Origin of the sequence: Streptomyces sp. CT34 (assembly GCF_000805335.1) — a bacterium.
Taxonomy (GTDB): domain Bacteria; phylum Actinomycetota; class Actinomycetes; order Streptomycetales; family Streptomycetaceae; genus Streptomyces.
Window position 1 is genome coordinate 7,428,384 of record NZ_KN708638.1, and the last position, 52,885, is coordinate 7,481,268.

A 52,885-nucleotide genomic window follows, 5' to 3' on the forward strand; every position below is an offset into this window, starting at 1 on the left:
GGCGGGCGCCGCCGAGGCCGTCCAGCGGGTCGCCGACGGCGACTCCGTCGGGCGCCTGGTCGTGGTCCCCGGAACGGAGGAGACGCGATGACCGACGCCGCCGAACTGCGCCGGCGCAGTGCCGAGTTGCTCGCTACCCACCCTCCGGCCACCACCGACCGGCTGGACTTCCTGCGGGCCCGCTTCGACGCCGGGCTGGCCTGGGTCCACTTCCCCGAAGGGCTCGGCGGACTGAACGCGCCGCGCGCTCTCCAGGCCGTGGTGGACGCGGAGTTGGACGCCGCCGGCGCCCCCGGCAACGACCCCGGCCGGATCGGCATCGGCCTCGGCATGGCCGCGCCCACCATCCTGCGCTACGGCACCGACGAGCAGCGGCGGCGCTTTCTGCGCCCGCTGTGGACCGGCGAGGAGGTGTGGTGCCAGCTCTTCAGCGAGCCCGGCGCCGGCTCCGACCTGGCGGCGCTGGCGACCCGGGCGGTACGCGACGAGGCCGGGGACTGGATCGTCGACGGGCAGAAGGTGTGGACCTCCAGCGCGCATCTCGCGCGCTGGGCGATCCTGATCGCGCGTACCGACCCCGACGTGCCCAAGCACCGCGGCATCAGCTACTTCGTCTGTGACATGACCGACCCGGGTGTCGAGGTGCGCCCGCTGCGGCAGATCACCGGCGAGGCCGAGTTCAACGAGGTGTTCCTGACCGGCGTGCGCATCCCGGACGCGCACCGGCTCGGCGAGGTCGGCGAGGGCTGGCGGGTCGCCCAGACCACGCTGATGAACGAGCGGATCGCCATCGGCGGCGTCCGCACCCCTCGCGAGGGCGGAATGATCGGCGTCGCCGCCGCCGACTGGCGGACCCGCCCCGAACTGCGCACCCACGACCTGCACCGGCGGCTGCTGACGCTCTGGGTGGAGGCCGAGGCAGCCCGGCTGACCGGCGAGCGGCTGCGCCAGCAGCTGTCCAAGGGCCAGCCCGGACCCGAGGGCAGCGGGATGAAGCTGGCCTTCGCCCGGCTCGCCCAGCAGATCAGCGGTTGGGAGGTGGAGTTCCTGGGCGAGGAGGGGCTGACCTACGACGACTGGACGCTGCGCCGCCCCGAAGGCGTCGACTTCACCGGCCGCGAGGCCGGCTACCGCTATCTGCGCGCCAAGGGGAACTCCATCGAAGGAGGCACCTCCGAAGTGCTGCTCAACATCGTCGCCGAGCGCGTGCTGGGCCTGCCGCCCGAGCCGCGGACCGACAAGGACGTCGCGTGGAAGGACCTCCCCCGATGACCACCGCCACCGAGACGCCGGACCCCGACCTCCTCTACAGCGACGAGGAGGAGGCGCTGCGCGCCGCGGTCCGCGCGCTGCTCGCCGACCGCTGCGATCCGGCCACCGTGCTCGCCGGCGTGGAGTCCGACCGCCCGTACGACCCGGAGCTGTGGCGGGCGCTCGCCGCGGACATCGGCACCGCCGGGCTGCTGGTCCCGGAGAAGCTCGGCGGGCAGGGCGCGAGCGCCCGCGAGGCCGCCGTCGTCCTGGAGGAGCTGGGCCGCGCGGTCGCACCGGTGCCGTATCTGACCAGTGCGGTGGTCGCGGTCAGCGCGCTGCTGGGCTGCGACCCGTCCCAGGAGGCGGTCGCCGGGCCGCTGGCCCGGCTCGCGGAGGGCGGCGGCACCGGCGTGCTGGCCGTCCCGCTGCCGACCGCACCCGGCGGGGCCGGCGCACCGACCGTACGGGCCGACGCCGCCGGTGCGCTGACCGGCCGGGTCGGCTCGGTCGCGGACGCGGCGGGCGCGGGGCTCCTGCTGGTACCGGCCGAAGGCCCCGGCGGCCGGGCGCTCTACGCCGTCGACACCGGCGCCCCGGGCGTACGGACCGAGGCCGTCACCCCGCTCGACCTCACCCGCCCCCTCGCGCACCTCACCTTCGACCGGGCGCCCGGACGCCTGCTGGCGACCGGCGACCGGGCCCGGGCCGCGGTGGACCGCGCGCTGCTCACCGGGGCGGGCCTGCTCGCCTCGGAACAGCTGGGGATCGCCGAGTGGTGTCTGACCGAGGCCGTGCGGTACACCGCCGAGCGCACCCAGTTCGGCCGCCCGGTCGGCTCGTTCCAGGCGCTCAAGCACCGGATGGCCTCGCTCTGGCTGGAGATCGGCTCGGCACGTGCCGCCGCCCGCAACGCCGCCGACGCGCTGGCGAGCGGCAGTTCCGACGCCCCGGTGGCGGTCGCGGTGGCCCAGGCGTACTGCGCGCCGGTGGCGGTGCACGCCGCCGAGGAGTGCATCCAGCTGCACGGCGGCATCGGCATGACCTGGGAGCACCCGGCGCATCTCTTCCTCAAGCGCGCCAAGAGCGATGAGCTCGCCCTCGGCACGCCGGGGCGGCACCGGGACGCGCTGGCCGCACTGGTCGACCTGGCCGCCCCGTAGGTCCTGTCGTCGAACTCCCGCCTGCCGGGCGACGCCCTGCACGTCCCCCCGCCCTCGTACCGGTTTCGCACGGCTCGGGCGGGGGAGACCCCCTTCGCCGCAACGGGCAACGACCCCGGTACTCCGAGTACAGGGGGCGTCGCCCGGCACGCCGAGAGCACGCACCGGACGCCGCCCGGCGTCGGCGGATCCAACGGGCCGGTGGCGCACGCCGGTTGGCGGCCCGGCCCGATCGGCGGCGCACTCAGTCGATGACGGCGAACGGCTTGCTGAAGGCATGGACCGCTCCGTTGCCGGCGACCACCTCCACCGAGTACGCGGGGCCGGGCCGCACCTGCGGCAGGGTCACGATCGCCTCGCCGTCCGCCGCGGACCCGGCCCGCGGGGAGACCCGCGCCAGCCGCTGCGCGCGACCGCGGCCCGCCATCGCGTTCAGCCAGACGTCCACGTCGGCACCGGTGGTGTTCGTCCAGGCCACCGGGAAGCTGCTGTGCTTGCGGAGGCTGATCGGGCCGGCGGGGGCGGTGACCTGGATCCGCCCGGCCGACGGCGGTCCGATCCGGGACCGACCGGGGGCGCGGACGGCGGTCGCCCCCAGCGCGGTGGTCGAGGCACGGGCGGCCGGGCCGCCCTGGACTGCGGCGGTGTCGCCCGCGAGGGCGGCGTCGGCGGGGGTGAGGGTCGGGAGCGGGGTCTTCTGGAAGCCGGGGTGGTGCGAGGGGGCCAGTTCGAGAACCAGCATGCAGCCGACGGCGGTCGCGGCGACGGTGATGGCGAGGGAGTTGGCCATCTCGGCGGCCCTGCCCATCAAGTCCTCCTTATTCTCGGGGGAGGGACGAGCCGGAACATCCCCGGTGACCTTGATCATCAAAAACGGCACGCGGAGCGACCACCCGGCTGGGCAGCTCCGGTGCGACAGGGCCGGTGCGGGCGTGCATACTGCGCCGCCGGCGGGCCGTTTCCGGTGTGCCGCCGGTGTCCGTCGGAGGGTGTCTTGAAAGTGCGGTTCGGGTAGCGTCGAAGCCATGAAGACCGCAACCCGGCGCGTGCTGATCGGACCGGTTCTCCTGCTGCTGGCCGCTCTGCTGGCGGTGGCCACAGTGGCCGCACCGGGTGCGTATGCCGCAGGTGGGCTGGACGAGGCGGCGGCTGCGCTGCGGAAGGGGCCCGTCTACGTGGACCCCCGCGCATCGGGTCAGTTTTCGGCCAGCCAGGCGGATGCCCTCGCCAAGAAGATCAAGGACTCCGGCAAGCCGGTCTTCGTCGCCGTCCTGCCCCGCACCTCCGACTACCAGCCCCGGACGCTGCTCCGCGACCTGCGCACCAAGGTCGGCATCAGCGGCGTCTACGCGGTCGAGCTCGGCACCGCCTTCAACGCCGGCGCCGACCCCCGGGTCATGCCGCGCAGCGCCGTCCAGAACCTGGTCGGCGCCGTCAATCGCTCCCGGTACCCCACCGTCGCCGAGCGCCTCAACAGCTTCGTCGACACGGCGGTCGGAGAGGCGCGCGGCCACGCCCCGTCCTCCTGGGGCGGCGGCGCCGGCTTCGACACCGGTACCGCGATCGGCATCGGCGCGCTGATCGTCATCGGCGGGGGCGGTGCCTACGCCATCGCCCGCCGCAACCGCCGCCGGCGCGCCGAGGAGGAGCGCGCCGCTCTCGAAGAGCTGCGGGTGGTGGTCGACGAGGACATCACCGCCTTCGGCGAGGAGCTGGACCGGCTCGACTTCGACCCCGGCGAGCCCGGCGCCGACGACGCGATGCGCGCCGACTACGCGCACGCCCTGGACGCCTACGAGGACGCCAAGTCGGCGATGGCCGCGGCCGAGCACCCCGGCGACGTCCGGGCCGTCACCAAGGCGCTGGAGGACGGCCGCTTCTCGCTCGCCGTGCTGGCCGCCCGCCGTGAGGGAAAGCCGGTGCCCGAGCGCCGGCCGCCGTGCTTCTTCGACCCGCGGCACGGCCCGTCCGTCGCCGATGCGGCCTGGGCCCCGCCCGGCGGCGCCGAGCGCACCGTTCCGGTCTGCGCCGCGGACCGGACCCGCCTGGACGAGGGTCGCGAGCCGCTGGCCCGCACGGTCCGCACCCCGCAGGGCGATCGCCCCTACTGGGAGGCGGGCCCCGCCTACGCCCCCTGGGCCGGCGGCTACTTCGGCAGCGGGCTGCTGCCCGGCCTGCTGGCCGGCACCGTGCTCGGCCACTTGATGATGTCCACGCCCGCCTACGGCGCCGACCTCGGCTACCAGGGCGCCGACGGCGGCGATGTCACCGGCGCCGACTTCAACCCCGACGACTTCAGTGGCGGGTTCGGAGGCGGTGGCGACGGCGGGTTCGGAGGCGGCGACGGGGGCTTCGGCGGCGACTTCTGACCCGGCACCGCACCAGGGCCCGGCTCCGTTCCAGGAGCCGGGCCCCTCGTGTGCCCGGCAGGGCACCCGTCAACAGCCGCCCGCCGCACCGGAGTTGACCACCACGACCCGCTTGGCGCCCAGGAAGCGCGCATAGCGCGGCCGGGCCGCGAAGTCGGCATAGCACCACACGGCCGGCCGGCCCACCTCCCGGCACAGGTGCAGCACTTGGCCGGGCCCCAGGTGGACGCCCACGTGGGCGCCGTACCCCGGTGGCCGGTCCGGGACCGGGCCGGCGTCGAAGAGGACCAGGTCCAGCGGGCGTGGCGGGTCGGCCGGCCGGGTCGCGCGCCGGTCCGCCCAGAGCTCGGCGGAGCGCAACGGGGGGACCAGCAGGCCGAAGTGACGCAGGACGGCATAGGCGTAGCACTGGCAGTTGGCGCCGGCGGTGAGGCCGGGATCACCGTCCACCGCGTATGACGGGCATTCAGGTGGCGCCGCTCCCGGATGGCGGGCGGCCGAGTAGGCGACGTTGCGCAGCGCCCCGGGCAGCGCATCGAACGCGACCGGGCCGTGCACGGCGGGGACTTGGGAACGGGCGTCGGAGGTCACCGGCCCATCATGCAGGCGTTCTCTCCCGTGCCGCCTGTCGCGGGGTCGAGGAGTCTGGGGGCCTGAGCCCGGCCGGATCAAGACGTGTACTCGACACCGCGAGGAGATCCCCGATGGAACGCCGCTTTCGCAAGGCCGCTCTGTGGAGTGCGGCCGTGGTCGCCATGGTGGCGGCCGTCGCACCGCGCAGTCCGGTGCACGCCCTGCCGCAGCCCGACCCCAGTCCACAGCCCGCGCAGCGCGGCATGCTCGACGCGATGCGCCGCGACCTGGGGCTGACGCCGGCTCAGGCACGGACTCGGCTCGCGCAGGAGGCCGAGGCGCAGCACACGGCCCTCGCGGTGCGCCGGGCGCTGGCCGTGCCGCCCGCCGGGATGTGGTTCGACAAGGAGACCGGCAAGCTCGTCGTCGCGGTCACCAACGCCGCCGACGTGCGCCGGGTCCGGGCCGCGGGTGCGGTGCCCAAGGTCGTCCGGCACAGCCGGGCCACGCTCGACGGGGTGGTGCGGCAGATCGCGGAGCGGGCCGGCCGCGGCGTACCGGGCGTCACCGGCTGGGGGGTGGACGAACGCGCCAACGGGGTCGTGGTCCGGGTCGACCGCGCGGCGCGGACCAAGCGGACCGCCGGCTTCGAAAGCGCGGTACGGCAGGTCGCGGTCCGCTCGCGGGTGCCGGTCACCGTCGAGCGCAGCGACCAGGCGCCGCGCCAGCAGAGCGGCACGGTCGTCGGCGGCCAGCGCTGGATGCCGGGCTCCGAGGGCATCTGCTCCATCGGCTTCTCGGTGACCGGTCCGGGCAGGTTCCGCGGCTTTCTGACGGCGGGGCACTGCACCCTCAAGCCCGATCTGCCGGCGTACGGCCAGGACGGCAGCCTGCTGGGGATCTCGAACGAGGGAGGGAGGCACAGCGTCAACGGGCGCAACGGCGACTTCGGGCTGGTCACGGTCAACCAGCCGGACTGGCGGCTGAGTTCGGCGGTGGCGGGCCAGAGCGGCAGCCCGGTCGCCATCACCGGCACCCAGGAGGGCATCGTCGGCACGTCGATCTGCCACTCGGGGCAGACCAGCGGCTGGCGCTGCGGCGAGATCACCCGCACCCGGCAGACCGTGGACTACGGCACCGCCGTCGTCAACGGGTTGTCCTTCACCAACGCCTGCTCGGCGGCCGGGGATTCGGGCGGATCGTACGTCTCCCAGCCCGGCGCCCCGAAGGCCGTCGGGGTGCACTCCGGCGGCGGCGCCGCGACCTGCAAGACCGGCGGGGACACCGTCACCATCTTCCAGCCGATCGAGGAAGCGCTGCAGAAATGGGATCTGCGGCTGGTGACCGGCACCCCGTGAGCCCGGCCCGGGGTGCGGCGTAACGGACGCCGGGGCGATATCCCGTGCCGGGCGGGGGAGTTGGCGGTCCGGGTCGGTCTCGGCGCCGACCTGCTGGCCCGCCGCCCGCACGAGGTCGGCGAACGGCCGGCACGCACGCTGCTGGAGCGCTGGTGCGATCGGACGGTCCGCCGGGCCGAGTTGGGCGGCTCCCCGGAAAGGCCCCCGCCCGCTGATCGCCGCCGCCTACGATGGCCACCCAGGAAGCCGGGAACGGGTACCCGGAGCGGGGACCCGGGGAACAACGGGAGAGCGCGTGGCGGACGGGGCCGAGGCAGCGGCGGACGCGAACGGGATTCCGGCGGGACCGGCGGCCGAGCCGTTCACCGTACCCGTCACCGTCCGGGGCTACGAGACCGACACCCAGGGCCATCTCAACCAGAGCGTCTACCTCCAGTACGCCGAGCACGCCCGCTGGTCGCTGCTCCAGGCGTGCGGCATCGGGCAGAGCGCCCTGGTCGGCACGGGCGTCGGCCCGGTGACCGTCGAGACCACCATCCGCTACCGGCGCGAGCTGCGGGCCGGCGACGCGGTCGAGGTGAGCGTCGCGATCGTCTGGGGCGAGGGCCGGACCTTCGTCTTCGAGCAGACCGTGCGCAAGGCGGACGGCACGGTCGCCGCCGAGATCAGCGCCGTCTGCGGGCTGCTGGACCTCACCGAGCACAGGCTCGTCAAGGACCCGGGGGCGGTGCTGCGCGCGCTGGTCGCCGACCCGTGACCGCTCGGCCTGGCCGCGGAGTGAGGCGGCCGGGGGAGACGCACCCCGCGGCTCCCCGGGGCACGACGCGTCATGACGCCCCGCGCGTCGGCACCACCAGCACCTCCGTGCCGCCCGCCCGCACCGCCCGTACCTGCTCCGCCGGCAGCCCGTCGTCCACGATCAGCAGGTCGAAGTCGGTCAGCGGCGCCAGCGCGTAGAGCCCGTCCTTGGTGAACTTGGTGTGGTCGGCGACCAGCACCCGCCGCGCCGCGCTCTCCATCATGGCCCGTTTGACCTGCACCGTCTCCGGTGAGGTGTGGTAGCAACGGCCGTTGGTGACGGCCGTGGTGGACAGGAACAGCACATCGGCGCGGTAGGCCCGTACGGCGTCCGCGGTGTGCAGCCCCATGAAGGCGTCGTACGCCGGGAAGTACGCCCCGCCGAGCGTGATCAGCGAGATGCCGGGCGCCTTGGCGAGTGTGGTGACGGCCGGCAGCGAGTTGGTGATCACGGTCAGCGGGGTGTGCTCGGCGGCCTGGTGCGCCAGCAGCAGACAGGTGGTGCTGTCGTCCAGCAGCACCGTCTGCCCGGGGACCAGCAGCCGTGCGGCGGCCCGCGCCAGCAGCTGCTTGGTCGCCGCCATGGTCGCCATCCGCTCCGCCACGCTGCCGTGGAACTGCGCCGACGGCAGCCCGGTCGCCCCGCCCCGGACCTTGCGCAGCCAGCCCTGCGCCTGGAGCGCGTCCAGATCCCGGTGGGCGGTCATCAGGCTGATCCCGAACTCGGCGGCGAGGTCCGAGGTCCGGACGAACCCGCGGGCGATCACGCTCTCGCGTATCCGGCGCCGCCGTTCCTCCTGCGCCTCGACCCGGTCCATCGCCCCGTCCCCTCCCGCCCCCGCACGGTGCACCGCGCTCCCGGCACGGCCCGCCCGCGTGAACTCGTCGCGTTATGTTCGCACGGATTTAACACGGCGCGGGCGGTCGAGCGCACTGCGGATGCCCGTTCCGTTCCCACGCACCATGGCTGGTCGCCGCCCCGATGCGAAGATTCCGGCCACCCTTGACGCCCCTTTTACGCCGGCGATTGCATCGCTGCGTCCGCCACCGGCCGCCGCCGAAACCCGCTGCCGAACCCGCCGCAGAATCCCGCCGCAGAAAGGGGAGCTTCGATGACGAACCCTCCTCCTTGCCCGCCGATCACCCGCCGGGCCCTGATCACCCGTCTCGGCATCCCGCCCACCCTCGCCTGGGGCTACCTCGGGCTGCTCCTCTTCATGGTCGGAGACGGAGTCGAGTCCGGCTACCTCTCGCCGTACCTCATCGACCGCGGCATCCCGGAGTCCCGGGTCGCGCTCCTCTTCACCGTCTACGGCATCGCCGCCGCCGTCGCCGCCTGGCTCTCCAGCGTGCTCGCGGACCTGTGGGGCCCGCGCCGGGTGATGTGGACCGGCCTCGCCGTCTGGGCCGCCTTCCAGCTGCTCTTCCTCGCCGCCGCCATCCCGGCGTCCAGCTATCCGCTGATGCTGCTCGGCTACGGCCTCCGCGGCCTGGGCTACCCGCTGTTCGCCTACGGGTTCCTGGTCTGGATCGCCGGCGTCGCGCCCCGGGCACGGCTGGGCGCGGCGATGGGCTGGTTCTGGTTCGCGTTCACCGGCGGGCTGCCGACGCTCGGTTCCCTCGTCGCCGGCGGGCTGATCCCGCACATCGGCGCATACGCCACGCTGTGGGCGGCGCTGGCACTGGTGGCCGCGGGCGGGCTGATCGCGCTGCTGCTCGTCCGCGACGACCAGGGCGGCAAGCGGCAGCGGCCGGCCGGCGAGGGGCCACTGGCCACGCTGCTCGGCAGCGTCACGATCCTCTGGCGCAACCCCCGGGTCGGCGCCGGATCCGTGGTACGGGTCATCAACACCGCATCGCAGTTCGGGTTCTTCGTCATCCTGCCGGTCCACTTCACCAGGACCGTCGGCTTCGGCCTCACCCAGTGGCTGCACCTGCTCAGCGCGATGTTCGCCACCAACATCTTCGCCAACCTGCTCTTCGGCGTCGTCGGCGACCGGCTCGGCTGGCGGCGCACCGTCGCCTGGTTCGGCGGCGCCGGCTGCACCCTGAGCACCCTGCTCCTCTTCTACGTCCCGACGACCGCCGGCCCGAGCTTCCCGCTCGCCTTGGCCGTGGCCGCGTTCTACGGGGCTACGCTGGCGGGATACGTACCGATATCAGCGTTGATGCCCTCTATGGAGCCGCGACACAAGGGACAGGCGCTGGCCGCGCTCAACCTGGGCGCCGGCGCCAGCACCTTCGTCGGACCCGCCGTCGTCGCGGCCTTCGTCGGGCCGCTCGGCGTCGAAGGGGTGGTCTGGATCTTCGCGGGGATGTACGCGGTGAGCACCGTACTCACCCTCTTCCTGAAGCTGCCGGACGAGTCGACCGCGGGGGCGGGCGCCGGCCGGGACGCCGCCGCGGCGCACACCGCCCCGGCCCGGGCGTGAAGGGACCCCACTGATGTCCGTACTGACCGTCGACGTCGGCACCACCGTCATCAAGTCCGTCGTCTTCGACGACCGGGGCACCGAGATCGCGGTCTCCCGGGTCGCCACCGAAGTGCTCCGCCCGCACCCCGGATGGGCCGAACAGGACATGGACGCCGTCTGGCACGCCGTGGTCCGCACCGTCCGCGAGGTCCTCACCGAGCTGACCGACCCGGTCCGGCTGGTCTCCTTCACCGCGCAGGGCGACGGCGCCTGGCTCGTCGACGACCGCGGGCGTCCCACCGGCCCGGCGATCCTCTGGTCCGACGGCCGGGCCGGCGACCAGCTCACCGCCTGGCAGCGGGACGGGGTCCTGGAAGCGGCCTTCCGCCGCAACGGCTCGCTGACCTGCACCGGCATGCCCAACGCCCTCTTCAGCTGGCTCGCCGCCCACGACCCGGACCGGCTCGCCCGCTCCGCCACCTCGCTCACCGCCGCCGGCTGGCTCTTCCTCCGCCTCACCGGCGTCCGCGCCAGCGACGAATCGGACGCCTCGGCGCCGTTCCTCGACCACACCACCGGCGACTACGACCCGGAGATCCTCGACCTGTTCGGCCTGTCCGCGTACGCCCGGCTGCTGCCCACCGTCCTCGGCGAGTCCCAGCGGATCGCCGAGCTCACCCGCGAGGCCGCGGACCGGCTGGGGCTGCCGGCCGGGCTGCCCGTCGTGATGGCCCCGTACGACATCGCCGCCACCGCCCGCGGCGTCGGCGTGGTCAACCCCGGCCAGGCGTGCAGCATCCTCGGCACCACACTGTGCACCGAGATCGTCCGCACCGGGATCGACACCACCGGCGAACCGTCCGGCATCAACATCGCCTACCGCGGGCGCGAACGGGTGCTGCGCGCCTTCCCCACCCTCAACGGCGCCGAGGTCCTCGGCTGGGCGGCCCGGATGCTGCACCTCCCCGGTCCGCCGGAACTCGCCCGCCTGGCCTTCGCGTCGCGGCCCGGCGCCCGCGGGCTGATGTTCCTGCCGTACCTCTCCCCGGCCGGCGAGCGCGCGCCGTTCCTCGACCCGGCCGCCCGCGGCTCCTTCTGGGGCCTGTCCCTGGAGCACACCCCGGCCGACCTCGCCCGCGCCGTCTTCGACGGGCTCTCGCTGGTCCTGCGCGACTCGCTGGCGGCGGCCCGTACGGACGTCACCGAGCTGCGGCTGTGCGGCGGCGGCGCCAACAGCGACGCCTGGTGCGCGCTGATCGCCGACGCCACAGGGGTGCCCACCGCCCGCTCCCAGGACACCGAACTCGGCGCCAAGGGGGCCTTCCTCACCGGCCTGGTCCGCACCGGCGCGGAGAGCAGCATGCACCGCGCCGCGGACAAGTACGTACGGATGCAGCGGAGTTGGCAGCCCGATCCGGCGCGCACGGAGTTCTACACCGCGCTCTACGAAGACTTCCTCCACTGGCGCGCCGTCGCCCGGGAGGCGGGCTGGCGGGGCGCCGCGACCCCGCCCGCGGACGCCGGGCGGAGGGCTCCCGGTACGTCCGGTACGTCCGGCGCGGCCGACTCGTTCACAGCACGCCGCATCGACACCACCCACCACCCCGCCGCGACCCCTGCCCCTGGAGGCACCCGTGTCTGACCAGCACCCTCCCGGAAGTACCGCTCCCCTCGACGGCATCTGGCTCGGCCTCGACCTCGGCACCCAGAGCGCCCGCTGCCTCGCCGTCGACGGCACCGGGCAGGTCCTCGCCACCGCCGCCCGCCCGCTCACCAGCCGGCGGGTGGGCAAACGCCATGAGCAGGACGCCGAGGAGTGGTGGAGCGCGCTGTCCGCGGCCTGCCGGGAGGCGCTGGAGGGCATCGACGCCGGCCGGGTCCGCGGGCTGGCCATCGACGGCACCTCCGGCACCGTCCTGCTCGCCGACGCGCACGGCACCCCGCTCACCCCGGGGCTGATGTACGACGACGGGCGCGCCGCCGACCAGGCCGCGGCGGTCAACGAGGCCGGGGGAGCGGTCTGGCGCGAGCTGGGCTACCGCGGCATGCCGCCGTCCTGGGCGCTGCCCAAGCTCCGCTGGCTGCTGGACCACGAGCCGGGACTCGCCAACGGCACCCGGCTGCTGCACCAAGTCGACACCATCACCTGGAAGTTGGCGGGACGTCAGGTACCGAGCGACGCCAGCCACGCGCTCAAGACCGGCTACCACCTCGTCGAGGAGCGCTGGCCGCACGAGGTGCTGGACCGGCTCGGCGTACCGGGGGCCCTGCTGCCCGACGTCGTACGGCCCGGCACCGTACTCGGCACCGTCTGCGCCGAGGCCGCCGACGCCACCGGCATCCCCGCCGGAACGGCCGTCGTCGCCGGCATGACCGACGGCTGCGCAGCGCAGATCGGTGCCGGCGCGCTCACCCCGGGCGCCTGGAACGCGGTGCTCGGCACCACCCTCGTCCTCAAGGGCAGCAGCGACCACCTGATCCGCGATCCGGCGGGCGTGGTCTACTGCCACCGCGGCCCCGGCGAGACCTGGCTGCCGGGCGGCGCCTCCAGCAGCGGCGCGGGCGTCATCTCCCAGTACTTCCACAGCGAGAACCTCGACGTGCTCACCGAGCAGGCCGCCGCCCTGGACCCGGACGCGGTCGCCTACCCCCTGGTCTCCACCGGCGGCGAGCGCTTCCCGTTCCGCGCCCCCGAGGCCGAACCCTTCATCCTCGGTGAAGTCCCCACCCGCGCCGCCGAGTTCCACGCCTATCTGCTCGGCGTCGCCTGCGTCGAACGGCTCTGCTTCGACTACCTCGACCACCTCGGCGCGCCCATCGACGGCCCGCTCACCCTCACCGGCGGCGGTGCCCGCAACGCCTACTGGTGCCGGCTGCGCGCCGAGGTCCTGGGCCGGCCCGTGCACGTCCCGGAGCACGCCGAAGGCGCCCTCGGCATGGCCGTCCTCGCCGCCACCGCCTCCGGCGCGAGCCTCCGGGACGCGGTCGCCGCGATGGTCCGCCCCGGCACCGAAGTCCGCCCCGACCCCGCCCGCACCGCCCGCTACCTCCCCGTCTACCTCCGCTTCGTCGACGAACTCACCCGCCGCGGCTGGCTCGAACCCGCCGTGGCCGACCACGCCCGCAGGAGGGCCGCGCAGTGACCGACTTCATCCTCGTACGCCACGGCGAGACCGTGTGGCATGCGGAGAACCGCTACGCCGGCCGCTCCGACGTCCCACTCACCGACCACGGGCGCGAACAGGCCCGCGCCCTCGCCCACTGGGCCGCCACCGCCGGCCTCACCGCCGTCTGGAGCTCCCCGCTCTCCCGCGCCCGGCTCACCGCCGCCCCCGCCGCCGACGCCTGCGGCCTGACCCCGCACACCGACGAACGGCTCTACGAGGTCGACTTCGGCCAGGGCGAGGGCCTGACCCGGGACGAGATGCGGCAGCGCTTCCCCGAGCGGCTGGCCGCCTTCCTCGCCGACCCGGTCGAGAACCACCTCCCCGGCGGCGAGCACCCGCGCCGGGCCGCCGAACGCGCCGCCGCCTGCCTCGCCGACATCGCCCGCGAACAGCCCGACGGCCGGGTGCTGCTGGTCGCCCACTCCACCCTCGTCCGGGTCCTGCTCTGCCACCTGCTGGGCATCCCGCTCCGCGACTACCGCCGGGTCTTCCCCCAGCTGCACAACGGCGCCCTCACCGAAATCCGGGTGGAGCACGGACGGACCGCGCTGCTGTGCCTCAACGCCCCCGCCCTCAACCGGACCCCCGCCCTGCACTGACCGGCCGCACGGCCACCACGCCCCCACCGCCTCCAGGAGACACCCCGCATGACCACCACCGTCCTCGCCGCCGGCAACCACTTCATCCACCCGAGCCTGTTCAGCGCGGCCGTACGCACCGCGGCCGGGGACACGCCCCTGGAGATACGCGAGCTCCAGTTCGGCTGGCCGCACACCCCCTTCGGCCCGGTCGCCGAGGTCATCGAGGCGTCCGGCACCGAGGACGAGATGATCGAGGCCCTCCAGGGCGTCGAGATCTGCGTCACCGAACACGGCCCGCTCACCGAGCGGATCCTCGCCCACTGCCCCGGCCTCAAGCTCTTCTGCACCAGCCGCGGCGGCCCGGTCAACGCCAACCTCGAAGCCGCCACCCGGCACGGCGTCGCCGTCTGCCACGCCCCCGGCCGCAACGCCACCGCCACCGCCGAACACACCCTCACCCTGCTGCTGGCCGCCGCCCGCGGCGTCGGCGACACCCACACCGACCTGCGCCGCGGCGTCTGGCGCGGCGACTACTACGACTACGACAACTGCGGTATCGAGATCGACGGCGCCACCGTCGGCCTGATCGGCTTCGGCGCCATCGGCAGCCGCGTCGCCAAGGTCCTGCACGCCATGGGCGCCCGGGTCCTCGTCCACGACCCCTACGTGCGCCCCGAGGCGCTGGCCGGCATCGCCGAGCAGGTCTCCCTCGACGAGCTGCTCACCCGCTCCCGCATCGTCTCGCTGCACGCCCGGGTCACCCCGGAGACCACCGGCATGATCGGCCGCGACCGGCTCGCCGCGATGCCGCGCGGTGCGGTGCTCGTCAACTGCGCCCGGGGCGCGCTGCTGGACTACGACGCGGTCTGCGACGCCCTGGAATCCGGGCAGCTGGCCGGCGCCGGCTTCGACGTCTTCCCCGAGGAGCCGATCCCGGCCGGCTCCCGGCTGCTGACCGCCCCCCGCGTGGTCCTCACCCCGCACATCGCCGGCGGCAGCCAGCAGGTCGCCCACAAGGCCGCGGCGATCGTCGCCGGCGACGTCGGCCGCTACCTGCGCGGCGAACCCCTCCGCCACCAGGCCAACGCCTGACACGCACCGCACACCGAAAGCGCCGGGCGGACTGGAAACCTCCAGCCCGCCCGGCGCTTTCCTGCCTGCTGCGGTCAGCGCCGCCGAACCAGCGGGAACGGCAGCGTCTCGCGGATCGACAGACCGGTCAGGAACATCACCAGCCGGTCCACGCCGATGCCCAGACCACCGGTCGGCGGCATCGCGAACTCCAGCGCCTGGAGGAAGTCCTCGTCCAGCTCCATCGCCTCCGGGTCACCGCCGGCCGCCAGCAGCGACTGCGCGGTGAGCCGCCGCCGCTGCTCGACCGGGTCGGTCAACTCCGAGTAGGCGGTGCCCAGTTCGGTGCCGAACGCGACCAGGTCCCAGCGCTCGGCGAGCCGCGGGTCGACCCGGTGCTGACGCGTCAGCGGCGAGACATCGGTGGGGAAGTCCTTGTAGAAGGTCGGCAGCGTGGTCTTCTCCTCGACCAGCCGCTCGTACATCTCCAGCACGATGTCGCCGCGGCCCATCTCCGGCTTCACCGGCACCGACGAGGCGTTGCACAGCCGCCGCAGCACATCGGGGTCGGTGTCCGCGTGGACCTCCTCGCCCAGTGCCTCGGAGATCGCGCCGTAGACGGTCTTGACCGGCCAGATGCCCGAGATGTCGTGCTCGACCAACCGTCCGTTCTTGTCCGCCTTGCGGGCGGTGGCGCTGCCGAACGCCGCGACCGCCGCGCCCTGGATCAGCTCCCGGGTCAGGTTGAGCATCACGTCGTAGTCGGCGAACGCCTGGTACGCCTCCAGCATCGTGAACTCGGGGTTGTGCTTGTACGAGATGCCCTCGTTGCGGAACGTCCGCCCCATCTCGAAGACCTTCTCCATACCGCCCACGCAGAGCCGCTTGAGGTACAGCTCCGGCGCGATCCGCAGATACAGGTCCAGGTCGTAGGCGTTGATGTGGGTGTGGAACGGACGGGCGTTGGCGCCACCGTGGATCTGCTGGAGCATCGGCGTCTCGACTTCGAGATAGCCGCGTTCGATCAGCCCCTGGCGCAGCGCCTGCACGGCCGTGCTGCGCGCCCGTACGGTGTCCCGCGCGTCCGGCGAGACGACCAGGTCCACATACCGCTGGCGGACCTTGGCCTCCGGGTCGGACAGACCGCGCCGCTTGTCCGGCAGCGGACGCAGGCACTTGGCGGTCAGCCGCCACCGGGTCACGAACACGGTCAGCTCGCCGCGCTCGCTGGTGCCGACCTCGCCCTCGGCCTCGACATGGTCACCGAGGTCCACGTCCGTGCCGAAGCGCTCCAGCAGCTCGGCGCCGCTGCCGTCCCGGGTCAGCGCGATCTGCAGATCGCCGGACCAGTCCCGCAGCACCGCGAAGAGCACGCCGCCGTGGTCGCGGGTGAGCAGCACCCGCCCGGCGACGGTGACGGTCTTGCCGGTACGCTCCCCGGCCGCCAGCTCCCGGTGCTCCTCGCAGACCTGGCCGAGGGTGTGCGTCCGCTGCACGCCGACCGGGTACGGATCCGTACCGGCCTCCCGCAGCCGCTCCAGCTTGCGGTGCCGCACCCGCACCTGCTCGGGCAGCGCGGCCAGCTCCTGCTCCCGCAGCTCCTTCTCGCCGGCCGGCGGCGCCTGCACCAGGCCGAGCTCGTCCAGCGACGGCAGACCCGCGGTGCTCGCCGGGGCCAGCACCCGCTTCTTGTGGCCCTTGCCCCACAGCTTGCCCAGGCTCGGCACGGCCACGAAGCCCTCGGCGATACCGGAGGCCATACCGATCCGGGCCAGCGCACCGGCGTCCGCGTAGCACAGGAACCGCGGGTACCACTCCGGGAGGTACTTCGAGTTCGAGCGGTAGAGCGCCTCCAGCTGCCACCAGCGGGAGAAGAACAGCAGCAGCCGGCGCCAGAACTTCAGCACCGGACCGGCGCCGATCCGGGCGCCCTCCTCGAAGGCGGACCGGAAGACCGCGAAGTTCAGCGAGATCCGCCGCACCCCGAGCGTGCCGGCCTGGGCGCACAGCTGGGCGACCATGAACTCCATCACGCCGTTGGGCGCGCTGCGGTCGCGGCGCATCAGGTCCAGCGAGATGCCGTCCTTGCCCCAGGGGACGAAGGACAGCAGCGCGATCATGTTGCCGTCGCCGTCGAAGGCCTCGGCCAGCAGGCAGTCGCCGTCCTGCTGGTCGCCCAGCCGGTCCAGCGCCATCGAGAAGCCGCGCTCGGTCTCGGTGTCGCGCCAGGCGTCCGCGCGGTGGATGACCTCCTGCATCTCCGCGTCGGTCAGCTCGGAGTGGCGCCGTACGCGGAACGTCGCGCCGGCCCGCTCGACGCGGTTGACGGCCTGGCGGGTGACCCGCATCTCACGGCCGTTCAGATCGAACCCGGCGACGTGCAGGATCGCCTCGTCGCCGAGTTGCAGCGCGCCCAGCCCGGCGCGGGCGAACGCCTTCGCGCCGTCCTCGCTGGCGCCCATGACGGCGGGCTGCCAGCCGTAGCGACCGGCGACCTCCAGCCACGCCTCGATGGCCGGCGCCCACGCCTCGCGGTCACCGACCGGGTCACCACTGGCCAGGCAGACCCCGGCCTCCACGCGGTAGGTCACGGCGGCCTTGCCGCTGGGGGAGAAGACCACGGCCTTGTCCCGGCGGGTGGCGAAGTAGCCCAGCGAGTCCTGGCTGCCGTACTTGTTCAGCAGCGCCCGGATGCGGTCCTCTTCGTCGCCGTGCAGCGCGGCTTCCATCCGCTGCGAGCGGAAGAGGGTGGCGGCGGCGTTCAGCAGCGCCAGCGCGCCCAGCAGACCGAGGACGGTGCCGGTCCAGTGCGGCGGATGCCCCTCGACGATCTTGCCGCCGACCAGCCCGCCGCAGACGCGGTTGGCGGCCCACAGCAGACGGTTGCCGCCGCCGTGCTCCAGCGACCCGGGCGTCAGCGAGACCAGCCCCCAGCCGAGCAGCACCGCCACCACGAGCCCGGCGCCCAGCACCAGGGCGGCCCGCAGGAACGCACCGCGCCGGGTGATCGCGTAGAACTCCCGGTGCGCGACCAGCAGCAGCACCAGTGCGCCCGCGCACAGCACCAGGGAGACGCTGTACTCCCAGTACCCGTCGGCCATGAACAGCGCGTCCGCGAGGACGTTCAGCAGCATGTACGCGACAACGAACCACAGGGCGACCCGTTTGCGCGCGGTCATCGCCGCGGCCAGCAGGAAGAGGAAGACCGCGTACGCGAAGTTCGGCTGCACCGGGATGGTGAGCGCGTCCAGCCAGTAGATCACCGAGTGGAGCGCACGCCGAAGCGGCCCGATCAGCGCCGTCAGGGCACAGAAAAGCCCCAGCACGCTGAAGATGATGGCGAAGCCATTGGGGACGCGGCGCCGGAAGCGCCGCCACCCCGTGAGTTGATCCTGGTCCTGCACGGTGCTCATTCCGTCACATTAGGCTCTGAAAGGGGTCAGCGGCTCGACACAAGAGGCCCTGCATCTCTGCCACTGGTTTTCTGCTGTTCTGCTGCCGACGGGACCGGCCGACCATCCAGTCTCCGATCCCGTCCCTCCTGTTGTCTCTCCCTCGTACGGGGGGTTCGGCGGCCGTCATGGGGGTCACCCACCTGGACCTTGCCATAATGCAGGCGTAAGTCCGAGTCCGGGAGTGGTGTAGGCGCCGGCATCGAGGTCCGCGCGCACGGCCCCGCTCCGGCCGACGGTGAAGCTCAGACCGTAGTCCTTGGTGAAGAAGCGGTCGCCGCCGGAGTCCAGACCGTTCAGTTCGGCGCGCAGTGTGACTTTGGTCCCCGGCTTCCACTCGTCCTTCGGCCGCCAGGCGATCCGGTCCTTGTCGTCCTTGGTGCGCGCCCAGGTCCACGACCCTTCGGTGGGCTCGTCGGCGGTCACCTTCAGCCGCCGCTCCACCGCCTCCCGCTGGGTCACCGGGAAGGCGAAGGTGAGGGTGATCGGCTCGGTGACGCCGATCACCTCGCCGGGCCGGGCCGGGCCGAGCTTCGCCCAGTTCCGCTTGGCCACCTTGCCGGTGGTCAGCGACTCCTTCGCCTCACCGGCATCGCCCTGCGGGTTCTTCGTGCGTGCGAGCACGGAGTACTTGGTGTCCGGCGCCGCCTTGGCCCGCGACGTCCACACCGTCCCGTCCCCGGAGAGCCCGCCGACCAGCTGCCGGCCCCGGGGGTCGGTCACCGTCACCTCGGTCAGCACGCCGCCGTCCGCGCTCACCCGCAGCCGGTCCCCGGCCTGCACCGTCGCCGTCCCGCTGGCCGACCCGAGCCCCACCTTCACCGGCTGCCCCTGGGATGCCGACGCCTTGGTCGCGTCGCACGCCGCGAGCGTGCCGAGGCCGATCAGCGGTACCAGCGCGAGAGCGGCATACAACGACCGTGTCGGCCGGCGGTGCCGGTCGGGGCTCTGGCTCATGGGCAGGGACTTTCCGTCTGCGGTGGGGGAACGGCGGCAATGTCGGCCGCTAAGACGGGCTTTCGCAACACTCCGTTGCGGGGAGTGATGTGATCCATGCCACAACTTTCCCGAGTTGTCGATCAATCCGTGAACAGTGGGGATGCGCCGGGAAGTTGAGACCCGGCCGACGCGTGACGGCCGCGCGCCGCCGCGCCGGAAGGAATCCCCGCCGGCGTCCCGTGACCCGCAGTGATCACCTGTTTGGAGCACCCGGAGTCGAACCGGACAAACCCCGAAATGCGCCAAACTGGCCGTCTCTTGCCGCCCGTTCGGGCGGCGGTCGAGGAGGTGTGGTGTCCATGGCCGTGTCCGTCTCGGTGGTCCTGCTGCTGGTGGTTCTGACGGTGATCTTCCTGCGCAGCGGCAAGCTCAAGTTCTCGCACGCCCTGGTCTGCGGGCTGCTCGGCTTCTATCTGGCGGGCAGCAGCCTCGCCCCGGACATCCACCACGGGCTCGCCGGCGCGGCCGATGTCGTCAGCAGCGTGCGCCCCTGACGGCGGCCGGCGCCCCGCCACCGTAACCGCTCGGTCGCCGAGCGTGTCAACCGCCGTGATCGGCTGCGACGGCCTCCTGCCACGACGGCTTCCTGCCGTCGCCGGCCGCGGGCGCGGTCACCCGGTGGAGAAGACCCCGATGGCGTTCGCCACCGGCCGTTCCCTGCCGGTCGACGTCGTCGGATGGTTGCGCACCCGCAGCTCCCGGTCGTCCGGGTCGCGGCTGACGAACGTCGATGAGCCGCCGCCGTCCAGATCCATCGCCTCCCGGGCCCCCAGCCGCACCATCAGCTCCGCCAGCTCGCGCACCGTCAGCCCCGTCTGGTGCCGCCCCTTCTCCCCATCCGTCGCCATCAGGTAGAGCTTCCGGCCCCGGTCCGCGATGCCCACGGAGGTCCGCATCGTCACCGCGACGGTGTTCAGCCCGCCCGCCGGCCGGGCGTTCCGCACGATCGGGAAGCCGCCGACCGCGAACCGCGGCCGGCCCGGCCGCTGCCCGACCAGCCGGTGGCCGATCCGCACCCGCTCGCCGACACGCAGCGTGCGCAGCAGCCGCGCCCCCGCCTCCCGCCCCAGCAGCACCACGCTCCCGGACGCGATCTCCCCCTTCCCCGGCCTCCGGCCCACCGTGGCCACCCGCCCCCGCCGGACCGTGACCTCGGCGGTGTCCTTGGTGCACCCCGCGCTGCGGTTGGTGTCGGTGCCGCAGACCGCGCGCTCGCGGGACACCGGGCCCCATGCCGGGGTGTACGCGCCGATCCCGCCCACCGGCAGCGCGTACTGGTTCAGCCCGCGCAGCCGCCAGGAGCCGCCGGCGCTGCGGACCGTACCGCGCAGCGCCAGCCGGTCCAGCCGGGCACGGTGGTCGCGGCCGACGGTGAGGACGTCCTCGGTGGTCGCGCCGGGCGGCAGCACCGGACCGAACCGCTGGCCGTTCGGCACCGCGCCCTTCAGCTCCCGGCCCGAGGCCACCGCGGGCCCGACCGCGGCACCGGTCACCGCGACACCCGGGTGCCGGGTCTCGCTGATGTCGAAGAAGTCGCCGTTGACGGCCCCCACCACGTCCTCGTCGTCGGCCAGCTCGGACACCGGGGCGCGCTCGGCGACCGCCCGCGGGTGCAGCAGATCCACCGAGACGTCCCGATCGGACAGGTCGACGGTCAGCAGATGGCCGTGCACGATGCCGCGCGGCAGCCGCATCCGGAACTCGGCGTAGGTCACGCCGGGGGCCACCCGGACCGCGTCCGTACGCTCGATGCCGTGGCCCGCGGCGGCGGCCCGGCCGCCGTCCGCGAGCCCGCCGCCGACCAGGACGCCCCATGCGACCAGCACCGTCGCCGTCGCCCGGACCCGGCCGAATCGCTGTTTCACGAAAGCCCCCTGACGTCGCGTCAACTGTCTCAGGTGCTTGAGGCGCTCACTATGACCCGCGGGTGTCGGGAATCCGTACACCTGCCGAACGGCCGTCGTGTCGCCCGGTGCGGGCGACGGTGCGCGGCATGATGCCCCGTCACATGTCCCCGTCCAGCAGGTCCTCGCAGAAGGGCGCCCCGTTGACCAGGTCCATGTAGCGCGCCCAGTCCCAGTGCGGGCCGGGATCCTTGTGGTCGGTGCCGGGGACCTCGACGTGCCCGATGATGTGCTTGCGGTCCTTGGGGATGCCGTAGCGGTGGCAGACGGCGGCGGTCAGCAGCGCGGACCGGGTGTAGAGGGCGTCGGTGAACCACTTCGGGTCGTCGATCCAGCCCTCGTGCTCGATGCCGATGCTGCGGGTGTTGTAGGCCCAGTTGCCCGCGTGCCAGGCGACATCCCGCTCGTGGACACACTGGGCGGTGTAGCCGTCGGCGGACCGTACGACGTAGTGCGCGGCGGCCTTGTGGGCGGGGTCCCGGAAGAGCCGGAGGGTGTCCGGGAAGCTCTCCTGGGTCACATGGATCACGATCATGTCGATCGGGTACTGCGACGGGCGGTGGGCGGCAGTGAAGTTGGCGGGGTCGGCCGGGGTCCAGTGGACCGGGGGGTAGGCGCCTCCGCCTGCGGGCCGTTTCCGGGGTGGCGCGGCGGCGGAGGCCGCGGTGAGGGGGGTGAGTGCGGCGGCCGCGGCGAGCGCGGCCGCGCCGGTGAGCAGCCGCCGGCGGGCCGGGAGGTGCGGTTCGGGCTCCATGTGAACTCCTGACAAGGACCGAGGGGGGTCGCGTACATGTCACGCACATGCCGATGCATTCATCATGCGCAGCGGTGCGCGCCCTGCCAAGGGAAGGGCCGTTGTGTCAATGGCTTGACCAAAGACGGACCGCGGTGGTTCGAAGGAGCCGGATCACCCCTGATCGGACGTCACCCGGGTGCCGGAGCAAGGATCCTGACGGGGGGGCGGGAACGGGTGCCGGCCGGCCCCGGGTGACGTCGCCGGGCCGTGGTCAGTGGCCGATCTCGACGTCCTCCAGCACGCCCAGTGCGTCCGGCACCAGAACCGCCGCCGAATAGTAGGCGCTGACCAGGTACTTGATGACGGCCTGCTCATTGATGCCCATGAAGCGCACCGACAGACCAGGCCGGTACTCGTCCGGGATGCCGGTCCGGTGCAGCCCGATCACGCCCTGGTTCTCCTCGCCGACCCGCATCGCGATGATCGAGCTGGTCTGGTCCGGGTGGACCGGGATCTTGTTGCAGGGCAGCAGCGGGATGCCCCGCCAGGCGCGCACCACCGTTCCGTCGATCTCGGTGTTCGCCGGGTAGATCCCGCGTGCGTTCCACTCCCGGCCGATGGCCGCGATGGTGCGCGGATGCGCCAGCAGGAACTGGGTCTTGCGGCGCCGGGAGATCAGCTCGTCGAGGTCGTCGGGGGTGGGCGGGCCGGTGCGGGTGTGGATGCGCTGCTTGAGGTCGGCGTTGTGCAGCAGTCCGAACTCACGGTTGTTGATCATCTCGTGCTCCTGGCGCTCGCGCAGCGCCTCCACCGTGAGCCGCAGCTGCTGGTCCAGCTGGTTCATCGGGTCGTTGTAGAGGTCGGCGACCCGCGAGTGGATCTTCAACACGGTCTGTGCGACGCTGAGTTCGTACTCCCGCGGCGCGCGCTCGTAGTCGGCGAAGGTGCCCGGCAGCTCGGGCTCGCCGACATGGCCGGCGGCCAGTTCGATGGCCGCCTCGCCGTGCTTGTTCTGCGCCGGCACCAGCGCCGTACGGAAGTTCTCGACGTGCTCGCGCAGCGCCTCCGAACGGCCCAGCACGTCTTCGTACTCGGCGCGGGTCAGCGTCAGCGCGGTGCCGCGGGTGACCGCCCGTACGGTGTGCTCCCACTCGGCGTCCGGCGTCAGCAGCGCCGCCTCGCCGACCGCGTCGCCGCCGACGAGCACCGCCACCACGGTCTCGTCGCCGTACTTGCCGGTGCCGATCCGGTCGAGCTTGCCGTGGGCGATCAGGATGACCTGGTCGGTCGGCGTGCCCCGTTCGGCGAGGACGTCACCGGGGGCGAAGTCGCGCTGGACGAACCGGTCGGCCAGCGCCTCCAGCGTCGGGTTGTCGTCGAGGCCGCGCAGCGGCGCCATTTCCCGCAACTCCTGGGGAATGACCCGGACTTCGGCGCCCTGGGTGGTGAACTCCACCCGGCCGTCGCCGAGTGTGTGGGTCAGTCGCCGGTTCACGCGGTAGGTGCCGCCGTTGACCTGCGTCCAGGGCAGGATGCGCAGCAGCCACCGCGAGGAGATGCCCTGCATCTGCGGGGGCGTCTTGGTCGTGGTCGCCAGTTTGCGGGCGGCGGCGGTGTCCAGGCTGGTGCGGATCTGCTCGATGCCGGACGCCTGCGGGCCGGACGTGGGGTCCACCGATGTGGTCATGGCGAGGATTCACCTGTTCTGTTCGGTACGTAACGCTCTGCACGAGCGGTGAAGAAGGCAGGGAGGAAGAGGAGCGGAGGGGCCGGAATGCCGGGGTACGCGGTGCGGACGGACGGCGAGGCGGTTTCCCCTCAGTGGCCGATTTCCACGTCCTCCAGGACACCGAGCGCATCGGGAACGAGAATGGCCGCCGAATAGTAGGCGCTGACGAGATAGTTCATGATGGCCGTGTCGTCGATTCCCATGAAACGCACCGAAAGGCTCGGCTCGTATTCATCCGGAATTCCACTGCGGTGCAGACCGACCACACCTTGCCTGTCCTCGCCGGTGCGCAGCAGCAGTACCGAACTCGTCCGCTCCTTCGTCACCGGGATCTTGTTGCACGGGAAGATCGGCACCCCGCGCCAGGACGGCACCGAGTGACCCATGAAGGAGACCGGGTCCGGGTACAGCCCGCGGGCGCTGCACTCCCGGCCGATCGCCGAGATCGTCTTGGGGTGCGCCAGCAGGAAGCCCGGGTCCTTCCAGACCGTCGCGAGGAGTTCGTCGAGGTCGTCGGGGGTGGGCGGGCCGGTGCGGGTGGGGATGCGCTGCTTGAGGTCGGCGTTGTGCAGCAGCCCGAACTCGGGATTGTTGATCATCTCGTGCTCCTGGCGCTCGCGCAGCGCCTGGACCGTGAGCTTCAGCTGCTCCTCGACCTGGTTCATCGGGTCGTTGTAGAGGTCGCCGACCCTGGTGTGGGTGCGCAGTACGGTCTGCGCGACGCTGAGTTCGTACTCCCGCGGGGCCGGCTCGTAGTCGACGAAGGTACTGGGCAGCGACGGCTCGCCGTGGTGGCCGGAGGCGACCGCGACGGCGGATTCGCCGCTGGCGTTGGTCGGCGGCCCGGCGCCGTCGGCGGCCGACGCGAGATGGTCGCGCAGCGCGTCGGAGCGGCCGATGACCTCTTGGGCGTCCGGCCGACTCAGTGCCATGACCGTCACCCGGGTCACCGCGCGATAGCTGAACTCCCAGTCGCCGTCCGGGCTGGTGAGCGGTTCGTCGCCGAGGTGGTCGCCGCCGGCCAGCGCTTCGAGGACGGTCGCGTCGCCGTACTTGCCGGTGCCGATCCGGTCGACCCGGCCGTGCGTGATCAGCACCACCCGGTCGTGCGGCGTACCGGCCTCGGCGATCAGGTCACCGGGCGCGTACTCGTGCTGAGTAAACCTTTCGCCGAGTGCCGCGAGCACCTCGGTGTCGGTGAACTCCCACAGCGAGGGCAGTTCGCGCAGCTCGTCGGGGATGATCGAGACCTGGGTGCCGATGATGTCGAAGTCGATCCGCCCGTCGCCGACGGTGTAGGCCAGCCGTCGGTTGACGCGGTACGTACCACCCGAGACCTGCACCCACGGCAGGAGCCGCAGCAGCCAGCGGGAGGTGATTCCCTGCATCTGCGGAGCGGTCTTGGTGGTGGTCGCCAAATTCCGTGCGGCTGCGGTACTCAGACTGGAATTCGGGGTCTCTTCGGTGCTTCCGGGCAGTGCTTCGCCGGCAATCGTCACCATGTCACCTATCTCGTGGAGAGTGCGGCGCGGACCGTCCGGAGAGCGCTCGGCGGAGCTCCCCGGCAGCTCGCCGCATCGAAGATAGTGGCGTGCCTTTTAACCGTACAATCGCTCGATGGGGTGGCATGGAATTCGGCTTCCCTGGAAAGGGTTTAGCGGTTTTCAGCGCCGGGCACAGTGCGTCGGGGAAAAGGTCAGCGGATCGTCCAGAACGGCCCGGAGCGCGGCGTGCGCCGCACCGAACAGCGGGCCGTCGGCCCCCAGTTGGGACACCTTTACCAACGGCCCGCTGCCAACGGCAGGTTGGGCTGCGACAGTCGTCCGCTGCGTCAACTCACGCTCCAGGGACGGCAGAACCCACGGCGCCAGCCCGGCCAGCGAACCGCCGAGGACCACCGCCCGCGGATCGAGCAGATTCACCGCACCGGCCAGCGCGATCCCCAGTGCGCTGCCCGCCTCGTCCAGGGCGCGGACCGTCGCCGGGTCCCCGTCGGCGGCGCGCCGCGCCAGCAGCGCGACCGCGGCCCCCGGCCGGCCGGCCGCCGCCCGCTCCGGTGCGAGCCCGCCGGCGCGCAGTACGGCCCGCTCGCCCGCATACTGCTCCAGGCAGCCCCGCCCGCCGCAGCCGCACCGGCGGCCCTCCGGGTGGACCGGAACGTGCCCCAGTTCACCGGCGAATCCGCGGGCGCCCCGCAGCAGTTGGCCGTCCACCACGACCGCGGCGCCGATGCCGATCTCGGCCGAGACGTGCAGGAAGTCCGGCGGCGCGGGCCGGCCGGTGCCGCCGCCCAGTCGCAGTTCGGCGAGCGCGCCGAGGTTCGCCTCGTTCTCCACGGTGAGCGGCACCGCCCCGGCGCCGTACTCCGGGGCCAGGGCGGGCGCCAGGTCGGTGTCGCGCCAGCCGAGGTTGGGGGCGTGCACCACCGTCGTCGAGCCCCGGGCCACCAGCCCCGGGACGGCGACCGCCAGTCCGGCCGGCCGCAGTCCCTCGGCGGCGATCCCCGTCCGCACCTCCGCCAGCAGCGCGGCCAACTGCCGGAGCACCGGCCCCGGTTGGCTGTGCCGGTTCGCCGCGTCCGCCGCCACCCGGGCGCGGACCCGGCCGCGCAGGTCGACCGCGCACACCGCCAGGTGGTCGACGCCTATCTCCGCCCCGATCCCGGCCGGTCCCCGGTCGCTGACCGCCAGTTCACTGCCCGGCCGCCCGCGCCCGCCGGTCGCCGCCGGCCCGCTCTCCACCAGCAGCCCGGCCCGTAGCAGGGCGTCGACCAGCGGCGCCACGCCCGCCCGGGTCAGCCCGATCCGCGCCGCGACCCCCGGCCGGGACAGCGGTCCGTCGGCCGCCACCGCCCGCAGCACCCGGGCCAGGTTGCGGCGGCGGATGCCCTGCGGGGTGTCGTCGGTGGGGGCGGGCATGGCGGTCTCCCGATAGATGGCGGTCTCCTGATAGGTCGCAACAGGCTTTCTGATACGGCGAGTTGGGTGATTCCGTAAAGGGTGAAGCGGGCCCGGGATTCCGGCGGCGGGAGGTCAGCGGCGGCCGAGCAGGGCCGCTCCGTCGGCGAGCGTCGCCGCCAGCCGGTCGCAGGCGGCGGTGTCCCGCTCCACCGCCTCGAACGCCGCACCACGGGCTGTCCCCCAGCGGCGCGCCACCGCCGCCGGATCCTCGCCCAGCAGCAGCCCGGCCGCCTGCGCCGCGGCGCCGAGCGCCACCAGCTCCCGCGCCTCGGGCACCACCACCGGGCGCCCGGAGAGCCGCCGTACGGTCTCCCGCCAGGCGCGGCCCCGGGCCCCGCCGCCGATCAGCAGCAGCGGCGCGTCCGGTGCGGCATCCGCGTCGAGTACCTGGTCCAGGGCCTGGAGCAGCGCGAACACCGCACCGTCGTACGCCGCTTGAAGGAGCTGGCCGGCCGTGGTGTCGTGCCGCAGGCCGTGCAGCAGCCCCGAGGCGTGCGGCAGATTCGGGGTCCGCTCGCCGTCCAGGAAGGGCAGCAGTACCGCGCCGCCGCCCGTCTCGACGGCCTCCCGGTCGCGGCCGAGCAGCGCCGCCACCCGGTCCACGGCGAGTGTGCAGTTCAGGGTGCAGGCCAGCGGCAGCCAGTCGCCGCGGGCGTCGGCGAAGCCCGCGACGATCCCGGTCGGATCGGTCGGCCGGCGGGTGGCGACCGCGTAGACCGTGCCGGAGGTGCCCAGGCTCAGCACCGGCTGCCCGGGGCGCAGGCCCAAGCCCAGCGCCGCTGCCATGTTGTCGCCGGTCCCGGCGGCCACCAACGCCCCCTGAGGGAGCGGCAGTTCGGTGCTCCGTACGGTACCCGCGGCCTCGCCGGGCAGCGCCACCCGCGGCAGCTTCTCCGGGGCCAGTCCGACGTGCTCCAGGATCTCGGTGTCGTACGCCCCGGTGGCCGAGGCCCACCAGCCGGTCCCGGACGCTTCCCCGCGGTCGGTGACGCCCTGGCCGGTCAGCCGCTGCGTCAGGTAGTCGTGCGGCAGCCGGACCGCGGCGGTGGCCTCGGCCGACTCCGGCTCGTTGTCGCACAGCCAGGCCCACTTGGCGATGGTGAACGCGGACCTCGGCACGCTTCCGGTCCGCTGCGCCCAGACCTCGGCGCCGCCCCGCTCCCGGATCAGCCGCTCGCTCTGCGGCGCCGCCCGGACGTCGTTCCACAGCAGCGCCGGGCGGACCGGTGCGCCGGCCGCGTCCAGGGCGACCAGCCCGTGCTGCTGCCCGGCGACCGACACCGCGGACGCCTGCCGGGCCACCGCCCCGCACCGGTCCAGCGCCTCGCCCAGCGCCCGCCACCACTGCTCCGGGTCGCTCTCCTTGCCGCCGGGTGCGCCCCCGTCCGCTCCGGTGCCGCCGCTGACGGTGTGCGGGGCCTGGCCCCGGGCCAGCACCTCGCCGGTCTCCGCGTCCACGACCAGCGTCTTGGTGGACTGCGTCGAGCTGTCCACCCCGACGACGAGCGGTCCGGCCGACTGTGCGCCCATCGTGCACTCTCCCTTGGCGGCTGGTGGTCCGGGGCGCTGACTCCCCCGGGGTGCCCGGTGGTCCGGGTTCCTCTCAGGGGGTTCCCCGGTGTGCTGCCGCATATTAATTTGTCCGCGACGGAATTTGTAAAGCTCGTTGACGAAATGGGTGGGGCGCGGCGCCGGACGCCACGACCGGGTGTGCCGGCCCGCACCGCAGCCCGGACGACCCGACCGAGGGAGCCGCCATGAGCCATCACCCCGTGCCCGCGGACAAGTTCAGCTTCGGACTGTGGACCGTCGGTTGGCAGGGCCGGGACCCCTTCGGGGACGCCACCCGCCCCGCCCTGGACCCGGTCGAGGCGGTGCACCGACTGGCGGAGCTGGGCGCGTACGGCGTCACCTTCCACGACGACGACCTGATCCCGCCCGGCTCCGGCGACCGCGCCCGCGAGGCCGCCGTCAAGCGCTTCCGCACGGCGCTGGACGCCACCGGCATGGCCGTCCCGATGGCCACCACCAACCTCTTCACCCACCCCGTCTTCAAGGACGGCGCCTTCACCGCCAACGACCGCGACATCCGCCGTTACGCCCTCCGCAAGACGCTGCGCAACATCGACCTCGCCGTCGAACTGGGTGCCCGTACCTATGTGGCCTGGGGCGGCAGGGAGGGCGCGGAATCCGGCGCGGCCAAGGACGTGCGCGCCGCGCTGGACCGGCTGAAGGAGGCGTTCGACCTCCTCGGGCAGTACGTCACCGAGCAGGGCTACGACCTGAGGTTCGCGATCGAGCCCAAGCCCAACGAGCCGCGCGGGGACATCCTGCTGCCCACGGTCGGCCATGCCCTGGCCTTCATCGAACGGCTGGCGCGCCCCGAGCTCTACGGCGTCAACCCGGAGGTCGGCCACGAGCAGATGGCCGGTCTGAACGTCCCGCACGGAGTCGCCCAGGCCCTCTGGGCGGGCAAGCTCCTCCATATCGACCTCAACGGCCAGAGCGGTGTCAAGTTCGACCAGGACCTCCGCTTCGGCGCCGGCGATCTGCGGGCCGCGTTCTGGCTGGTCGACCTGCTGGAGAAGGCCGGCTACGACGGTCCCCGGCACTTCGACTTCAAGCCGCCGCGCACCGAGGACCCGGACGGCGTCTGGGCCTCGGCGGCGGGTTGTATGCGCACCTACCTGCTGCTCCGGGAACGCGCGGCGGCCTTCCGCGCCGACCCGGCGGTCCAGGAGGCGCTGCGGGCGGCGCGGGTCGGCGAGCTGGCGCGGCCGACCGCCGAGGACGGCCTGGCGGGACTGCTGGCCGACCGCGGCGCGTACGAGGAGTTCGACGCGCGGGAGGCGGGTGCCCGGGGGATGGCGTTCGAGCGGCTGGACCAGCTGGCGGTGGACCACTTGATGGGGGCGGCCGGCTGATGGGGGCGGACGGCTGACGGAACGGAGCGGCGCCCCGAGGGGTGGCCGGCTCGGGGGCGTTCGAGTGCCCTCGAAGGGGCCGGCTGGGGGGGCCGAGTTGGGTTCCCTCAGCCGAACAGCTCGCGGACGAACCGGAGTTCCGCCGCCCGCTGCTGTCCGCCGCCGCCCTCATGGGCGTTGAAGCGCCATACCTGGAGCTGCTTCTCGCCCGCGTAGTGGTGGTACGCGGCGAAGCCGGTGGACGGCGGCACGACGGCGTCGCGCAGGGCCGTACCGAAGAGCGCCGGGGCGCTCGCGCGGGCCGCGAAGTTCAGTCCGTCGAAGTGGTCGAGGGTGTGCAACGCGGCGTCTACATGGGTGCGTTCGCCCGCGAAGTAGCGGACCAGTTCGCCGTACGGCCCCTCGTCGGTGATGTCGAGGGCGCGCCGGATGTGTGTCAGGAACGGCACGTCGATCAGCGCGCCCGCGAGCCCCGGGACCAGCCCCGTCATCGCCAGCGCGAGGGCGCCGCCCTGGCTGCCGCCCGCGACCACGATCCGCTCCGCGTCCACCGCGGCGTGCCCGCGGGCCGCCTCCACGGCCCGGACCGCGTCGGTGAACAGCCGGCGGTAGTAGTAGTCGTCGGGGTCGAGCAGGCCCTGTGTCATCTTGCCCGGTACGCCGGGGTGCCGGGCGCCGACCGGATCGGGTGTGTCACCGGGCCGGTTGGGGCCGCTCTGCCCCCGGGTGTCCATGACGAGCGTGGCGTACCCGGCGGACGGCCACAGCAGCCAGTCGTGCGGCAGCAGCCGGCCGCCGCCGTAGCCGAGGTACTGCACGATGCAGGGCAGCGGGCCGGCGGCCGACCGCGGGCGCAGGAACCAGCCGCGGATCCGGTGCCCGCCGAAGCCGGAGAACTCCACATCGGCGGTGTGCAGCAGCGCCAGCCCGGCATCGGCCTCGGTGAACCGCGCGTCGAGTTCATGGCCGCGGGCCTCGTCGAGCGTCCGCCGCCAGAACGCGTCGAACCCGGCGGGCTCGGGCAGCGGCGGGTGGTAACGGCGCAGCTCGTCCAGGGGCAGGTCGGTGAACATGGAGCACCTCCGGGCCGTTTCGGGCGTACACGTTAAGGTCTCTCCGGCGATCGCGAACCAGGGCCGGTCCTTGGCCGCTCGTCGCCAACGGTGCCCAACGGACGGACATTTCAGACCAGGGATGTTCGGGGTTGGCCACCACGTCCCTCACATCACCGTAAAGAAGCGATCATTTCCGCCATGAGCTATCCGCCGCCTCCGCCGTCGAACCAGCCGCCGCATCAGCCGGCCCCCGGCAACCCCGGTGGTTTCGGCCCGCCGGGCGGCGGCTACGAGCCCGGCGCGCAGGGCGCGGGGCAGGGCCCGTACGGTCCGGGCGGCTATGGGCCGGGCGGCTACGGACCGGGCGGACCGGCCGGGCCGCCGGGACCCGCGGACCCGTCGGCCGGTGCCGGACCGGTGCCCTCCGGCCCGTACGGCGCGTCCGGTGGCGGCGGCTTCGGGCCCCCTGGCTCGGGCGGTCCCGGCGGCCCTGGCGGTCCGGGCGGTCCGGGTGGCGCAGGCGGCCCCGGTGGCTGGCAGCAGCAGCCGCCGCCGGGCCCGCCGCAGCGGGGCGGCGGCAACGGCAAGGCGATCGCGCTGATCGTCGGCGTCGGTGCGGTCGTGCTGGCAGCCGTCATCGGCACCCTGGTCTGGGCCAACAGCGGCAGCGGTCGCACGAACCAGGCCAAGCCCTCAGGCTCCGGCCCCAGTTACCCGGCCGGCGCGAGCCCCTCCGACTCCGCCTCCGCGACCCCGTCCGGTGCCCCTTCGCCGTCCACGGCCCCCACCGGCCCGGGAGCCGGCGCGGTCTCGCCCACCGGCCGCACGACTCCCTTCTACGAACTGAAGCGGGGCGACTGCTACGACATCCCGCCGGGCGGCGACGGCGGTAACACCAACGCCGCCGCCTGCACCGGCGCCCATGACGCCGAGGTCGTCTTCGTCTACACCCTGCCGTTCGGCCTGTCGTCCGAGAACGAGATCAAGGACAAGGCATCGTCGCTCTGCGCCTCCGAACTGGAGAGCAAGGCGTCCAGGCAGCCGGCCGGAACCGCCGAGGGCACCTACGTCCAGTTCCCCAGCCTCAAGGGGTACAAGCTGGGCATCAAGTCGGTGATCTGCAGCCTGACGGCCAACAAGAGCGGCACCAAGAAGCTCACCAAGCCGCTGGTCTGAGGGGCGGGGAGAGGGAGCGGGGAGGGGAAGGGAAAGGGACAAGGGGACAGGGAGAGCACGCGCACGCAACAAGGGAGGGCACGCGCGCGCAACAGGCGGGGCGGCCGTAGGCGTGGCGAGCCGTCCTCTGCTACCTCAACGCCCCCAGCGCCGCCGCCAGTTCCGCGATCGTGTCCGGGCCCACCCGGCAGCAGCCGCCGATCAGCCGGGCGCCCGCGGCCACCCAGGCGGCGGCGCGATCCCCGCTGAACGCCGGGCTGCCGCGCCACGCCCGCGCCGTTGCGTCCCAGATCTCCCCGCTGTTGGGGTAGACCACCACCGGCTTGCCGGTGACCCGCGCCGCGATCTCCACCCCCCGGTCCGCGTCGTCCGGCGCGCAGCAGTTCACCCCGACCGCGATCACCTCGTCCGCCTCCGCGGCCGGCGCGAACGCCTCGGCCAGCGGCTGCCCGGCCCGCGTACGGTCCCCGGCCACGCTGTACGACAGATATGCCGGGACACCCAGGCCGCGCACCGCCCGCAGCAGCGCGACCGCCTCTTCCGCGTCCGGCACCGTCTCCAGCGCCAGGACGTCCGGCCGGGCGGCGGCCAGCACCTCCAGGCGCGGTCGGTGGAAGCGCTCCAGTTCGTCCACCGACAGGCCGTAGCGACCGCGGTACTCGGAGCCGTCCGCCAGCATCGCGCCGTAGGGACCGGCCGACGCGGCGACGTACAGCGGTGCGGCGACGCCGCCCGCCCGCGCCCGCGCGGCGGCCTCACGCGCCAGTGCCACGCTCCGGCCCATCAGCGCCGCGGCCTCCTCCGTGGCGATGCCGCGTCGCGCGAACCCCTCGAACGTCGCCTGATAGCTGGCGGTGATCGCCACCTGTGCGCCCGCCTCGTAGTACGCGAGGTGGGCCAGTACGACGGCCTCCGGCTCCTCGGCCAGCAGTCGGGCCGACCACAGTGCGTCGCCCAGGTCGTGGCCGGCGGACTCCAGTTGGTTCGACAGCCCGCCATCGAGGACGACCGGCCCCGCGGCGAGCGCCTCGGCGAACGAAGGCTCCGCCGCCGGGGAGGGCGACTGCGACGACGGCCCGCTCATGGCCCACCACCTCCCGGGATCATTCGTGCTCCACCGCCTGGATGTCCAGCTCGATCCGGATCGTGGCGCCGATCGTGGCGATGCCCCTGGCCAGCATCTTGCGCCAGTCCAGCGTGAAGTCCTCGCGGTGCAGTTCGGTGACGGCCGTGCACGCCGTACGGGTCTCGCCCGCGATGCCCGTGCCGATGCCCAGGTAGCGGGTGTCCAGCTGGACATTGCGGCTGACGCCGTGCAGATGCAGCACGCCCTGTACCGCCCAGCGGCTGCCGCCCTTGTGGACGAACCGCTCCGCGGCGAACTGGAGATACGGGTACCGCGCCACGTCCAGGAACTCCGCCGACCGCAGATGATCGTCGCGCATCCGCACTCCGGTGTCGATGCTGGCCGCGTCGATGGTCACCTCCACCCGGGAGTCCCGCATCCGCTCACCGATCCACAGCCCGCCCTCGAAATGGTTGAACCGGCCGTGGATCTCCGCCAGTCCGATGTGCCGGGCGGTGAAGCGGATGGCACTGTGGTCGGGGTCGATCCGCCACCGCCCCGGAGCGGGCAGGGGCAGCGCCGGTGCCAGTTCCAGGGCGATCGGCCGCGGCACGGTCCGCCGGCCCGCCACGACCACCGCCTCGATGCGTACCGGCCGGAAGCCGTCGGAGGTCACCGCGAGGCGGTACGTGGCGGGCGGCAGCGTCACGGTCAGCCTGCCGTTCGGGTCCGTCCGGCCGTGCGTCACGTCCTGACCGTCGGCGTCCCGGATCGCTATCTCGACTCCGGCCATCGGCAGGCCGACCGGATCGTGCACGGACAGGTCCAGCGCGCCCGCCCCTTGGGGGAGCGGTGACTGCGGGCTGTGCGGCGAACGGTCGCGCAGGCGCTGGAGGATGGCGAGCGGCATGACAGGACGGGGCCTCTCGGTCTATTCACGGAAAGAATCGTGGAAAAGGTGCAGATACCTCTCCATCCTGTCATTGCCGCGGAGCGGATCGGTCATCGGGTGTCAAGAGCCGGGGAAACGTGACTTCGGTCGCAGGGCTCCTCCATGGCGCGAGGGGTCCGCGCAGGGGGAAGGGGGAGGCGGGCGGCGACCGCGGTGGTCAGTCGCCGTCCGAGGGCATCGTCATCCCGGCCAGGGCCGCCGCCGGATCGTCCGTGGCCGGGCCGGCGGGCGTCCACCGGCCGGCTTCCTTCCGGTACGGCCACCAGCGGCCGTCGCGGCCGTAGCGGAGCTGGGCGTCGCCGCCGAGCACCGTCCAGCGGTTGCCGGTGGCGCGCAGCCGGGGCTGTGTCCCGCGGTCCTCCCAGGCAGTCGTGAGCCGTTCGCCGGCGCGGGCCAGCGCCTCGGGTCCCGGCGTCCAGTCCTCCTCCAGCACCGCCAGGCCGTCCGGGCCGCCCAGCTCCCAGGCCCGTACCGCCCGTGCCAGGCCCTGGGCGTCGCGTCCCGAACCGGCCGCCAGGCGCGCCGTTATGGCCGCGCCGGGCCCGCCTGCCGCCAGCCGCACGGCGTCCTGCCCAGGCGTCAGTTCGGGCGGCGGTGGGGTGTCGGGGTGCCACGGGGAGAGCGCCTCGGAGAGCAGCCGACGGGCGCGCGCCGCCGCCTCGCCGATCAGGAACTCCAGTGCGGCCACGTCGACACCGGGCGCGGGCCGGGTGCCGCCGCCGAGCACCGGAGCGCTGCCCGGCTGCGTGACCATCGGCGGCGGCGCGGGCAGTGGCGGCAGGATGTCCCGCGCGGCGTACGCCTCGGCGGCCGGTACCCCGGGTTCGTGCCCATTCCCTTGATCGGCCGCTGCCGTGTCGTCGGACGCGGCCCCGGAACGACTCGCGGGTTCGTCCGCGGTCGCCGCTTCGCCCGTGGTCACCCCGGCGCGAGCCGCGTTCCGCTCCTGGAGCTCGTCCAGCAGCGCCTGTTCGCCCCGGCCACGCAACAGCAGCAGGACGAACGGATCCTCGTCCAGCAACCGCGCCACCTGGTAGCACAGCGCGGCGGAGTGCGCGCAGTGGTCCCATGCCCCACAGCCGCACTCCGGCTCCAAGTCGCCGATTCCCGGGAGGAGTTCGATCCCGGCGACGGCGGCGTCCTCGACGAGGACCGGCGGCATGTCCCGGTCCAGCAGCGCCGCGATATGGCCGGACCGGTCCGCGACCAGGTCCACAAAGCGCTCCCAGTCGGCCGCGCTCAGCTGCTGCAACAGGACGTCGGAGCGGTGCCGGGTGTGGTCCCGGTCCTGTACCACGGCGGTGATCCGGCCGGGGCGTACGGATACCGCGCCGACCGTCCCGGCCCGCGCGTGCCGGCGGCCCAGCTTCAGCTGCTGCCCGTCCAGCGCGGTGTCCTCCAGCGCCTTCAGCCACGCCTGCCCCCACCAACTGCGCGCGAACACCCGCCCGCGCGCCGCCGGCAGGGCGGCGAAGGTCCGCTCGGGACCCGGCCCGTCCGTCTCCGTCACCGTCTCCAGGGCGTCCCGCATGTGCCGCATGTCCCTCATGTTCTGCATGCTCTGGGTGTCCTGCGTCTTCTTCAGGTCCCGCGTGTTCCGTGTGGTCATCGTTCGCCGTTCCCCCTCAGTGCGACCAGGTCCGCCAGTTCCGCGTCGGTGAGTTCGGTCAGTGCGGCCTCGCCGGCGCCCAGTACGGCGTCGGCCAACTGCTGCTTACGGGAGAGCATGTCGGCGATCCGGTCCTCGATCGTGCCCTCCGTGATGATCCGGTGGACCTGCACCGGCCGGGTCTGCCCGATCCGGTACGCACGGTCGGTGGCCTGCGCCTCGACGGCCGGATTCCACCAGCGGTCGAAGTGCACCACATGCGCCGCCCGGGTGAGGTTCAGGCCCGTACCGGCCGCCTTCAGCGACAGCAGGAACACCGGTACCGCGCCGTCCTGGAAGCGCCGCACCATCTCCTCCCGCCGGTCCACCGGCGTCCCGCCGTGCAGCAGTTGGGCGGGGACGCCGCGCGCCGCCAGGTGGGCGGCCAGCAGCCGCGCCATCCGCACGTACTGGGTGAAGACCAGCACGCTCGCCCCCTCGGCGAGGATGGTGTCCACGAGCTCGTCCAGCAGCTCCACCTTCCCCGACCGTCCGGCGAACCGCGCCGTACCGGCGTCCGGCGGGCCGTGCCGCTCCTGCCCGTACTGCCCCTTCGTGTACGGCTCCTTCACATATTGCGCGGGGTGATTGCAGATCTGCTTGAGCGAGGTCAGCAGCCTGACCACCAGGCCCCGGCGGGCGAACCCGTCCGTCCCGGAGATCTCGCTCAGCCCCTCGCGCACCACCGCCTCGTACAGCCCGGCCTGCTCCTTGGTCAGCGCCACCACCCGGTCGGTCTCCGTCTTGGGCGGCAGCTCCGGCGCGATCCCCGGATCGGACTTGCGGCGGCGCAGCAGGAACGGCCGCACGAGCCGGGCCAGCCGCTCCGCCGCCGCACCCGCCTCGGGGGACGCCGCCGCGCCGCCCTCGATGACCCGTGCGTAGCGCCTGCGGAACTGCCCCAGCGGGCCCAGCAGTCCGGGCGTCGCCCAGTCCAGTACGGCCCACAGCTCGGACAGGTTGTTCTCCACGGGGGTGCCGGTGAGCGCCACCCTGGCCCCGGCCGGGATGGTGCGCAGTGCCCGGGCGGTCGCGGAGAAGGAGTTCTTGATGTGCTGCGCCTCGTCGGCGACGACCAGCCCCCAGCCGGCCTCGGCCAGCTTCCCGGCGTCCAGCCGCATCGTGCCGTATGTGGTCAGGACGAACTCGCCGGCCGCGGGCTCCCCCAGACTGCGCCGCCCGCCATGGAAGCGGCGCACCGGCGTACCGGGTGCGAACCTCTCGATCTCCCGCTGCCAGTTGCCCATCAGGGAGGTGGGGCAGACGACCAGGGTGGGACCGGCGGATGCCGGGTCGGTCTGCCGGTGCAGATGGAGGGCGATCAGGGTGACGGTCTTGCCCAGGCCCATGTCGTCGGCCAGACAGCAGCCGAGGCCGAGTGAGGTCATCCGGTGCAGCCAGTCGAGCCCGCGCAGCTGGTAGTCGCGCAGTGTGGCGGCGAGCGCGGCCGGCTGCTCCACGGGGGCGGCGTCCGCGCGCTCCGGATCGGCGAGCCGGTCGCGCAGTTGGGCCAGCGGGCCGGACGCGCGCACCTCCACCCGGTGGCCGTCGCCGTCCGCCACGCTGCCGGTGAGCGCGGCGCCGAGCGCGTCGAGCGGGGTGACCTTGCGGTCCCGACGGTCCCGGGCGGCACGCACCGCCGCCGGATCGATCAGCACCCACTGGTCGCGCAGCCGCACCAACGGCCGGCCGGCCTCGGCGATCCGGTCCAGCTCCGCCCGGTCGATCTCCTGGCCGCCGATCGCGAACCGCCAGCTGAACGAGAGCAGCGCGCCGGCGGACAGCAGGGACGGCATGCCGGATCCGGCCCCGGCCCCGGAGCCGCGGCCGGTCCCGTTCCCGTCCGCGTCGCCGTCCCGGCCCCTCGCCCCTTCCCCGTCTCCTTCCCCGATCCAGGGGCGGGCACTGTCGTCCGTGGCCGTCCGGTGTCCGTCGCCGCGCACCGTGCGGTACGCGGTGGCGCTCGCCTCCATCGTGGTCGCGCCCGTCGTCTCGGGTGGTCCCACCACGGCCTGAGTGGTCAGCGTCCGGGCCAACTCCTTCGGCCAGTGGACCGCCACCCCGGCGGCGGCCAGCGCTCCGGACGCCGGGCCCAGCAGCTCGGCGATCTCCTCGTCGGCGAGTTCCAGCGCATCGGGGACGGCCGCGGACAGCAGCGGCGTCAGCGGAGCCCACACATGGGCCGCGCGGCGCAGCGTGAGCAGGGTGTCCATCCGGGCCCGCGGCCCGAACGCCCACCCCGTCGGCGTCGTGCCCGCCCAGACCTCGGCGGCATCCGCGCACAGCGTGGGATCGGTCGCGCTGTGGAGCTGGAGGACGGCACGGAAGGCGACGTCCGGCGCGGCCGGCCCGCCCAACTCGCCCGGCCCGTAGGGCTCGTCCGGCCCGCGGAGCCCGTCGCCGCCCGACAACCCGCACCCCGCGCCCCGCACCTCCACCCGCAGCGATATCCGCACCCCCGCGTCGTGTCCGGCGGCGACCTCCGCGGCCCAGGCACGCTGCTCCGGGATGTGCTGCGGGGTGGCTGCGGCGAAGGCCGGCCCGCCGGCGGCCAGTACGGCCGCGGGAGTACGGGGCAGACCGTCGGCGACCGCGTCCAGGAAGGCCCGGAGATGGCGCTCGGGCTCCGGCAGCGCCACCGGGTCGGTACCGGGGAGCGGGGTGGCGTGCGCGTACGGAGGCATCGCGGCGGCGAGGTCGCGCAGCCGCCGGACGTCGTCCGGGTCGAGCGGGCCCAGCCGCCAGGCGTCGTGGCCGGCGGGGCTCAGACCGGGCAGCAGCCGGCCGCGGGCGGCGATCTGGAGCGCCAGTACGGATGCCGCGCCCCAGAAGGCGGCGGCCGGTTGGGTGCCGTTCGCGGCACGGGCACGGGTGAGGACGGGCACCGCGGCGGCTACCGGCAGCACCAGGGCCGGCACCGCACGTACGGCGATCCCGGCGCCCGTACCGCCGTTCCGAGTGGGGTCCGCACCCGTGCCCTCCGCGCCCTCCGCGCCGTCGGGATCGTGCGCCGAGGCCACGGGCAGGGCGACGGATATCTGCTCCGTCGCCGGCCCGCTCTCGCCGGGTACCTCGTCGCCCCGCGTGCCTCCGCGGTACGCATCCGGGGTCGAGGTGCCCAAGGCGCCGCCCAGGATGCTCGCGACGGGTTCTCCATCGGGGCGCCAGAAAGCGATCCGGCCGAGCCGGGGTGGATCCGACGGGAGGAAGACCGCTGCACAGCGGGAGAGATCGGAGAGCAGACCGGGGGTGACCGTGGTGAGGGAAGCCACTGGAACCGAGAACTCCTCAAGTTTGACTACTGGCCCTGAGTCGCCCGAGGGTACAGCAGGAACCGCCACGTCATGGAACCCTCGGCGCGAAAAGGGCGTTCAATGGAATACACAGAGCGCGGCATGCACCGCGGAAGGGGCGTGAAGGATGTCCACACAGGCGAAGGTCGCGATCGGCGGCGTCGTGGTGGGAGCGATCCTGCTGTCGCTGCTGCCCTTCTGGGCGGCCGTTTTGGTCATGGTCGGTGTCCCGGCCATCGCGTATCTCACGCTCGATCCCTCCCAGCGGCGCCGCCTGCGCCACGTCAGCCGCAAGCAGATCGGCCGCTGACCTCACGGGGCCCTGCCGTACGCCGGGTCCCGGCCGCTGCGGCGGGCCCGCGGCCGTGCGGTGCCGGCCCGCGCCGCCGCGGCAGCCGGGCGATCGGAAACCGGTGCATCGCACGCCGCGCCGCGCCGACCACGGCCCGGCGCGGCGGTTCTCGGCGCCCCGCGACGAGCGTCAGACGGGACGCGCCGCCAGCCTGTCCAACGACGCGAGCAGGCCCGGCAGTTCGGGCCCCCGGCCGACCGGGTGCACCTCGCCGGGCTCGTCGTCCAGCAGCACGAACGCGATGTCGTCGGTGCGGGCGACCATGCTCCAGCCCGGCCCGTCGACCCGCAGCGTACGGGCCTCGCCCGCCGCGAACGACGACCGCACCCGGCCGGGCGGCGGCGGCTCGGAGAGATAGCCGCGGGCCTCTTCCAGGACCCGCCGCACGCCCTTGTGCGACTGCTCGCCCGGCTCGGCGAAGGTGACGTCCTCGTCGTCGACCTGCTCGCGCCACGCCGCCCACTGGAGCGCGATCTCGTCCGCGCCCAGCCGCCGCTGGGCCGGGCCCCATTCCGCGGCGTCCGGCGGCGTGAGCGGTGCCGGGCCGCCTTCCTGCGGCTCCGGGTCGTGCGGCTGCGGCACCCCGGGTGCCGCCACGGCGAGCGGCAGCGGCCAGCCGGGCAGCGCCGCGACCAGGCTGTCCTCAGTGGGCGACAGGTCGTACTCCATACCGCAGTCCCAGGCCGCGATCGCGCAGGCCACCAGCGTCACGTCCTCCGTGGCCACCGTCCAGCGCGCACCGGCGCCGTCCTGGCCGAGGACCAGCCCGTAGCCCTCCGCGTACGGTTCGAGACCGAGGCCCGCGCACACTTCCGGGTAGTCGTCGCCGAGCACGCTCGGGAACTGCGCGGGCGTCAGCAGCACCGCCGTCAGCACGAACAACTCGTCGCCCGACTGGTCGCTGTCGGCGCTCTCGGTCGTCGGCACGCGGGCCTCCCCATCCATTCCGATCCGCACTACGTCGGCGCACCCTAATTGGCTTGGTCCGGCCTTGTCACCAGCCGTACGCTGCAACGATGTGTTTCTACAGCAGCCGGGTGCACTTCGTGTGCCTGGAGTGCCGCGCCGCGTACAAGAAGACGGCGGGCGCGCGCGAAGCGGACCGCTGCCCGCGGTGCCGCCGGGAGCTGATCGACGCGGGGGCCGATCTGGCCGTCCCCAAGCGGCGGGACACCGCGGGCTGGCGGGCGCTGGAGACGGTGCTGCGCGCCGGGTTGACCTTCCACGGCGGCTGCTGCGGTACGGGCCCCGGCTACCGTCCGCGCACCCCGCGTGAGGTCCGGGACCGGCTGGCGCTCGCGGCCCGCACCGGAATGCCCGTCAAAGAGGCGCTGGCCGTCGCGGACCCACGCTGATCGACCGCCGCGGTGCCGTCGGGCGCACGCGAGGGGGCGGCGCCGGCATGTCCCGTCAGGACACCGGCAGTCCGAGCAGTTCGCAGGCGACCTGCCGGGGGGACTGCGCGCGCTCCCGGGCCAGTGCGATCACCGGTCGGCAGGCCAGCTCGTTGACCCCGAAGGCGAGCGCCTCGGGCGACACCCACGCCGCCGCCTGTGCGCCGCGCTCCTCGTCCTCCTCGGCGGCTGCCGCCACGTAGCAGGCCGCCGCCTCGAAGAGATTGTGCGGGCGGCCCGCGAGAGGGTTCCCGCGCCCCGCTCCCGGCCGTCTGCCGCTGTGGAACACCCCGACGATGTCGCGTATGAATCCGGTCATTCCGACTCCCGATCCGGCGCCCGTATCGTCGTTGAAGTGTGCCCGCAGCGCCTAGTGTTGGAACTTCGGCTGACGAAGGGACGGACAGCAGGTGCGGCGCTACGACTGGCTCAAGGAGATCCGGCGGCTCGATCCGGAGCAGGACTTCGTACGGATCTACCGGATCACCGCCACCCACGAATTCCCCTGGGACCTCACCCGGGCCCTGGAGCTGGCGCTCTACCGCACCTACGCGGTGCCGAGCATCGGCCGGCTGCTCGCCCGGACCGCGGAGCTGACGGACCGAACGCAGAAACGCTACGACGACACCGCTCTCCTCCTGGACGCCGTCCTGGAGCACGGTTTCGACGGCGAGGAGGGCCGCACCGCGCTCCGCCGCATCAACCAGATGCACCGCAGTTACGACATCAGCAACGACGACATGCGCTATGTGCTGTGCACCTTCGTGGTGGTGCCGATCCGCTGGATCGACCGGTATGGCTGGCGGCGGCTGAGCGAACACGAGAAGCGGGCCATAGCGGCGTACTACCGTACCCTCGGGCGCCATCTGGGCATCACCGAAATCCCGCAGAGCCACCAGGACTTCGAGCGCTGCCTCGATGCCTACGAGGCGGCGCACTTCGGCTGGGACCCCGGTGCCCGCCGGGTGTCGGACGCCACCCTGGACCTGATGGCGGGCTGGTACGGACCGCTCGCACCGGTGGTGCGCGGTGCGAGCATGGCCCTCCTGGACGACGCGCTGCTGGACGCCTTCCGCTACGACCGACCCAGGCCGGAGGTCCGGAAGGCGGTACGGGGCGCCCTCAAGCTGCGTGCCCGGGCCGTGCGGCTGCTGCCGCCTCGCCGCACCCCGCACTACGCCCGCCAGAACCCGGAGATCAAGGGCTATCCGAACGGCTTCCGGGTGGCCGAACTGGGGACGTTCCCCGCCTCCCGCCGGGTGGGCGGCTGCCCCGTTCCCCATGAGGAGGACCCGGCGGCACCGTGAGGCACGGGGGTCCGCCAGGGAGTGAGGGGTGTCTCACCCCTGGCGGACCGCCAGTGCCAGGTAGCGGGAGTCCTCGTCCACGTACCGGACCAGGTCCCAGCCGCTGTCGGCCAGGAGGGGCCGCAGGTTCGGCTCCGCCCGCAGGTCGCCGGGCGTGAGGGGGCGGCCCTTGCGCGCTGCGAGGGCCGCCCGCCCGACGGGGTGGAAGAGGGCCAGCCGGCCACCGGGGCGGACGACCCTGGCCAGTTCGGACAGCCCGCCCGCGCAGTCGGGCAGATGGGAGATCAGCCCGGCGGCGAACACGGCGTCCAGGGTGGCGCCGCGGAGCGGAAGCCGGGTCACGTCGCCGAGCAGCAGGGCCCCGTGGGCGGCGCGTCCGGCCCGTACGGCGGCGCGCAGCATCTCCGGGGTGAGGTCCGCGCCCAGCACCGTTCCGCGCGCTCCCACGGCCTCTCGGAGGGCCGGCAGCGCGCGTCCGGTGCCGCAGCCGGCGTCCAGGACGCGATCGCCTTTCCGGAGGGACAGTTCGGCGACGCCGGCCGCGTAGGCGGGGCCGTCATCGGGGAACTTGGCGTCCCAGCCGGCGGCGCGCGGCGCGAAGAACGCGCGGACCTCGTGCGGCCGGTCGGCGTGGTGGTCGGTCATCGGGCTCCTTCGGGGGCTGCGGGACGACGGTTGGCCAAAGGGGCGGTGGCGGCGTACAGGACGCCCGCGACGAGCAGGGCGACCACCACGCCGAGGTTCATGGCACCCAGGGTGCCGTGTGCGGCGCCGTCGGTGAGCAAATAGCCCACCACCCGGGCGATATGGGGATCCGCCGACGTGATCAGGCCGAGTCCGACGGCGGTGGCGACGGCCAGTGAGAGCACCGCCGGCCATCCCACGGCGGGCACGGCGGCCAGATCGAAGCCGGTCCGGCGCCGGCGCCGCTGCTCGACCAGGAACACCGCCGTCCACGCGGCCATCGCCACCCCGATGATGGACAGGAAAGCCTGGAACGTGGCGAAGAAACCGGGCGAGACGAACAGCACATACCAGCCACCCGCGGCCATCAGCACACCGTCCACCAGCACCGCGAGATGCCGGCGGACGGGGATGCCCAGGGCCAGCAGCGACATGCCCGAGCTGTAGATGTCCATGATCGCCCCGGAGGCGAAGCCCCCGATGGCGGTCAGCAGATACGGCACCAGGAACCAGGTCGGCAGCGCGGCGGCCAGCGCGCCCACGGGGTCGGCGGCTGCCGCCCGCGCGAGCCCCGGGTCACCGGCGTTGAGCAGTACCCCGAAGACCAGTAGCACCACAGGGGCCAGCACCCCGCCCAGCGTCGTCCAGCCGGCGATCGCCCGGCCGCTGCTCCTTCGGGGCAGATAACGGCTGTAGTCCGCACCGCAGTTGACCCACCCCAGCCCCAGCAGCGTCATCGCGAAGACCACGCCGCCGATGGCGGTGCCGAGATCGGCCGGCGGGCCGTGCACGAGGGCGGACGGGTGGACGCGGCCGGCCATCAGCACCACGTAGACCACCGTCGTCGTGGTGATCGCGGCGGTCACATAGGTCTGCACCTTCATGATCAGCGCATGTCCGTAGATCCCGACGACGACCACGGAGACGGCGGTCACCGCGAAGCACAGGGCCTGGGCCCCGGTGGTCGGGGTCCGCCCGCCGGGCCGGGCGAAGACCTCGGGCGAGACACGCGCCAGGATGGCGGCGCCGCCCAGGGAGGAGAGCGCGACGAGTACGGTCTCCCAGCCGACGTTCGAGACATAACTGAACAAGGTGGGAAGCTTGTTGCCCTGCCGCCCGAAGGAGGCCCGCCCGATGGCCATCGTGGGCGCTCCCGTACGCGCACCGGCGATCGAGACCACGCCGACCAGGACGAACGACAGCACATAGCCGATGACTCCGGTGACCACCGCCTGCCAGGGATTGAGCCCGAGGCCCATGAGATAGCTCCCGTAGGCGATGCCCAGCAGGGACAGCCCGGACGCGGCCCACGGCCAGAACAGGGACCGGGGCGTGCCGTGCCGCTCGGCGTCCGGAACCGGGTCGATCCCGTTGCGCTCCACGGTGCCCGCCGTGGTGTGCGCGGCGACGGGCGAGTCGTGCCGCCGCTCCGACTGCTGCTGGGTCATGGGCTCATGTTCCCCCATGGACACCGGCCGCAGGGGAACGGGTGTGCGGTAATCGGCTTGGTCGGGGACCGTCTTGACCAGAGCCTTTGGCAGCTTTCGTGAATTCGAGGACATCCCGATCAGCGGGCGGTACGGTCCTCGCCATGGATTTCGGACGGCGCTCCGTGCCGCCGTCGGCTCCCCTGCCGAGCCATGGATCCGCACGCCCGCGATGCGCGGGACCCGCACCCTGAAGGAGACGGCCGATGAACGCCGCACAAGGGGCCCCGGAGGGCGCAGCCCTGGACCCTGACCCCGCATTGTCGCTGAAAGTCTTGGTCGCGGGCGGATTCGGGGCGGGCAAGACCACCCTGGTCGGCTCGGTCAGCGAGATCCGGCCGCTGCGTACGGAGGAACGCCTCAGTGAGGCGGGCGAATCCGTGGACGACACCGGGGGAGTGGACAGCAAGACGAGCACCACCGTGGCGATGGACTTCGGCCGCATCACCATCAGGGACGGGCTCGCCCTGTACCTCTTCGGCACTCCCGGGCAGGACCGCTTCTGGTTCCTGTGGGACGACCTGTCGGAGGGCGCCCTGGGGGCCGTGGTGCTGGCCGACACCCGCCGGCTGCAGGACTGCTTCCCGGCCGTCGACTACTTCGAGCGCCGCGCGATCCCGTTCCTCGTGGCCGTCAACTGCTTTGCGGAGGCCCGTTCCTACGGGGCCGACGAGGTCTCCCGCGCCCTGGACCTGAACCGCGGCACCCCCGTGATCCTCTGTGACGCCCGGGACCGCGACTCCGGCAAGGAGGTGCTGGTCCGCCTTGTCGAGCACGCCGGGCGGCTGCACTCCGCCCGGCAGCTGGATTCGGTGGGCTGACCCACGGCGGGGCGGCGCGGGCACCGGATGCCCCGCGCCGCCCCCGCTCGTCAGCTCGTGAGATCGGCCATCGCGATCACCTTGTCGATCCTGACCCGGACCACCAGTTCGCCCGGCACGCCGTTGCGGGCGCCGAACTCCTCCGCGCGCTCCTCGCCCACGTAGCGGGCCGCGATCCGGGTCGCCCAGTACCGTAGGTCCGCCAGGTCCTCGCTGACTTCCGCCGTCCCGTGCACGACGACGAACGAGAACGGCGGCCGTTCGTCGTCGACGCACAGCGCCACCCTGCCGTCGCGGACGAGATTGCGGCCCTTGACCGACTTCTTGCCGGTGTTGAACACCAGCTCGTCCCCGTCCATGAGGAACGACACCGGGGCGATGTGCGGGCTCCCGTCGGCCCGTACGGTCGACAGCTTTCCGGTGCGGGTGCCCTCGGAAAGGAACGTCCGCCACTCGTCCTTGGTCATCTTGTGCACCATGCCGCCATCCTGGCCGCCGGCCCGATCCCGCGGTACTTGGCGCGCCGGGCGTAGTGCCGCTTGCCGAGACGGCGGACGTGGGACAGGCTGGCACGGCAGTGTGCGGACGGACCGTGAACTGCCGTCCGGCCGCGTGTGCGGACGGGTATACGGGGAGGAAGCGGCATGGCATTGAGCAGCGGACTCGACTGGCTGCTGGACGACCTGACCAAACGGGTGGAGAAGGTACGGCACGCGCTGGTGCTCTCCAACGACGGGCTGGTGACCGGCGTGAGCCAGGGGCTGGAGCGGGAGGACGCCGAGCATCTCGCGGCGGTCGCCTCGGGGCTGCACAGTCTGGCGAAGGGGTCGGCACTCCACTTCCGCATCGGACGGGTACGCCAGACCATGATCGAGTTCGATGACGGGGTGTTGTTCGTGACGGCGGCGGGGGACGGCAGCTGCCTGTGCGTGCTGGCCGGGGCCGACGCCGACATGGGGCAGATCGCTTACGAAATGACGCTGTTGGTCAATCGCGTCGGGGAGCACCTGGGCGTCGCGGCCCGGCAGCCGGAGAGTTATCCACAGGCTTGAGGCGGGCGTTGACCCGCTGTCGCCGCCCGCGGCACAGTCGTCACTGTCAGTGATCGACCGAGTTGCGGGGGAAGCAACATGACAGTGATGTGCGACGGGCAGCAGACGCTCACGATGGGACGGGCGGCCCGGGAACTGGAGCTGCGGAGCGGCGAGTTCGAGCTCGCCACCCAGCTGGGACATGTACGGACGGTCCCGGCCGGACCCGCGGACCGGCCGGGAAGCGCCGGGCCGCCCGCCCGGTGCCGGGTCCCGGCGGAGGAGATCGCCCGGCTGAAGGCCGAGCCGGGCTTCCCGGAGGCGCTGCGCGAACGCCTCCGCACCCTCACCACGAACGAGGCCGCCGCGCTGATGGGCATCGGCCCCGGCCGGGCCCTGCGGCTGACCCGCGCCGGCTGCGTGAGCCCCGTCCGGTTCTACGTCAACCGCTTCGGCGCCGTGGTCTGGCTCTATCTCGCCACGGAGATCGCGGAGTTCGCGGAGCGCCAGCCGGAGCTGATGCAGGGCAGCACCCCCGCCGCGATGCGGGTGATGCTCGACAACGGGCAGGACTGGCGGGCCCGGGAATGGCGCAGCCGCCGGGTCGCCCAGCTCATGCGCCGGACCGACGACCCCTGGGCCGCGGCGGCGGTGATCGCCGCCGTACTCCCTCCGGAAGAACTGGCCTCGGTGGCCCAGGACCCGCTGGAACGCACCCTGCTCCGCAGGCTGCGCCCGATCCTCGCCTCCATGATCACGGCGACCCCCGCGGCCCGCGAAGCCTTCGAACGGGCCCTGACGGCCGAGGAGTTCGACGAGGTGATGTGGTACCGCGTCAACCTCTCCCGCTCCCTCGAAGAGGCCCGCCGCGAGGACCCCGGCCGGGTGCGCACACCGCCCGCCGCAACGGCCGCCACCCGCCGCCCGGTTCAGCCGTCCAGCTTGCGGAACAGCCCCTCCTGGACGACCGAGACGAGAAGCCTGCCCTCGCGGTCGTAGATCCGTCCGCGGGCCAGGCCCCGGCCGCCGGTGGCGATGGGGGACTCCTGGTCGTAGAGGAACCACTCGTCCGCGCGGAAGGGACGGTGGAACCACATGGCGTGGTCGAGGGAGGCCATGTCGAAGCCGCGCGGGCCCCAGAGGGGCTCGATCGGGATCCGGACCGCGTCCAGCAGGGTCATGTCGCTGGCGTAGGTCAGCGCGCAGGTGTGCACCAGCGGATCGTCACCCAGCGGTCCGACCGCGCGCATCCAGACGGCGCTGCGCGGCTCCGCGCCCTCGATCTCGTCCGGCGTCCAGCGCAGCCGGTCGACATACCGGATGTCGAACGGCTGCCGGCGCGCCATCCGTTCCAGCGCCTCGGGCAGACCGCCCAGGTGCTCGCGGACCTCTTGCGCGACGTTCGGCAGGTCGTCCGGGTCGGGTACGGCCCGGCGCATCGGCAGTTGGTGTTCGAAGCCGGGTTCCGGCTTGTGGAAGGAGGCGGTCAGGTTGAAGATCGTGCGTCCCTGCTGGACGGCGACGACCCGGCGGGTGGTGAAGGACCGCCCGTCGCGGACCCGCTCGACCTGGTACACGATCGGCACCCCGGGCTGGCCGGGGCGCAGGAAGTACGCGTGCAGCGAGTGGACCGGGCGGTCCCCTTCGGTGGTCCGCCCGGCAGCCACCAGAGCCTGGCCGGCGACCTGCCCGCCGAAGACCCGCTGGAGGCTCTCCTGGGGGCTGCGGCCCCGGAAGATGTTCACCTCGATCTGTTCGAGGTCCAGCAGGTCGACCAGCTTCTCGGCCGGATTCGTCGTCACCGGTGGCCCTCCGTCATCTCCTGCGGCGGCCTCGGGCGAAGCCGTCGCCTCACAACTGCCCCACATCGGTGACCCGCACCACCGCGCGTCCCTCCTCGTCGGAGGCGGCCAGGTCCACCTCGGCGGAGATGCCCCAGTCGTGATCGCCGTTCGGGTCGGCGAAAGTCTGCCGCACCTTCCACAGACCGTGCTCGGCATCCTCCTCGATCCGCAGGAGCTTGGGGCCGCGCGCGTCCGGGCCGGTGCCCAGCTCGTCGTATTCGTCCCAGTAGGCGTCCATGGCCTCGCCCCATGCGTCCGCGTCCCACCCGGAGTCGGCGTCCATCTCGCCGAGTTCCTCGACCTTGTCCAGCGCCGCCAGCTCCACCCGCCGGAACATCGCATTGCGGACGAGGACCCGGAACGCCCGCGCGTTGGTGGTGACCGGCCGGACCTGGTCGGCGCGTTCGGCCGCCTCGTCCGCCGTCTCCTCCTCCGGGTTGGCGAGCTGCTCCCATTCGTCCAGCAGACTGGAGTCGACCTGCCGGACCATCTCGCCCAGCCAGGCGACGATGTCCTGGAAGTCCTCCGACTTCAGATCGTCCGGCACGGTGTGGTCCAGGGCCTTGAAGGCGCTCGCCAGGTAGCGCAGGACGATGCCCTCGGTGCGCGCCAGCTCGTAGAAGGAGGTGAACTCCGTGAAGGTCATGGCGCGTTCGTACATGTCGCGGATGACCGACTTCGGCGACAGCGGATGGTCGCCGACCCACGGGTGGCTCCTGCGGTAGAGGCCGTAGGCGTGCGACAGCAGTTCGTCGAGCGGCTTGGGGTACTCGACGTCCATGAGGCGCTCCATGCGCTCCTCGTACTCGACGCCGTCGGCCTTCATCTGGGCGACCGCTTCGCCCCGAGCCTTGTTCTGCTGGGCGGCCAGGATCTGCCGGGGGTCGTCGAGCGTCGACTCCACGACCGAGACCATGTCCAGCGCGTACGACGGCGACTCGGGGTCGAGCAGGTCGAACGCGGCCAGCGCGAACGTCGACAGCGGCTGGTTGAGCGCGAAGTCCTGCTGGAGGTCGACGGTGAGCCGGACGATCCGGCCCTCCGCGTCCGGCTCCGGGAGCCGCTCCACGATCCCGCCGTCCACCAGGGAGCGGTAGATCGCGATCGCGCGGCGGATGTGCCGCAGCTGGTTCCGGCGCGGCTCGTGGTTGTCCTCCAGGAGCCGGCGCATCGCCTCGAAGGCGTTGCCCGGCCGGGCGATCACCGACAGCAGCATCGCGTGCGTCACCCGGAAGCGCGAGGTCAGCGGCTCGGGATCGGACGCGATGAGCTTCTCGAAGGTGTTCTCGCCCCAGTTGACGAAGCCCTCCGGCGCCTTCTTGCGGACCACCTTGCGGCGCTTCTTCGGATCGTCGCCCGCCTTCGCCAGCGCCTTCTCGTTCTCGATGACGTGCTCGGGGGCCTGGGCGACCACGAAGCCCGCGGTGTCGAAGCCGGCCCGCCCGGCGCGCCCGGCGATCTGGTGGAACTCCCGCGCCCGCAGCGTCCGCACCCGCGTCCCGTCGTACTTGGTCAGTGCGGTGAACAGCACCGTACGGATGGGGACGTTGACCCCGACGCCCAGCGTGTCGGTACCGCAGATGACCTTCAGCAGCCCTGCCTGCGCCAGCTTCTCGACGAGCCGGCGGTACTTCGGCAGCATGCCGGCGTGGTGCACGCCGATACCGTGCCGGACGTACCGCGACAGGTTGCGCCCGAACTTGGTGGTGAACCGGAAGTTCCCGATGAGCTTGGCGATCTCGTCCTTCTCGGCGCGGGTGCACATGTTGATGCTCATCAGCGCCTGCGCCCGCTCCACGGCGGCGGCCTGGGTGAAGTGCACGATGTAGACCGGCGACTGGCGGGTCTCCAGCAGTTCGGTCAGCGTCTCGGTCAGCGCCGTCGTGCGGTACTCGTACGACAGCGGTACCGGCCGGGTCGCGGAGCGCACCACCGACGTCGGCTTGCCGGTGCGCCGGGTCAGGTCCTCCTCGAACCGCGACATGTCGCCGAGCGTCGCCGACATCAGGATGAACTGCGCCTGCGGCAGCTCCAGCAGCGGGATCTGCCAGGCCCAGCCGCGGTCCGGCTCGGCGTAGAAATGGAACTCGTCCATCACGACCTGGCCGATGTCGGCGTGCTTGCCGTCGCGCAGCGCTATCGAGGCGAGCACCTCGGCGGTGCAGCAGATGACCGGCGCATCCGCGTTGACCGACGCGTCACCGGTGAGCATGCCGACGTTCTCGGTGCCGAAGAGCTTGCAGAGGTCGAAGAACTTCTCCGAGACCAGCGCCTTGATGGGCGCGGTGTAGAACGTGACCTGGTCATGGGCGAGAGCGGTGAAGTGCGCGCCGGCCGCCACCAGGCTCTTCCCGGAGCCGGTGGGGGTGGACAGGACGACGTTCGCCCCCGAGACCACTTCGATCAGCGCCTCCTCCTGGGCAGGGTAGAGCGCGATGCCCTGCTGCTCGGCCCAGCCCGAAAAGGCTTCGAAGAGGGCATCGGGGTCGGCGTCGTTCGGCAGATGATCGATGAGGGTCACGCCCCCCATACTGCCTGCCTTCGGGCCGGATCCGGGAACCGGTGCTCCGGATGGAGATCAACTGGCGATCAGCAGCCGGTGGAGATACCCGCTCCGCGGGTGCCCGCGCCGCGTCGTGTCGGCCCCGCCGCCGGACCGTGGTATCGGCCTCGCGGTCCTGACCTGCGGGGACGGCATGCGGCGGGCGCCGCGCGGGAGACGGCCCGGCGCTGCGGGGCGGTGCGGCCGGTGCAGTGGGTCCGCGGAGACTTCCACGCAAGGTCTTTACATGGCGTGCACGAACGGGTGCGGAACGCAGCCGCCGTCGCGATGCCCGGTGTGTCGTCCGGCGGGCGGGTTCTCCGGAGCCCCCGTTCCCGGCGGCGAGATCATTTGACGCTACGCTGAGTGGTCGACCGGGCGTCAGATATGTAGCGGAAACGCAACGCGTCATGCGCAGACGTCACAAGCGCAGAGCAAGAGGTGGGGAACGACCATGATGGGACCGGCGCACTCGCTGTCGGGGGCCGCGGCCTGGCTGGGGGTGGGGGCGGCGGCTTACGAGGCCGGGTATCCGATGCCCTGGCCGGTACTGGCCAGCGGCGCCCTGATCTGTGCCGGGGCGGCGCTCGCGCCGGATCTGGACCACAAGGCCGCCACCATTTCGCGGGCCTTCGGGCCGCTGTCGCGGGGGCTCTGCGAGGTGGTCGACACCCTGTCGCACGCGGTGTACAAGGCGACGAAGATGCGCGGGGACGCGCACCGTTCGGGCGGGCACCGGACGCTCACCCACACCTGGCTCTGGGCCGTGCTGGTCGGTGGCGGTATGTCACTGCTGGCGACGGAGGGCGGGCGCTGGGCGGTGCTCGGGATCCTCTTCGTCCATATGGTGCTCGCCATCGAAGGGCTGCTGTGGCGGGCGGCGCGGGTCTCCAGCGATGTGCTGGTCTGGCTGCTGGGTGCCGCGACGGCGTGGATACTGGCCGGGATCCTCGACGAGCCGGGCAACGGCGCGAACTGGCTGTTCGCGGAGCCGGGGCAGGAATACCTGTGGCTCGGGCTGCCGATCATGCTCGGTGCGCTGGTGCACGACATCGGCGATGCGCTGACCGTTTCGGGCTGCCCGATCCTGTGGCCCATCCCGGTGGGCCGGAAGCGCTGGTATCCGCTGGGTACGCCCAGGCCGATGCGCTTCCGGGCCGGGAGCTGGGTGGAGCTGAAGGTGCTGATGCCGGGCTTCATGCTGCTGGGCGGCATCGGGGCGCTGGACGCGCTCGGGTACGTCTGACCGAGGGGTGGCCTAGGGGCTCCCGGAGGGGAGGGGTGGTGGGCGGCGCCCCGGCTCCGTAGGTCTCGCGCCCCGTATCCCCGTATACCGGGGCCCGAAGACCGCCGCCGCCCGTGTGCTCCCAACGCCCGTGCCCCCCTTGCCCGTACGCCTCCGCCCGGGTTCCCCACCCGCCGGTTCGTTGGCCGGCCCGGTGCGGTCCGGTGCGGCGGGCCGGGCGGCGTGCCTCAGCCGTGCCACGACTTCCACAGCGCTGCGTACGCCCCGCCGGCGGTGACCAGTTCCTGGTGGCTGCCCAGTTCGCTGATGCGGCCGTCCTCGACGACGGCGATGACATCGGCGTCATGGGCGGTGTGCAGGCGGTGGGCGATGGCCACGACCGTGCGACCGCGCAGGACCTTGCCCAGCGAGCGTTCCAGGTGGCGGGCGGCCCGCGGGTCCAGCAGCGAGGTCGCCTCGTCCAGGACCAGGGTGTGCGGGTCGGCCAGGACCAGGCGGGCCAGGGCGATGTGCTGGGCCTGGGCCGGAGTCAGGGTCCGGCCGCCGGAACCGACCTCGGTGTCCAGGCCGTTGGGGAGCGCGCCGGCCCAGCCGTCCGCGTCGACCGCGCCCAGCGCCGCCCAGAGTTCGGCGTCGGCCGCGCCGGTGCGGGCCAGCAGGAGGTTGTCGCGCAGCGTGCCGACGAAGACATGGTGCTCCTGATTGACCAGGGCGACATGTTCCCGGACGCGTTCGGCGGGCATCGCGGAGAGTTCGGCGCCGCCCAGGGACACCGTGCCGGTGCGCGGGCCGTAGATGCCGGCCAGCAGCCGTCCCAGGGTGGACTTGCCGGCGCCCGACGGGCCGACCAGCGCCACCGTGCTCCCCGGGCGGACGCTCAGCGAGACCTGGTGCAGCACGTCGACGCCCGCGCGGTAGCCGAAGCTGACGTCCTCGGCGCGCACGCCCCGGCCGTCGGGGAGGACCGTCGCGTCGGCCGCCTCCGGTTCGATCTCGCGGACGCCGACGAGGCGGGCGATGGACACCTGGGCCACCTGGAGCTCGTCGTACCAGCGCAGGATCAGGCTGACCGGCTCCCGCAGCATCTGCGCGAGGAGCGCGCCGGTCGTCAGCTGGCCGGGGGTGATCCAGCCGTGGAAGACGAAGACCCCGCCGAGCAACAGCGCGGAGCCGAGGATCAGCACGTGGCTGACGTTGATGACGGGGAAGAGGACGGAGCGGAGGGAGAGGGTGTAGTGCTCCCACTGGGTCCACTCGCGGATCCGGCGCTCGGAGAGGGCGATCCGGAGGTGGCCCATGCGGTGTGCCTCGATGGTGCGGCCGGCGTCGACGGACTCGGTGAGGACCGCGGACACCGCGGCGTAACCGGCGGCCTCGGAGCGGTAGGCGCCGGGCGCGCGCCGGAAGTACCAGCGGCAGCCGATGAGCAGTAGCGGCAGCGCGATGACGACGGACAGCGCGAGCGGCGGGGGGGGGAGGGCGAGCCCGCCGAGCAGCAGGCCCGCCCAGACGACGGCGATGGACAGTTCCGGTACGGC

At 73.2% G+C, this 52,885-nt stretch carries 44 protein-coding genes; 20 read left to right on the forward strand and 24 right to left on the reverse strand.

Translation table 11 applies throughout. The features are described 5' to 3' along the window. The first annotated feature begins 87 nt into the window (after positions 1-87). The gene (locus RZ84_RS32350) at positions 88-1,272 is read left to right on the forward strand and encodes an acyl-CoA dehydrogenase family protein (RefSeq protein ID WP_043271499.1); all 1,185 of its coding nucleotides are present in this window, start codon (positions 88-90) and stop codon (positions 1,270-1,272) included. Next, the gene (locus RZ84_RS32355; RefSeq protein WP_043268018.1) at positions 1,269-2,414 is read left to right on the forward strand and encodes an acyl-CoA dehydrogenase family protein; all 1,146 of its coding nucleotides are present in this window, start codon (positions 1,269-1,271) and stop codon (positions 2,412-2,414) included. The genes RZ84_RS32350 and RZ84_RS32355 overlap by 4 nt, the downstream gene beginning before the upstream one ends. 244 nt (positions 2,415-2,658) lie before the next feature. Here the strand turns inward: RZ84_RS32355 and RZ84_RS32360 are convergent, their stop codons facing one another. Then, entirely contained in the window at positions 2,659-3,222 is a 564-nt protein-coding gene (locus RZ84_RS32360; protein ID WP_043268019.1) for a hypothetical protein, read from the reverse strand. Between the two features lie 217 nt (positions 3,223-3,439). Between RZ84_RS32360 and RZ84_RS32365 the strand changes: the two genes are divergently transcribed. After that, positions 3,440-4,783: a hypothetical protein gene (locus RZ84_RS32365; protein ID WP_043268020.1), complete on the forward strand. Its 1,344-nt coding sequence runs from the start codon at positions 3,440-3,442 to the stop codon at positions 4,781-4,783. 69 nt (positions 4,784-4,852) lie between these two features. On the opposite strand, the gene RZ84_RS32370 is transcribed toward RZ84_RS32365, so the two are convergent. After that, positions 4,853-5,374 carry a cell wall hydrolase gene (locus tag RZ84_RS32370; RefSeq protein WP_078894427.1) on the reverse strand — a complete coding sequence of 174 codons (522 nt, stop codon included), beginning with the start codon at positions 5,372-5,374 and terminating at the stop codon, positions 4,853-4,855. Positions 5,375-5,487: 113 nt separating this feature from the next. Between RZ84_RS32370 and RZ84_RS32375 the strand changes: the two genes are divergently transcribed. After that, the gene (locus RZ84_RS32375) at positions 5,488-6,714 is read left to right on the forward strand and encodes a S1 family peptidase (RefSeq protein ID WP_043268021.1); all 1,227 of its coding nucleotides are present in this window, start codon (positions 5,488-5,490) and stop codon (positions 6,712-6,714) included. A gap of 295 nt (positions 6,715-7,009) precedes the next feature. Beyond that, positions 7,010-7,471: an acyl-CoA thioesterase gene (locus RZ84_RS32380; protein ID WP_241777967.1), complete on the forward strand. Its 462-nt coding sequence runs from the start codon at positions 7,010-7,012 to the stop codon at positions 7,469-7,471. 70 nt (positions 7,472-7,541) lie between these two features. On the opposite strand, the gene RZ84_RS32385 is transcribed toward RZ84_RS32380, so the two are convergent. Continuing rightward, positions 7,542-8,330: a DeoR/GlpR family DNA-binding transcription regulator gene (locus tag RZ84_RS32385; RefSeq protein WP_043268022.1), complete on the reverse strand. Its 789-nt coding sequence runs from the start codon at positions 8,328-8,330 to the stop codon at positions 7,542-7,544. A gap of 294 nt (positions 8,331-8,624) precedes the next feature. On the opposite strand from RZ84_RS32385, the gene RZ84_RS32390 reads away from it, so the two are divergent. Genes RZ84_RS32390 through RZ84_RS32410 form a run of 5 tightly spaced genes read left to right on the forward strand, consistent with a single transcriptional unit; the run spans position 8,625 to position 14,766 of the window. Next, positions 8,625-9,944, forward strand: coding sequence for an MFS transporter (locus RZ84_RS32390; RefSeq protein WP_043268023.1), 1,320 nt, complete (start codon positions 8,625-8,627; stop codon positions 9,942-9,944). Positions 9,945-9,957: 13 nt separating this feature from the next. Beyond that, on the forward strand, positions 9,958-11,568 hold the full coding sequence (locus RZ84_RS32395) for an FGGY-family carbohydrate kinase (RefSeq protein WP_078894429.1): 1,611 nt from the start codon (positions 9,958-9,960) through the stop codon (positions 11,566-11,568). Continuing rightward, positions 11,561-13,069, forward strand: a complete 1,509-nt coding sequence (locus RZ84_RS32400; protein WP_052230317.1) for an FGGY-family carbohydrate kinase — start codon at positions 11,561-11,563, stop codon at positions 13,067-13,069. Before RZ84_RS32395 ends, RZ84_RS32400 begins: the two co-directional genes overlap by 8 nt. Continuing rightward, complete coding sequence (locus tag RZ84_RS32405) at positions 13,066-13,692, forward strand: histidine phosphatase family protein (protein ID WP_043268024.1); 627 nt, start codon at positions 13,066-13,068, stop codon at positions 13,690-13,692. The genes RZ84_RS32400 and RZ84_RS32405 overlap by 4 nt, the downstream gene beginning before the upstream one ends. 48 nt (positions 13,693-13,740) lie before the next feature. Beyond that, positions 13,741-14,766 (forward strand): 2-hydroxyacid dehydrogenase, encoded by a 1,026-nt coding sequence (locus RZ84_RS32410; RefSeq protein WP_043268025.1) that lies wholly within the window; start codon positions 13,741-13,743, stop codon positions 14,764-14,766. Positions 14,767-14,840: 74 nt separating this feature from the next. Here the strand turns inward: RZ84_RS32410 and lysX are convergent, their stop codons facing one another. Together lysX and RZ84_RS32420 are read right to left on the reverse strand one after the other, a co-directional pair. Continuing rightward, positions 14,841-18,158 (reverse strand): bifunctional lysylphosphatidylglycerol synthetase/lysine--tRNA ligase LysX, encoded by a 3,318-nt coding sequence (gene lysX, locus RZ84_RS32415; protein ID WP_043268026.1) that lies wholly within the window; start codon positions 18,156-18,158, stop codon positions 14,841-14,843. A gap of 174 nt (positions 18,159-18,332) precedes the next feature. After that, positions 18,333-19,154 carry an Ig-like domain-containing protein gene (locus tag RZ84_RS32420; protein ID WP_043268027.1) on the reverse strand — a complete coding sequence of 274 codons (822 nt, stop codon included), beginning with the start codon at positions 19,152-19,154 and terminating at the stop codon, positions 18,333-18,335. Positions 19,155-19,495: 341 nt separating this feature from the next. Between RZ84_RS32420 and RZ84_RS32425 the strand changes: the two genes are divergently transcribed. Beyond that, positions 19,496-19,690 carry a hypothetical protein gene (locus tag RZ84_RS32425; RefSeq protein ID WP_043271510.1) on the forward strand — a complete coding sequence of 65 codons (195 nt, stop codon included), beginning with the start codon at positions 19,496-19,498 and terminating at the stop codon, positions 19,688-19,690. 117 nt (positions 19,691-19,807) lie between these two features. Here the strand turns inward: RZ84_RS32425 and RZ84_RS32430 are convergent, their stop codons facing one another. The 6 genes from RZ84_RS32430 to xylB form a co-directional block, all read right to left on the reverse strand. Beyond that, positions 19,808-21,061 carry a phosphodiester glycosidase family protein gene (locus RZ84_RS32430; RefSeq protein ID WP_043268028.1) on the reverse strand — a complete coding sequence of 418 codons (1,254 nt, stop codon included), beginning with the start codon at positions 21,059-21,061 and terminating at the stop codon, positions 19,808-19,810. A 139-nt stretch (positions 21,062-21,200) separates the two neighbouring features. After that, on the reverse strand, positions 21,201-21,854 hold the full coding sequence (locus tag RZ84_RS32435; protein ID WP_043268029.1) for an N-acetylmuramoyl-L-alanine amidase: 654 nt from the start codon (positions 21,852-21,854) through the stop codon (positions 21,201-21,203). Between the two features lie 253 nt (positions 21,855-22,107). After that, entirely contained in the window at positions 22,108-23,523 is a 1,416-nt protein-coding gene (locus RZ84_RS32440; RefSeq protein ID WP_043268030.1) for a family 2B encapsulin nanocompartment shell protein, read from the reverse strand. A gap of 131 nt (positions 23,524-23,654) precedes the next feature. Next, the gene (locus RZ84_RS32445; protein ID WP_043268031.1) at positions 23,655-25,067 is read right to left on the reverse strand and encodes a family 2B encapsulin nanocompartment shell protein; all 1,413 of its coding nucleotides are present in this window, start codon (positions 25,065-25,067) and stop codon (positions 23,655-23,657) included. Positions 25,068-25,229: 162 nt separating this feature from the next. Continuing rightward, a complete protein-coding gene (locus RZ84_RS32450) occupies positions 25,230-26,483 on the reverse strand; it encodes an ROK family protein (RefSeq protein ID WP_043268032.1) in 1,254 nt (417 codons plus the stop codon). A 114-nt stretch (positions 26,484-26,597) separates the two neighbouring features. Further along, a complete protein-coding gene (gene xylB / locus RZ84_RS32455) occupies positions 26,598-28,055 on the reverse strand; it encodes a xylulokinase (RefSeq protein ID WP_043268033.1) in 1,458 nt (485 codons plus the stop codon). A gap of 227 nt (positions 28,056-28,282) precedes the next feature. Between xylB and xylA the strand changes: the two genes are divergently transcribed. Then, the gene (gene xylA, locus RZ84_RS32460) at positions 28,283-29,449 is read left to right on the forward strand and encodes a xylose isomerase (protein WP_043268034.1); all 1,167 of its coding nucleotides are present in this window, start codon (positions 28,283-28,285) and stop codon (positions 29,447-29,449) included. Between the two features lie 107 nt (positions 29,450-29,556). Here the strand turns inward: xylA and RZ84_RS32465 are convergent, their stop codons facing one another. Beyond that, positions 29,557-30,522 carry an acetylxylan esterase gene (locus RZ84_RS32465; protein WP_043268035.1) on the reverse strand — a complete coding sequence of 322 codons (966 nt, stop codon included), beginning with the start codon at positions 30,520-30,522 and terminating at the stop codon, positions 29,557-29,559. 180 nt (positions 30,523-30,702) lie between these two features. Between RZ84_RS32465 and RZ84_RS39375 the strand changes: the two genes are divergently transcribed. Further along, positions 30,703-31,680: a hypothetical protein gene (locus RZ84_RS39375; RefSeq protein WP_043268036.1), complete on the forward strand. Its 978-nt coding sequence runs from the start codon at positions 30,703-30,705 to the stop codon at positions 31,678-31,680. Positions 31,681-31,810: 130 nt separating this feature from the next. Here RZ84_RS39375 and mmuM read toward each other — a convergent pair whose 3' ends face one another. The 4 genes from mmuM to RZ84_RS37485 all read right to left on the reverse strand — a co-directional run bounded on the left by mmuM (position 31,811) and on the right by RZ84_RS37485 (position 38,618). After that, entirely contained in the window at positions 31,811-32,764 is a 954-nt protein-coding gene (gene mmuM, locus RZ84_RS32475; RefSeq protein WP_043268037.1) for a homocysteine S-methyltransferase, read from the reverse strand. A 19-nt stretch (positions 32,765-32,783) separates the two neighbouring features. Next, positions 32,784-33,656, reverse strand: a complete 873-nt coding sequence (locus tag RZ84_RS32480) for a YceI family protein (RefSeq protein WP_043268038.1) — start codon at positions 33,654-33,656, stop codon at positions 32,784-32,786. Positions 33,657-33,855: 199 nt separating this feature from the next. Continuing rightward, entirely contained in the window at positions 33,856-35,238 is a 1,383-nt protein-coding gene (locus RZ84_RS32485; RefSeq protein ID WP_241778112.1) for an SWIM zinc finger family protein, read from the reverse strand. Between the two features lie 65 nt (positions 35,239-35,303). Continuing rightward, entirely contained in the window at positions 35,304-38,618 is a 3,315-nt protein-coding gene (locus RZ84_RS37485) for a DEAD/DEAH box helicase (RefSeq protein WP_043268039.1), read from the reverse strand. Between the two features lie 148 nt (positions 38,619-38,766). Here RZ84_RS37485 and RZ84_RS32495 point away from each other — a divergent pair, with 148 nt between their 5' ends. Continuing rightward, on the forward strand, positions 38,767-38,949 hold the full coding sequence (locus RZ84_RS32495) for a hypothetical protein (RefSeq protein WP_043268040.1): 183 nt from the start codon (positions 38,767-38,769) through the stop codon (positions 38,947-38,949). Between the two features lie 171 nt (positions 38,950-39,120). Here RZ84_RS32495 and RZ84_RS32500 read toward each other — a convergent pair whose 3' ends face one another. Beyond that, on the reverse strand, positions 39,121-39,918 hold the full coding sequence (locus tag RZ84_RS32500; RefSeq protein WP_198540091.1) for a hypothetical protein: 798 nt from the start codon (positions 39,916-39,918) through the stop codon (positions 39,121-39,123). A gap of 89 nt (positions 39,919-40,007) precedes the next feature. Here RZ84_RS32500 and RZ84_RS32505 point away from each other — a divergent pair, with 89 nt between their 5' ends. Further along, the gene (locus tag RZ84_RS32505; RefSeq protein WP_043268042.1) at positions 40,008-40,346 is read left to right on the forward strand and encodes a hypothetical protein; all 339 of its coding nucleotides are present in this window, start codon (positions 40,008-40,010) and stop codon (positions 40,344-40,346) included. Positions 40,347-40,401: 55 nt separating this feature from the next. On the opposite strand, the gene RZ84_RS32510 is transcribed toward RZ84_RS32505, so the two are convergent. Next, on the reverse strand, positions 40,402-40,704 hold the full coding sequence (locus tag RZ84_RS32510; protein ID WP_043268043.1) for a hypothetical protein: 303 nt from the start codon (positions 40,702-40,704) through the stop codon (positions 40,402-40,404). Positions 40,705-40,795: 91 nt separating this feature from the next. On the opposite strand from RZ84_RS32510, the gene RZ84_RS32515 reads away from it, so the two are divergent. Then, on the forward strand, positions 40,796-41,692 hold the full coding sequence (locus RZ84_RS32515; protein ID WP_043268044.1) for an oxygenase MpaB family protein: 897 nt from the start codon (positions 40,796-40,798) through the stop codon (positions 41,690-41,692). 33 nt (positions 41,693-41,725) lie between these two features. Here RZ84_RS32515 and RZ84_RS32520 read toward each other — a convergent pair whose 3' ends face one another. Both RZ84_RS32520 and RZ84_RS32525 read right to left on the reverse strand, forming a co-directional pair. Further along, positions 41,726-42,337 (reverse strand): class I SAM-dependent methyltransferase, encoded by a 612-nt coding sequence (locus RZ84_RS32520; protein ID WP_043268045.1) that lies wholly within the window; start codon positions 42,335-42,337, stop codon positions 41,726-41,728. Then, positions 42,334-43,824, reverse strand: coding sequence for a purine-cytosine permease family protein (locus RZ84_RS32525; protein ID WP_052230318.1), 1,491 nt, complete (start codon positions 43,822-43,824; stop codon positions 42,334-42,336). The genes RZ84_RS32520 and RZ84_RS32525 overlap by 4 nt, the downstream gene beginning before the upstream one ends. Positions 43,825-44,069: 245 nt before the next feature. Here RZ84_RS32525 and RZ84_RS32530 point away from each other — a divergent pair, with 245 nt between their 5' ends. Then, positions 44,070-44,684 carry a GTP-binding protein gene (locus RZ84_RS32530; RefSeq protein ID WP_052230319.1) on the forward strand — a complete coding sequence of 205 codons (615 nt, stop codon included), beginning with the start codon at positions 44,070-44,072 and terminating at the stop codon, positions 44,682-44,684. Between the two features lie 50 nt (positions 44,685-44,734). Here RZ84_RS32530 and RZ84_RS32535 read toward each other — a convergent pair whose 3' ends face one another. Continuing rightward, positions 44,735-45,163: a PPOX class F420-dependent oxidoreductase gene (locus tag RZ84_RS32535; RefSeq protein ID WP_043268046.1), complete on the reverse strand. Its 429-nt coding sequence runs from the start codon at positions 45,161-45,163 to the stop codon at positions 44,735-44,737. A 165-nt stretch (positions 45,164-45,328) separates the two neighbouring features. Here RZ84_RS32535 and RZ84_RS32540 point away from each other — a divergent pair, with 165 nt between their 5' ends. Together RZ84_RS32540 and RZ84_RS32545 are read left to right on the forward strand one after the other, a co-directional pair. After that, on the forward strand, positions 45,329-45,736 hold the full coding sequence (locus RZ84_RS32540) for a roadblock/LC7 domain-containing protein (RefSeq protein WP_043268047.1): 408 nt from the start codon (positions 45,329-45,331) through the stop codon (positions 45,734-45,736). 78 nt (positions 45,737-45,814) lie between these two features. Further along, on the forward strand, positions 45,815-46,714 hold the full coding sequence (locus RZ84_RS32545; protein ID WP_241777968.1) for a DUF6397 family protein: 900 nt from the start codon (positions 45,815-45,817) through the stop codon (positions 46,712-46,714). Here the strand turns inward: RZ84_RS32545 and RZ84_RS32550 are convergent. Together RZ84_RS32550 and RZ84_RS32555 are read right to left on the reverse strand one after the other, a co-directional pair. Further along, a complete protein-coding gene (locus RZ84_RS32550; RefSeq protein WP_043268049.1) occupies positions 46,645-47,517 on the reverse strand; it encodes an acyl-CoA thioesterase in 873 nt (290 codons plus the stop codon). The genes RZ84_RS32545 and RZ84_RS32550 overlap by 70 nt on opposite strands. Positions 47,518-47,566: 49 nt before the next feature. Further along, the gene (locus tag RZ84_RS32555; protein ID WP_043271519.1) at positions 47,567-50,080 is read right to left on the reverse strand and encodes a DEAD/DEAH box helicase; all 2,514 of its coding nucleotides are present in this window, start codon (positions 50,078-50,080) and stop codon (positions 47,567-47,569) included. Positions 50,081-50,555: 475 nt separating this feature from the next. Here RZ84_RS32555 and RZ84_RS32560 point away from each other — a divergent pair, with 475 nt between their 5' ends. Further along, a complete protein-coding gene (locus RZ84_RS32560; RefSeq protein WP_043268050.1) occupies positions 50,556-51,347 on the forward strand; it encodes a metal-dependent hydrolase in 792 nt (263 codons plus the stop codon). A 227-nt stretch (positions 51,348-51,574) separates the two neighbouring features. On the opposite strand, the gene RZ84_RS32565 is transcribed toward RZ84_RS32560, so the two are convergent. Further along, positions 51,575-52,885, reverse strand: a 1,311-nt coding sequence (locus tag RZ84_RS32565) for an ABC transporter ATP-binding protein (protein ID WP_241777969.1), incomplete at its 5' end; no start/stop codon positions are given.

What these genes read in the sequence shown, in the direction of transcription:
- RZ84_RS32445 (WP_043268031.1), bottom strand. Translation starts at nt 25,067, where the DNA reads ATGGTGACGATTGCCGGCGAAGCACTGCCCGGAAGCACCGAAGAGACC.
- xylA (WP_043268034.1), top strand. Translation starts at nt 28,283, where the DNA reads ATGAGCCATCACCCCGTGCCCGCGGACAAGTTCAGCTTCGGACTGTGG.
- xylB (WP_043268033.1), bottom strand. Translation starts at nt 28,055, where the DNA reads ATGGGCGCACAGTCGGCCGGACCGCTCGTCGTCGGGGTGGACAGCTCG.
- mmuM (WP_043268037.1), bottom strand. Translation starts at nt 32,764, where the DNA reads ATGAGCGGGCCGTCGTCGCAGTCGCCCTCCCCGGCGGCGGAGCCTTCG.
- RZ84_RS32480 (WP_043268038.1), bottom strand. Translation starts at nt 33,656, where the DNA reads ATGCCGCTCGCCATCCTCCAGCGCCTGCGCGACCGTTCGCCGCACAGC.
- RZ84_RS32375 (WP_043268021.1), top strand. Translation starts at nt 5,488, where the DNA reads ATGGAACGCCGCTTTCGCAAGGCCGCTCTGTGGAGTGCGGCCGTGGTC.
- RZ84_RS32450 (WP_043268032.1), bottom strand. Translation starts at nt 26,483, where the DNA reads ATGCCCGCCCCCACCGACGACACCCCGCAGGGCATCCGCCGCCGCAAC.
- RZ84_RS32465 (WP_043268035.1), bottom strand. Translation starts at nt 30,522, where the DNA reads ATGTTCACCGACCTGCCCCTGGACGAGCTGCGCCGTTACCACCCGCCG.
- RZ84_RS32535 (WP_043268046.1), bottom strand. Translation starts at nt 45,163, where the DNA reads ATGGTGCACAAGATGACCAAGGACGAGTGGCGGACGTTCCTTTCCGAG.
- RZ84_RS32435 (WP_043268029.1), bottom strand. Translation starts at nt 21,854, where the DNA reads ATGGAGCCCGAACCGCACCTCCCGGCCCGCCGGCGGCTGCTCACCGGC.
- RZ84_RS32385 (WP_043268022.1), bottom strand. Translation starts at nt 8,330, where the DNA reads ATGGACCGGGTCGAGGCGCAGGAGGAACGGCGGCGCCGGATACGCGAG.
- RZ84_RS32495 (WP_043268040.1), top strand. Translation starts at nt 38,767, where the DNA reads ATGTCCACACAGGCGAAGGTCGCGATCGGCGGCGTCGTGGTGGGAGCG.
- RZ84_RS32525 (WP_052230318.1), bottom strand. Translation starts at nt 43,824, where the DNA reads ATGACCCAGCAGCAGTCGGAGCGGCGGCACGACTCGCCCGTCGCCGCG.
- RZ84_RS32520 (WP_043268045.1), bottom strand. Translation starts at nt 42,337, where the DNA reads ATGACCGACCACCACGCCGACCGGCCGCACGAGGTCCGCGCGTTCTTC.
- RZ84_RS32505 (WP_043268042.1), top strand. Translation starts at nt 40,008, where the DNA reads ATGTGTTTCTACAGCAGCCGGGTGCACTTCGTGTGCCTGGAGTGCCGC.
- RZ84_RS32540 (WP_043268047.1), top strand. Translation starts at nt 45,329, where the DNA reads ATGGCATTGAGCAGCGGACTCGACTGGCTGCTGGACGACCTGACCAAA.
- RZ84_RS32395 (WP_078894429.1), top strand. Translation starts at nt 9,958, where the DNA reads ATGTCCGTACTGACCGTCGACGTCGGCACCACCGTCATCAAGTCCGTC.
- lysX (WP_043268026.1), bottom strand. Translation starts at nt 18,158, where the DNA reads ATGAGCACCGTGCAGGACCAGGATCAACTCACGGGGTGGCGGCGCTTC.
- RZ84_RS32440 (WP_043268030.1), bottom strand. Translation starts at nt 23,523, where the DNA reads ATGACCACATCGGTGGACCCCACGTCCGGCCCGCAGGCGTCCGGCATC.
- RZ84_RS32545 (WP_241777968.1), top strand. Translation starts at nt 45,815, where the DNA reads ATGACAGTGATGTGCGACGGGCAGCAGACGCTCACGATGGGACGGGCG.
- RZ84_RS32530 (WP_052230319.1), top strand. Translation starts at nt 44,070, where the DNA reads ATGAACGCCGCACAAGGGGCCCCGGAGGGCGCAGCCCTGGACCCTGAC.
- RZ84_RS32360 (WP_043268019.1), bottom strand. Translation starts at nt 3,222, where the DNA reads ATGGGCAGGGCCGCCGAGATGGCCAACTCCCTCGCCATCACCGTCGCC.
- RZ84_RS32410 (WP_043268025.1), top strand. Translation starts at nt 13,741, where the DNA reads ATGACCACCACCGTCCTCGCCGCCGGCAACCACTTCATCCACCCGAGC.
- RZ84_RS32420 (WP_043268027.1), bottom strand. Translation starts at nt 19,154, where the DNA reads ATGAGCCAGAGCCCCGACCGGCACCGCCGGCCGACACGGTCGTTGTAT.
- RZ84_RS32350 (WP_043271499.1), top strand. Translation starts at nt 88, where the DNA reads ATGACCGACGCCGCCGAACTGCGCCGGCGCAGTGCCGAGTTGCTCGCT.
- RZ84_RS32355 (WP_043268018.1), top strand. Translation starts at nt 1,269, where the DNA reads ATGACCACCGCCACCGAGACGCCGGACCCCGACCTCCTCTACAGCGAC.
- RZ84_RS32425 (WP_043271510.1), top strand. Translation starts at nt 19,496, where the DNA reads ATGGCCGTGTCCGTCTCGGTGGTCCTGCTGCTGGTGGTTCTGACGGTG.
- RZ84_RS32510 (WP_043268043.1), bottom strand. Translation starts at nt 40,704, where the DNA reads ATGACCGGATTCATACGCGACATCGTCGGGGTGTTCCACAGCGGCAGA.
- RZ84_RS32390 (WP_043268023.1), top strand. Translation starts at nt 8,625, where the DNA reads ATGACGAACCCTCCTCCTTGCCCGCCGATCACCCGCCGGGCCCTGATC.
- RZ84_RS32365 (WP_043268020.1), top strand. Translation starts at nt 3,440, where the DNA reads ATGAAGACCGCAACCCGGCGCGTGCTGATCGGACCGGTTCTCCTGCTG.
- RZ84_RS32560 (WP_043268050.1), top strand. Translation starts at nt 50,556, where the DNA reads ATGATGGGACCGGCGCACTCGCTGTCGGGGGCCGCGGCCTGGCTGGGG.
- RZ84_RS39375 (WP_043268036.1), top strand. Translation starts at nt 30,703, where the DNA reads ATGAGCTATCCGCCGCCTCCGCCGTCGAACCAGCCGCCGCATCAGCCG.
- RZ84_RS32485 (WP_241778112.1), bottom strand. Translation starts at nt 35,238, where the DNA reads ATGCGGCACATGCGGGACGCCCTGGAGACGGTGACGGAGACGGACGGG.